The sequence below is a fragment of the Saprospira grandis DSM 2844 genome (assembly GCF_000275825.1).
In the GTDB taxonomy this organism is placed as follows: Bacteria; Bacteroidota; Bacteroidia; order Chitinophagales; family Saprospiraceae; genus Saprospira; species Saprospira grandis_A.
The window spans coordinates 1,690,993-1,748,481 of the sequence record NZ_JH719942.1; the positions used below are offsets into that span (position 1 = coordinate 1,690,993).

Annotated in this window: 49 protein-coding genes and 1 riboswitch (1 of these 50 only partly in view); of the genes, 27 read left to right on the forward strand and 22 right to left on the reverse strand. The window is 47.3% G+C overall.

The genetic code is table 11. The features are described from left to right. A partial coding sequence (locus tag SAPGRDRAFT_RS07665) for a transposase (protein WP_002658474.1) occupies positions 1-477 on the reverse strand: 477 nt, incomplete at its 3' end. A 118-nt stretch (positions 478-595) separates the two neighbouring features. Beyond that, on the reverse strand, positions 596-2,137 hold the full coding sequence (locus tag SAPGRDRAFT_RS07670) for a zinc-dependent metalloprotease (protein WP_002658475.1): 1,542 nt from the start codon (positions 2,135-2,137) through the stop codon (positions 596-598). 141 nt (positions 2,138-2,278) lie between these two features. On the opposite strand from SAPGRDRAFT_RS07670, the gene SAPGRDRAFT_RS07675 reads away from it, so the two are divergent. Next, positions 2,279-3,955, forward strand: a complete 1,677-nt coding sequence (locus SAPGRDRAFT_RS07675) for a gliding motility-associated C-terminal domain-containing protein (RefSeq protein ID WP_002658476.1) — start codon at positions 2,279-2,281, stop codon at positions 3,953-3,955. On the opposite strand, the gene SAPGRDRAFT_RS07680 is transcribed toward SAPGRDRAFT_RS07675, so the two are convergent. The 6 genes from SAPGRDRAFT_RS07680 to SAPGRDRAFT_RS07705 all read right to left on the reverse strand — a co-directional run bounded on the left by SAPGRDRAFT_RS07680 (position 3,942) and on the right by SAPGRDRAFT_RS07705 (position 9,191). Continuing rightward, entirely contained in the window at positions 3,942-4,550 is a 609-nt protein-coding gene (locus tag SAPGRDRAFT_RS07680) for a hypothetical protein (RefSeq protein ID WP_002658477.1), read from the reverse strand. The two genes, SAPGRDRAFT_RS07675 and SAPGRDRAFT_RS07680, sit on opposite strands and share 14 nt — an antisense overlap. A 168-nt stretch (positions 4,551-4,718) precedes the next feature. Next, positions 4,719-5,165, reverse strand: coding sequence for a nucleoside deaminase (locus SAPGRDRAFT_RS07685; RefSeq protein ID WP_002658478.1), 447 nt, complete (start codon positions 5,163-5,165; stop codon positions 4,719-4,721). 231 nt (positions 5,166-5,396) lie between these two features. Beyond that, a complete protein-coding gene (locus SAPGRDRAFT_RS07690) occupies positions 5,397-6,395 on the reverse strand; it encodes a M28 family peptidase (protein WP_051018615.1) in 999 nt (332 codons plus the stop codon). 3 nt (positions 6,396-6,398) lie between these two features. Continuing rightward, positions 6,399-6,890: a gliding motility lipoprotein GldH gene (locus SAPGRDRAFT_RS07695; protein ID WP_037349952.1), complete on the reverse strand. Its 492-nt coding sequence runs from the start codon at positions 6,888-6,890 to the stop codon at positions 6,399-6,401. Continuing rightward, positions 6,871-8,172, reverse strand: coding sequence for a PSP1 domain-containing protein (locus tag SAPGRDRAFT_RS07700; protein WP_002658482.1), 1,302 nt, complete (start codon positions 8,170-8,172; stop codon positions 6,871-6,873). Before SAPGRDRAFT_RS07700 ends, SAPGRDRAFT_RS07695 begins: the two co-directional genes overlap by 20 nt. Before the next feature lie 299 nt (positions 8,173-8,471). Continuing rightward, positions 8,472-9,191 (reverse strand): hypothetical protein, encoded by a 720-nt coding sequence (locus SAPGRDRAFT_RS07705; RefSeq protein WP_002658484.1) that lies wholly within the window; start codon positions 9,189-9,191, stop codon positions 8,472-8,474. 198 nt (positions 9,192-9,389) lie between these two features. Here SAPGRDRAFT_RS07705 and SAPGRDRAFT_RS07710 point away from each other — a divergent pair, with 198 nt between their 5' ends. The 4 genes from SAPGRDRAFT_RS07710 to SAPGRDRAFT_RS07725 all read left to right on the forward strand — a co-directional run bounded on the left by SAPGRDRAFT_RS07710 (position 9,390) and on the right by SAPGRDRAFT_RS07725 (position 11,912). Continuing rightward, entirely contained in the window at positions 9,390-9,791 is a 402-nt protein-coding gene (locus tag SAPGRDRAFT_RS07710; protein ID WP_002658485.1) for an HIT family protein, read from the forward strand. 4 nt (positions 9,792-9,795) lie between these two features. Continuing rightward, positions 9,796-10,527, forward strand: a complete 732-nt coding sequence (locus SAPGRDRAFT_RS07715; protein WP_002658487.1) for a PrsW family intramembrane metalloprotease — start codon at positions 9,796-9,798, stop codon at positions 10,525-10,527. A gap of 20 nt (positions 10,528-10,547) precedes the next feature. Further along, entirely contained in the window at positions 10,548-11,240 is a 693-nt protein-coding gene (locus SAPGRDRAFT_RS07720) for a PrsW family intramembrane metalloprotease (protein WP_002658488.1), read from the forward strand. A gap of 180 nt (positions 11,241-11,420) precedes the next feature. Beyond that, positions 11,421-11,912, forward strand: coding sequence for a regulatory protein RecX (locus tag SAPGRDRAFT_RS07725; RefSeq protein WP_002658489.1), 492 nt, complete (start codon positions 11,421-11,423; stop codon positions 11,910-11,912). A 227-nt stretch (positions 11,913-12,139) separates the two neighbouring features. Here the strand turns inward: SAPGRDRAFT_RS07725 and SAPGRDRAFT_RS07730 are convergent, their stop codons facing one another. Beyond that, positions 12,140-13,936 (reverse strand): acyl-CoA dehydrogenase family protein, encoded by a 1,797-nt coding sequence (locus tag SAPGRDRAFT_RS07730; RefSeq protein ID WP_002658491.1) that lies wholly within the window; start codon positions 13,934-13,936, stop codon positions 12,140-12,142. 302 nt (positions 13,937-14,238) lie between these two features. Further along, positions 14,239-14,349, reverse strand: a riboswitch (SAM riboswitch). Between the two features lie 302 nt (positions 14,350-14,651). On the opposite strand from SAPGRDRAFT_RS07730, the gene SAPGRDRAFT_RS07735 reads away from it, so the two are divergent. After that, positions 14,652-16,529, forward strand: coding sequence for a WD40 repeat domain-containing protein (locus tag SAPGRDRAFT_RS07735; protein ID WP_002658492.1), 1,878 nt, complete (start codon positions 14,652-14,654; stop codon positions 16,527-16,529). Positions 16,530-16,875: 346 nt separating this feature from the next. Here SAPGRDRAFT_RS07735 and SAPGRDRAFT_RS07740 read toward each other — a convergent pair whose 3' ends face one another. The 5 genes from SAPGRDRAFT_RS07740 to SAPGRDRAFT_RS07760 form a co-directional block, all read right to left on the reverse strand. Beyond that, positions 16,876-18,435, reverse strand: a complete 1,560-nt coding sequence (locus tag SAPGRDRAFT_RS07740; RefSeq protein ID WP_002658494.1) for a glycine--tRNA ligase — start codon at positions 18,433-18,435, stop codon at positions 16,876-16,878. Between the two features lie 39 nt (positions 18,436-18,474). After that, entirely contained in the window at positions 18,475-19,545 is a 1,071-nt protein-coding gene (locus SAPGRDRAFT_RS07745; protein ID WP_002658496.1) for an SIMPL domain-containing protein, read from the reverse strand. A 58-nt stretch (positions 19,546-19,603) separates the two neighbouring features. Further along, entirely contained in the window at positions 19,604-20,707 is a 1,104-nt protein-coding gene (locus SAPGRDRAFT_RS07750; RefSeq protein WP_002658498.1) for a Fic family protein, read from the reverse strand. A 92-nt stretch (positions 20,708-20,799) separates the two neighbouring features. Next, on the reverse strand, positions 20,800-21,987 hold the full coding sequence (locus tag SAPGRDRAFT_RS07755) for a hypothetical protein (RefSeq protein ID WP_002658499.1): 1,188 nt from the start codon (positions 21,985-21,987) through the stop codon (positions 20,800-20,802). Further along, positions 21,987-22,655, reverse strand: coding sequence for a hypothetical protein (locus tag SAPGRDRAFT_RS07760; protein WP_002658500.1), 669 nt, complete (start codon positions 22,653-22,655; stop codon positions 21,987-21,989). The genes SAPGRDRAFT_RS07755 and SAPGRDRAFT_RS07760 overlap by 1 nt, the downstream gene beginning before the upstream one ends. A 433-nt stretch (positions 22,656-23,088) precedes the next feature. Between SAPGRDRAFT_RS07760 and SAPGRDRAFT_RS07765 the strand changes: the two genes are divergently transcribed. From SAPGRDRAFT_RS07765 to SAPGRDRAFT_RS07775, 3 genes are read left to right on the forward strand one after another with little or no spacing between them, the layout of a single operon-like run. After that, on the forward strand, positions 23,089-24,774 hold the full coding sequence (locus SAPGRDRAFT_RS07765) for a hypothetical protein (RefSeq protein WP_002658501.1): 1,686 nt from the start codon (positions 23,089-23,091) through the stop codon (positions 24,772-24,774). Positions 24,775-24,834: 60 nt separating this feature from the next. Next, positions 24,835-25,251 (forward strand): hypothetical protein, encoded by a 417-nt coding sequence (locus SAPGRDRAFT_RS07770; protein ID WP_002658502.1) that lies wholly within the window; start codon positions 24,835-24,837, stop codon positions 25,249-25,251. A gap of 59 nt (positions 25,252-25,310) precedes the next feature. Then, positions 25,311-25,898 carry a DinB family protein gene (locus tag SAPGRDRAFT_RS07775; RefSeq protein WP_002658503.1) on the forward strand — a complete coding sequence of 196 codons (588 nt, stop codon included), beginning with the start codon at positions 25,311-25,313 and terminating at the stop codon, positions 25,896-25,898. A gap of 54 nt (positions 25,899-25,952) precedes the next feature. Here SAPGRDRAFT_RS07775 and SAPGRDRAFT_RS23100 read toward each other — a convergent pair whose 3' ends face one another. Further along, a complete protein-coding gene (locus SAPGRDRAFT_RS23100) occupies positions 25,953-29,006 on the reverse strand; it encodes a tetratricopeptide repeat-containing glycosyltransferase (RefSeq protein WP_002658504.1) in 3,054 nt (1,017 codons plus the stop codon). A gap of 372 nt (positions 29,007-29,378) precedes the next feature. Next, positions 29,379-30,452: a hypothetical protein gene (locus SAPGRDRAFT_RS07785; RefSeq protein WP_002658505.1), complete on the reverse strand. Its 1,074-nt coding sequence runs from the start codon at positions 30,450-30,452 to the stop codon at positions 29,379-29,381. Between the two features lie 235 nt (positions 30,453-30,687). On the opposite strand from SAPGRDRAFT_RS07785, the gene SAPGRDRAFT_RS23750 reads away from it, so the two are divergent. The 3 genes from SAPGRDRAFT_RS23750 (at position 30,688) to SAPGRDRAFT_RS07800 (ending at position 33,726) form a co-directional block, all read left to right on the forward strand. Further along, positions 30,688-30,813 (forward strand): hypothetical protein, encoded by a 126-nt coding sequence (locus SAPGRDRAFT_RS23750; RefSeq protein ID WP_301280492.1) that lies wholly within the window; start codon positions 30,688-30,690, stop codon positions 30,811-30,813. A 125-nt stretch (positions 30,814-30,938) separates the two neighbouring features. Further along, positions 30,939-31,982 carry a UDP-glucose 4-epimerase GalE gene (galE, locus tag SAPGRDRAFT_RS07790; RefSeq protein ID WP_002658508.1) on the forward strand — a complete coding sequence of 348 codons (1,044 nt, stop codon included), beginning with the start codon at positions 30,939-30,941 and terminating at the stop codon, positions 31,980-31,982. A 376-nt stretch (positions 31,983-32,358) separates the two neighbouring features. Further along, positions 32,359-33,726, forward strand: a complete 1,368-nt coding sequence (locus SAPGRDRAFT_RS07800; protein ID WP_002658510.1) for a transglutaminase domain-containing protein — start codon at positions 32,359-32,361, stop codon at positions 33,724-33,726. A gap of 31 nt (positions 33,727-33,757) precedes the next feature. Here SAPGRDRAFT_RS07800 and SAPGRDRAFT_RS07805 read toward each other — a convergent pair whose 3' ends face one another. From SAPGRDRAFT_RS07805 to SAPGRDRAFT_RS07825, 4 genes are all read right to left on the reverse strand, one after another. Beyond that, positions 33,758-34,705: an IS5 family transposase gene (locus tag SAPGRDRAFT_RS07805; protein WP_081491968.1), complete on the reverse strand. Its 948-nt coding sequence runs from the start codon at positions 34,703-34,705 to the stop codon at positions 33,758-33,760. 493 nt (positions 34,706-35,198) lie between these two features. Next, positions 35,199-36,074, reverse strand: coding sequence for an alpha/beta fold hydrolase (locus SAPGRDRAFT_RS07815; protein ID WP_002658513.1), 876 nt, complete (start codon positions 36,072-36,074; stop codon positions 35,199-35,201). A 63-nt stretch (positions 36,075-36,137) separates the two neighbouring features. Beyond that, positions 36,138-37,034, reverse strand: coding sequence for an ATP-binding cassette domain-containing protein (locus SAPGRDRAFT_RS07820; RefSeq protein WP_002658514.1), 897 nt, complete (start codon positions 37,032-37,034; stop codon positions 36,138-36,140). Positions 37,035-37,294: 260 nt separating this feature from the next. Further along, complete coding sequence (locus SAPGRDRAFT_RS07825) at positions 37,295-39,556, reverse strand: CotH kinase family protein (protein WP_002658515.1); 2,262 nt, start codon at positions 39,554-39,556, stop codon at positions 37,295-37,297. Between the two features lie 440 nt (positions 39,557-39,996). Between SAPGRDRAFT_RS07825 and SAPGRDRAFT_RS07830 the strand changes: the two genes are divergently transcribed. The 5 genes from SAPGRDRAFT_RS07830 (at position 39,997) to SAPGRDRAFT_RS07855 (ending at position 43,870) form a co-directional block, all read left to right on the forward strand. After that, positions 39,997-40,620 (forward strand): NifU family protein, encoded by a 624-nt coding sequence (locus tag SAPGRDRAFT_RS07830; protein ID WP_002658517.1) that lies wholly within the window; start codon positions 39,997-39,999, stop codon positions 40,618-40,620. Between the two features lie 99 nt (positions 40,621-40,719). After that, complete coding sequence (locus tag SAPGRDRAFT_RS07835; protein WP_002658518.1) at positions 40,720-41,442, forward strand: rhomboid family intramembrane serine protease; 723 nt, start codon at positions 40,720-40,722, stop codon at positions 41,440-41,442. 99 nt (positions 41,443-41,541) lie between these two features. Further along, positions 41,542-42,504 carry a rhomboid family intramembrane serine protease gene (locus SAPGRDRAFT_RS07840; RefSeq protein ID WP_002658519.1) on the forward strand — a complete coding sequence of 321 codons (963 nt, stop codon included), beginning with the start codon at positions 41,542-41,544 and terminating at the stop codon, positions 42,502-42,504. Positions 42,505-42,709: 205 nt separating this feature from the next. Beyond that, positions 42,710-43,438 carry a RadC family protein gene (gene radC / locus SAPGRDRAFT_RS07850; RefSeq protein ID WP_002658521.1) on the forward strand — a complete coding sequence of 243 codons (729 nt, stop codon included), beginning with the start codon at positions 42,710-42,712 and terminating at the stop codon, positions 43,436-43,438. A gap of 66 nt (positions 43,439-43,504) precedes the next feature. Further along, complete coding sequence (locus SAPGRDRAFT_RS07855; RefSeq protein WP_002658523.1) at positions 43,505-43,870, forward strand: four helix bundle protein; 366 nt, start codon at positions 43,505-43,507, stop codon at positions 43,868-43,870. 227 nt (positions 43,871-44,097) lie between these two features. Here SAPGRDRAFT_RS07855 and SAPGRDRAFT_RS07860 read toward each other — a convergent pair whose 3' ends face one another. Next, a complete protein-coding gene (locus SAPGRDRAFT_RS07860) occupies positions 44,098-45,882 on the reverse strand; it encodes a T9SS type A sorting domain-containing protein (RefSeq protein WP_002658524.1) in 1,785 nt (594 codons plus the stop codon). A gap of 307 nt (positions 45,883-46,189) precedes the next feature. Beyond that, positions 46,190-47,284 carry an endonuclease/exonuclease/phosphatase family protein gene (locus SAPGRDRAFT_RS07865; protein WP_002658526.1) on the reverse strand — a complete coding sequence of 365 codons (1,095 nt, stop codon included), beginning with the start codon at positions 47,282-47,284 and terminating at the stop codon, positions 46,190-46,192. A 389-nt stretch (positions 47,285-47,673) separates the two neighbouring features. Between SAPGRDRAFT_RS07865 and gltX the strand changes: the two genes are divergently transcribed. From gltX to SAPGRDRAFT_RS07915, 10 genes are all read left to right on the forward strand, one after another. Then, complete coding sequence (gene gltX / locus SAPGRDRAFT_RS07870) at positions 47,674-49,206, forward strand: glutamate--tRNA ligase (protein WP_002658528.1); 1,533 nt, start codon at positions 47,674-47,676, stop codon at positions 49,204-49,206. A 296-nt stretch (positions 49,207-49,502) separates the two neighbouring features. Continuing rightward, a complete protein-coding gene (locus tag SAPGRDRAFT_RS07875) occupies positions 49,503-49,919 on the forward strand; it encodes a TraR/DksA family transcriptional regulator (RefSeq protein ID WP_002658530.1) in 417 nt (138 codons plus the stop codon). Positions 49,920-50,061: 142 nt separating this feature from the next. After that, positions 50,062-51,318, forward strand: a complete 1,257-nt coding sequence (locus SAPGRDRAFT_RS07880; protein ID WP_002658531.1) for a tetratricopeptide repeat protein — start codon at positions 50,062-50,064, stop codon at positions 51,316-51,318. A 94-nt stretch (positions 51,319-51,412) separates the two neighbouring features. After that, a complete protein-coding gene (locus SAPGRDRAFT_RS07885) occupies positions 51,413-51,838 on the forward strand; it encodes a hypothetical protein (RefSeq protein ID WP_002658532.1) in 426 nt (141 codons plus the stop codon). Between the two features lie 199 nt (positions 51,839-52,037). Next, positions 52,038-52,451, forward strand: coding sequence for a ubiquinol-cytochrome c reductase iron-sulfur subunit (locus SAPGRDRAFT_RS07890; RefSeq protein ID WP_002658533.1), 414 nt, complete (start codon positions 52,038-52,040; stop codon positions 52,449-52,451). A 12-nt stretch (positions 52,452-52,463) separates the two neighbouring features. Beyond that, positions 52,464-52,889, forward strand: a complete 426-nt coding sequence (locus SAPGRDRAFT_RS07895) for a thioredoxin family protein (RefSeq protein WP_002658534.1) — start codon at positions 52,464-52,466, stop codon at positions 52,887-52,889. A 284-nt stretch (positions 52,890-53,173) separates the two neighbouring features. After that, entirely contained in the window at positions 53,174-54,157 is a 984-nt protein-coding gene (locus tag SAPGRDRAFT_RS07900; protein ID WP_002658540.1) for an FAD:protein FMN transferase, read from the forward strand. Beyond that, positions 54,147-54,359, forward strand: coding sequence for a DUF4266 domain-containing protein (locus tag SAPGRDRAFT_RS07905; protein WP_002658542.1), 213 nt, complete (start codon positions 54,147-54,149; stop codon positions 54,357-54,359). The genes SAPGRDRAFT_RS07900 and SAPGRDRAFT_RS07905 overlap by 11 nt, the downstream gene beginning before the upstream one ends. 287 nt (positions 54,360-54,646) lie before the next feature. Beyond that, entirely contained in the window at positions 54,647-55,846 is a 1,200-nt protein-coding gene (locus SAPGRDRAFT_RS07910) for a DUF3570 domain-containing protein (protein WP_002658544.1), read from the forward strand. Between the two features lie 104 nt (positions 55,847-55,950). Continuing rightward, positions 55,951-57,489: the 5' portion of a CusA/CzcA family heavy metal efflux RND transporter gene (locus SAPGRDRAFT_RS07915; RefSeq protein WP_037349958.1), read on the forward strand. It continues 2,811 nt past the right edge of the window; 1,539 of the gene's 4,350 nt are visible here — the first part of the coding sequence; it begins with the start codon at positions 55,951-55,953; the stop codon falls past the right edge of the window.

The window sequence follows — 57,489 nt, forward strand, 5'->3', positions numbered from 1 at the left end:
ATGACTCTCGATTTCAAACAAATCATTATGGTTTCCCGCAAAAGGCGGAGACATAGCGATTGGCAGCCCATTTTTATCTGTGAGAAAGAGAGCATTTGTGGTTTTGGACTTTTTTCGGCCCTGATAACCCACAGCTTCGCCCCCTCTTTTCGCTGGGGTATGACTTCCGTCAAGCTGTATACTAGATAAATCTAAACAAGATTTTTCATGGGCTAGAAATTGGATCCACACTTTTTGCCAAATACCAGACTCGGACCAGCTATTGAAGTAGTAATATACTGTTTGCCAGCAAATTAGAACTTCGTCAAAAAAAGATTGTATCGGTAATTCTCTCCACTGACAACCTGTTTTAAGCCTATAAATTATCGCTTTAACAATTTGCCACAGAGGCGCTTTGGTTTTTCGAGCCAATTTTTTTTCGGGAAAAAATGCTAATATTTTTTCCGTAATAAATTCTTTTGATAAATTCACAACCATGTTGCAAAGCCTTTTTTTGTTTTTGTCGTAATCAACAATAATAAGCGCTTTGCAGCCTATTTACACGCCTTAGTCTAGCTGCTGACTAAAAAATTTAAACAAGCTCTATATAAGCAAATTAGCGCTGAATCACCAATTTCTGTTGCAAATTGCCATAGGGCGTGTTCAAGACCACCATATACACCCCATTGCTCAACTGCCCAACTTCTAGCAGCTGCGCATTGTCGCCAGCAAAAAACTGAATCTTATCTAGGCCCGCTACTTTGCGGCCATCTAGACTAAAGACCTGCAAGCTCGCCACCAAATCTTTAGGCAAATTGATGAGCAATTCTGCCGTAGACCCCGCCAAAGGGTTTTGCATCAAGCGCATTTCAGACATACTGCTAAACTCCTCGCCAATGACAGAAGAAGTAGGCGCCGTTGTGCTAAAGCTCTGTGCAGGAGAAGTAGCGCCACAAGTATTCAACTGATTGAGCGGACGAACGGTCCAGCTATACTGACGAGGGAAACCCAAATCAGCCTGCGGGATAGTCGTTGAGGTTGTTCCATAAACAATCTTCTCAGTAACCGTCTCAATGGGGATTCCCCCAAAAGTACGCTCAATGTTAATATAATAGGCCGTAGCATTGCTCACTGCGGTCCATTCTAAAGTGATGTCGCCATTCAACTCTACACTTCCGCCATTGCTAGGTGCCACCGCCGAAATGCCCGCACCAGAAACTACCGCATTGGGCGTAGGCGCAGAAAAAGAGTTCCAACGACTCAAAATATCAGCCGCCATGGCCGACTTTTGCTCCGCCGTAAATGAATCGACACAAGCATCGGCATAATAAGACATAAAGTTAGACTCCATTGGGTCTACAGCCACCCCCAAAGGATCTTTTACGCCCCCAGTATAGGGACAATTATCGCGGAAAGACACATAGTCTGCCGGCGTATCGCAAAAACCATCCGCTGCAGAGCTACAGTTGGCACTACCGCCCGTACGAGCTTCTCGCTCTACTGACGAACCGTTAATCAAGTTAGGGGCATTGCCTGGCTCATAAATCGTTACATCGGCACCCTCCCAACCATAAAAGGTATGGTTGAGGGTAAAGAAGTGGCCCACCTCATGTGTTCCTGTGCTAGAGGTTCCATTGGCCATTTGGTTAAGAACAAAGATAAAGTCGCCAGCAGGCGTATAGTAAGAAGCGACTTGGTTGTTCACCGAAGCACTCATAAAGATATTAACTGCTCCAGCCGATTTATTATTAAACATGATGTTTTGCGAGCCAAAACCGCCCCCATCATTATAGACTGTATTATTATTAAAGTAATTGACCGAATTGCTCACGCCCTGCATATAAAACTGTACGTCCTGCGAGCGGTAGTCATTATTCATATCGCAGAGCATAGCAAATACATTGCTCAAAGATACTGTATTCTCGCCATTGGCATCGCCTACTATATGAAACTTAACAGGGATATATTTAATATTTCGGCTCTGCTGAAAAGCAGCTATTTCTGCAGGATCCACCAAGCGGCGGTTTTCCATTAGACGTTGCTTAATAAGCTGACCATCGGCAAAACTGACACCACAATCTGCGTTTAGCTGCTGGGCCTGAAGACTAAGGCTTGACCAACCCAATAGGGCAGCTCCGATTAGTGCTTTTATTTTCATAAAAATTTGTATTATAGTTAGTTAATCCCTTTATTGATAGGCTATTCTTCCAAAGATAAATAATTATATCTTGCTAAATGGCCTAAGTGACAGTATTTTTTAGGCACAAAGGCTGGTTTAGCATTCAATTATATGCCTATTATGTTTTCTAAGCCAATCCTCAAGGCCCTATTTTTCTGCCTGCTTTTTTCTAGCTCCTTAGCGGCACAATTGCATAATCAAGGGGCCTTGATTTCTATTAAGTCGGGGGCTATGCTCAGCGTTCAGGGCGATCTTGAAAATGCTGGAGCGATTGACAATAGCGATACGATACACCTTCGCGGCGACTTTATCCAAAATCACCCCAGCAACCAAGGCTTCAGTTCTATTAACGAGGGCTGGCTCTTTTTGGATGGAGGCCAGCAGGCCATTCGAGGAAATTTCCCTAGCCGATTTCATTATTTGGTCTTGGCGGGCAGTGACCATAAAACCGCTAGTACCCAAGCTAGTTTTGTGACAGGCCAGCTCCGCTTAAATGAGTGGAAATTGGCCCTAGATAGCCAACGGCTCGAAATTCTTTCGGCGGAGCCCAATGCCTTGCAAACAGGCCAAAATGGCCAATATGGCTTTATTTCTTCTTCTGGGCCTGGCGGACTTATTCGCAAAATGGACCGCCCGGCCCCCTATCTTTTTGCTCTGGGTGGAACGGATAATGGCCTTCGTCTTTTTCGCCCAATGTTAATTCAGCCTCAGGCTAATGATAGTAGCCAAGTTTGGGCCAGTTATTGGGCCGGCGATGCAGGCCAATATGGCCTAGACCGACAGCAAAAAGAGCTAGAACTCTGCCTGCTCAATCCACTTTATAGCCATGCCATTAACAGAGAGCAAGGTAGCAGCCCCCTTCAAATTAGCTTTTATAGCGACCCCAATACAGAGGGCCAATTTGAACAGCTGGCCCAATGGAGCAGCAGCTGGAAGTATCTCGATGAGCTTCAGAATCAGCTCCCTAGCTTTGCGGGCCTCCAAAGCCTTACCCTAGATAGTTTGCTGAGCAACTGGAGCGATAGCCTTTTTATTCTGGCCCAAAAGAGCCCCGAACTAATACTAGAAGCCGCCCCTGCCCCCTATTGCGACAATGCCGAAATTCTCCTTAGCGAAACCCTTGGCCTATACAATGATTACGAACTCTATATTAACGGGCAGGTTTGGGGAAATAGCCCCAGCCCCAGCTTTTCCCCCCTACTTTCTCCTGGCCAATATCAGTTGCAGCTCTTGGGCCAAAATGCGGCCTGTGGCCGCTGGAGCGATAGCCTATTAATTGAGGTATTTGCCGCCCCTCAGCTCCAGCTCAATAATGACACCCTGATTGTAGAGGGCAGCAGCATTCCCTTAGCCGCCAATGGGGCCGACTTCTACAATTGGAGCCCTAGTCTAGACATAGACTGTGACATCTGTCCACAAACAATTGCCCAACCGAGCAGCAGCGGATATATTCGGCTTTTAGGCGAGAGTATGGAGGGTTGCAGCAGCCTAGATTCTTTTTATGTAGAACTGCGTCCTAGAGTAGAAGACATTCTCTTTATTCCCAATGTGATTACGCCCAACAATGACGGCCAAAATGATTTTTGGGTGATTCAAAACATACAGCTTTTCCCCAAAAACAAGTTGCGCATTCTCAACCGCTGGGGAGACCTGGTCTATCGGGCCGATTTTTACAACAACAACTGGCAGGGAGAGTTTGCCAATGGCCCTCTTCCTGCGGGCACCTACTATTATATTCTGGACCTAGGCGAGGGCTGGGGCGTTTTTAAAGGCCCCATTACTATTATTCGTCAGTAGTCTGCATTTTAATAATCATTTGCCGAATTTCTTCACAGAGGCGGCCCGAATACTCTAATTCTAAAAGGAGCTCTCGGGCCGCCTCTTTTTGGCCCCGATAATAGCGATAAAGGGCGGCTTGCAGCTTTAAGCCCCCAAAGGTATAATGGTCTTCGGCCTGCTCCAAACCGGCCAAAGCCAACTGATAGGCCTGGCTGGGCTGCTGATCTAAATAACGGCAAGCCTCCAAATAGGCGGGCGCATAAGCTACGGCATGTTGCCGCATGAGGGTTAGGGCTTGCAGGGCCTTTTCTTTGGGCAGGTTTCGGCTTTGGATGAGCGCCCGATAAAAGCCTTTAGGAAAGCGGCCCGACAGCTCTCCTTCAATGGCCCAGCTGGCCTGCACTGCGGCCCGAAAATCGCCTAAAAAGGCATAAGTTTGCTGCGCCCAGCGGTAGCGTTTGAGTAAAAGCAGTGCATAGGCGGCATCATAGATAAATTCAGGCTGTGGGTCTAGTTTATAGGCGGTCCAAAAGGCCCTTAAAGCGGCCAAAGGTTGGTTAGCATTTAGGGCAATTTGGCCTTTTTCGTATTCTAATTTTGCGCTGCTATTCATCTTCTTTTTTATTTTTTGGGGCCTCCGCTGCGCTACGCTTGCGGCGCTACGTTTCGGGGCTCGCTATTCGCTCGGCCCTTCAGCGCTCCGCGCTTTGGTCTGGCCTTCGCCCCCCCCTGCACATCGCTAGGCCAGCTGGACCCTAAAGGGTGTTTTTTGCTTTATAAGCTAGCGTTTGCGTTTAAAAAAGCTTTGGAGTAGGGCTTGGGCCTCTTCGGCTAGTGGTCCTTGTTCCAATTTGGTTTTGGGGTGTAGGGCTTTTGGGGCGAGGGCTAGAAATCCTCTTTTGGGGTCGGCGGCGGCATAGACAACTCGGCCAATTTGGGCCCAAGCCAAAGCGCCGGCGCACATCAGGCAGGGTTCTAGGGTAACATAAAGCGTAGCTTTGGGCAAATACTTACTATCTAGGGCTTGGGCTGCTGCGGTAATGGCCAAAATTTCGGCATGGGCGCTAATATCGGTTAGGGCTTCGGTGCGGTTATGTGCTCGGGCCAAAATCTGATTTTGGGTTACTAGAACAGCGCCGACGGGCACCTCATCTAGTTCAAAGGCTTTTTGGGCCTCTAAGAGGGCTTGGCGCATAAAAAACTCATCGGAAAAAACGTTAAAATCCATAGGGTATAGACATTAGGCGGGCTGGTCCTTTTTTTTTGGGGACCAGCCCGTTTTGCGTATAGCAGGCGGCGAAGCCGCCGCAGAGGAGCGAAGCGACTGGCCTAGCGATGCGGCGGGGTGGCCCGAAGGGCCAGACCCAGCGGGCGAAGCCCGCGCAGGGCCGAGCAGACCTGCGAGCCCCAAAGCGTAGCGCAGCAAGCGCAGCGCAGCTGAGGCCCCAAATTTCCTTAATTACTGGCCTCTTTGTTCGTATTGATAAATTACTTGCAAAACTGTTTGGCCCACTGCTTTGAGGGTAGTAGGGCTAATGATATCGATATCATCTTGGTGGGTATGCCAATAGGGGCCGAAGCCCGTGGGGCTGCCCTTGGGTAAATTGATAATATCGAGCATCGGGATTTTGCGAATTTCGTTTACAAAAAGGTGGTCATCGACCAATTGGCCGTGAGTTTCGTCTACAAAAAAGTCGTTATAGCCTAACTTCCAGGCTATTTGCCAGACCTCATCCACATAAAAGGCGGCATGTTTGAGCGAGACCCCTTCTTTGGGGAAGCGGGCTGCGCGGGCGCCGACCATATCGAGAAGGATACCAAACTTTGCTTTATAGTTGGGGCTATGTGGGTTTCGGCTCCAGTGTTGGGCGCCTAGGCACCAAGAGCTGCGGTCATAGGCATCGCCGGAGAGGCCTTGGTCTTCCACATCAAAAAGGACGATATCTACACCTACATTTTGGAGTTGTTGTTTTTGGATTTGGCGGCTAATTTCGATTAAAACGGCTACGCCGCTAGCGCCATCATCTGCGCCGGGGATAGGTTCTGATTGGCGTTCGTTATCGCGGTCGGCTACTGCACGGGTATCCCAGTGAGCGGCGAGCAGGATACGAGTTTTGGCTTGGGGATTAATTTGGGCCACAATATTTTTGATGGGATAAGTTTTGCCTTGGCCATTATTCATTTCGGCGGTTTGGATATGGGCTTTAGTGCCGTAGGATTCAAACTTTTGGAGGAGCCAATTGGCGCAATCTTCATGTCCTTGGGTTTCGGGAACTCGGGGTCCAAAGGCCAGTTGAGTTTTAACGAAAGCGTAGGCAGAATCGGCGATAAAGCTGGGTGCTTTGGCCAGTTTTTCCTCGGCTTCGGTTGGAGGAGTTGGTTGAGGTTTTGGGGTATCATTTTTACAGGCCCAAAGCAGGCTAAGGGCAAAAAAAGCGGTAGCGAATTGGCGCATCATAATTTAGGATTCGGGATCAGCTTTTGCGGTTTCTAGAAGGAGTTTCAGGCTAGCGATACCGTTTAGAGAATCTTGGCGGCTATACTGTTGGAACTCAATTTTATAGTTGCCCAATTGGTTAAACTTAATATTGGGCATAAAGATAAGGCGTCGTTGGCAGAACTCGCCTTGGCATTTGCCCTCCCATTTACCTTTTGGGCTAGCGAGTTCTAGAGAGACCTGTCGTTCATTGAGTTCTCCGTCGGGCATTTCGACTTTTAGGAGGCTATAGACATTTTCGAACTCATAGCCTTGTTTATGTTTAATCTCTAGGTAGAGATTATAGGCTACTGTAGTATCTGAAATGGGTAGTGTAAACTGCAGGGCATCGGCATAGGTCCAGATAGCTTGAGGGATAGCTTGTTCTTCTTCATAGAGATAATCTTGGCAGCTAGTCAATAGGGTCAGGAGTGGCAACAACATAAAAGGGAGCCATTTATTTTTTATTAGCATCATGCTTCGCTTTATTATTTTGCGAGTTTCGTGGTCGTTTTTTACGATTGCTTTTGGGGCGGCTAGGCTTCGTTTTATTTTCTGTTGGTTGAGGGCCTTTAGGGCCTTGTTTTGTTGGATTTTTGGGTTTCCGTTTCCGTTTTCGTTTGCGGTTATTTCTTTTTTTATCCTCTTTGAGTTCGCTAAGTTCTAGGCTACCGGAGCCATCGACAAAATCGTCGGGCCCTGTTTCTTTATTTAGGTGGTGGCTTGTTTTATTATCTATAATAAACTCGGAGAGGTGATAAGGTTTTTGGCCTTTTTTATTTTGGGCGGCAATTTCCTGCACACGTTCTACAGAGAGCGGGAAGACCTCCATGCCCCCAAATTCTTTTTGGTAGGCAAAGTACATAATCCGTTTAAAGATATCGGTTTTAAGGAGTTGGGCGCTTCCTTTTTCTGTTTCTAGGCGGTGAATATGTTTGGGGAAGGTTTTGAGTGCATCGAGATAAGTATTGAGCTCAAAATTGAGGCAACATTTGAGGCGGCCACATTGTCCGGAGAGTTTAGACTGATTGATGGCTAAATTTTGGTAGCGGGCGGCGGTTGTGGAGACGGATTTAAAATCGGTCAGCCAGGTGGAGCAGCAGAGTTCTCGGCCACAGGGGCCTAGGCCACCGATTAGGGCAGACTCTTGTCGGGCGCCGATTTGGCGCATTTCGATTTTCACGCGGAACTCTCGGGCGAAGATGCGGATGAGTTCGCGAAAATCCACTCGGCCATCGGCGGTATAATAGAAAGTAGCTTTTCGGCGGTCTCCTTGATACTCTACGGCGCCAATTTTCATATCGAGTTGAAGTTCTCGGGCTAGGACTCTGGCTCGGACCATTGTTTCTTGTTCGGCGGCTCTAGCTTCGGCTAGGCGTTCCAAGTCTCTTTCATTGGCGGTACGGAGTATATTAGGGAGAATAGCGTTAGGTTTCACCCTTTTCTTTTTCATTTGCAGGCGGACCAATTCGCCCATTAGGCTAACTCGGCCAATATCGTAGCCGCCAGACTTGCTTTCTACGGCTACTTGGTCGCCGGTATGGATTTGCAGATAGGGCGGCAGGCGATAAAAGGCCTTTCGCATATTATCTTTGAACGAGAGCTCGACCACATCTAGTTGGGCCATATCGGGCATTTCCATATTTGCGAGCCAATCAAAGGTATTGAGTTTATTACAGCCTCCGCTGTTACAGTTTCCGTTATCTCCACAACCAGTACTGCTACAACCGGCAGTACTGGAACAATTCGAACATCCCATAAATATATATATAGCTAGAGGGCGGGGCCCTCTTTATTGTTGAGAAAGATGAGCTACTTCTTTTGCAGGCAAGAGCTTAGGGGCTAAGTTGCCAGGAGGAGCAGCTATTTTTTTTGCTAGCCAACAGCTCTGTAGAGCGGCAAAGAAGGGGCTTTTTCAAGCCTAAAAGCGACTAGCCCGAGCAAAGGGGTTGGGCTTATTTTGGCTAGCTAAAAATCATTCAAAAGTACAAATTTGTTTAGACTTTTGTGGCCTTCAGCAAAAAAAAGGCCGCCTTTGGGGCCGCCTTAAAGGTTTCTTTAGTTATTATTGGGAGCAATAATCTGAGCTTCCTGCTCAAAGTTTTTGGGCAGAGCTCCATACTGCCCCAAATAGCTCCATTCTCCATGTCCGTTGCAGCCAAACTGCCATTCTACGGTATTTTCTTGGCCTTGTTCATCATAGTAGGGATAAACATAAGAAATCAGCCAGCCTCCATATATTTTTTTGCTATAGATATCGGGGCCTTTTTGGCCTAGGCTAGGAATTTCGACCAAAAAGACATTTTTTTGTTCAGAAAACTTGCGGGCAATATAGGCTATATTTTTGGGTCGAGGGCTTTCTAGGTTCAACTGTAGCAGTCCCTCTTCTTCTGTCCACGACTTAATACTTAGTTCATAGGTATCTAATAAAAGGCGCAGTGGCCCTCTTTGCAAATTGTTGCTATTTCTGAGCTCCTGCAAGTCAGGCAGGCTAGGGTCTACATACAGGCTAAAACTATAGCAGTTGGCCGTCTGCTGTGCTCGAATATTTAGCTCGTTGATAAACAAAAAGGCTTCATGCCCCGATTGACTAAGGGTTTCTAAAGATATGGCCAATTCAGCCACTTCTGCCAAAGGCAGTTCGGCCTGTTCGGCTGCTTCTGTTTGCCTAGCTACAAGCTGTAATGCATTTTGATAATACTGATCTTGGGCATTGAGCGAAATTGAAGCAGTAAAAAAAGTAATGTTAAGAAATAATAGCCTATAAAGATGTCCCATAAAAGCAATATTCTAATAGTGTTGGTTTTCATAGGGAGTAGAAGTGGGGGAATAGGTCACTATGAAAAATAAACTTAGGGATATATGGGATGGGGCTTATCTAAAGGTAGTCTTTTTTAAACTAATGACAAGACTGGCTCTCAAGTTCTTCCATTTCCTTAAAAAGCAGTACCTTTCTGGACCTTAAAAAATAGCATTATGCCTAGTATTTTCAGCAAAATTATCGCTGGCGAAATTCCGGCCTACAAATTAGCCGAAACAGCCAATTTTTTGGCTTTTCTCGATATCTCTCCTGTAGAAAAAGGGCATGCCCTAGTGATTCCCAAAAAAGAGGTAGATTATATTTTTGATTTGGAAGATGAGGAGCTGGCCCAGCTACATCTCTTTGCCAAAAAAGTGGCCTTGGCCATGGAAAAGGTGGTCCCTTGCAAGCGCATTGGTATGGCGGTGGTTGGCCTAGAGGTCCCTCATGTGCATATCCACCTGATTCCGCTACAAGACCTTGGCTCTATCAATTTTACTAAAGAAAGAGTGCAGCTCAGCCAAGAGGAATTTGCCAATTTGGCCCAAAAAATTCAGCTCGCTTTAGCCGAACACTAGCAAGATGCTAGACCTCCTTTTACTCTCGAGCCTAGCCATTTTGCCTAGCCTCCTCCTGATTTTTTTGCTCTATGGGCTCAGCTATAAGGCTCCGCCCCCGGTCTCTCTTATGCTTATTGCTAGCCTTTTTGGCGTGATCAGTACCTACCCCGCCATCAAAATGGAGGAGTTTGGCATTTATGATTTGGGCATGCTGTTGCAGGGAGATCTCTGGACCAGCTTTACTTTTTCTTTTCTTATTGTGGCCTTTAGCGAAGAAACCCTAAAGTATATTTTCTTGCGCTATTATCTCTACCCCAAAAAAGAGTTTGCCGTCCCCCTCGATGGTATTGTGTACGCTGGCTGCATCGGTTTGGGCTTTGCCGCTGCCGAAAATTTTCTCTATCTGGTCATCCGCCTAGATGATCTGGAACAGGCCTATTCTCTAGCCTATCGCCGTATGTTTACCGCCCTGCCCGCTCATGCCGCCTTCGGGATCGTAATGGGCTACTTTATGGGCCTAGCCCGCTTCCAAGCCAAAAGAGAGGTCCTTTTTTTATTGCTCGCCCTGCTTTTTCCCATTATTCTGCATGGCCTATACGACTTCTTCATTTTTCAGAAATTATCTAAAGTTTTAACTATATTTACCGAGATCACCTTGGCCATTTCCCTACTCTTGGGCGCCTTCATGATTCGCGCCCATCGGCATTATAAAAGAAGAACAGAAAAAGGCCCTCCCCCATTTATTGAACTTTAGTCGTTTCCAAACTTTTTTGCATGGATTATTATCTCTTGGCCCTCTCGGTCTTGCCGGGCTTGGCTATTTGCTATTATATCTGGCGGCGCGATAAGCACGAACCAGAACCCAAACATCTCCTCTTTTTCTGCTTTCTCTTTGGGATGCTCAGTACGGTGCCTGCCGTTTTTCTCGAAACGATGGGCCAAAATATGGGCATTATCGCCGATGAGAATTTTCTCAAAACTTTTGCCTTTGCCGTTGGGGTGGTGGGCTTTAGCGAGGAGTTTTGCAAGTTTCTTTTCCTCCGCTATTATATTTATCCCAAAAAAGAATTTGACGAGCCCATGGACGGCATTGTTTATTCTGTTATGGTCAGTATGGGCTTTGCCACTCTCGAAAATGTGCTTTATGTGGCCCAAGGGGGCTATGAAGTGGCTTTTCTGCGCATGTTTACGGCTGTTCCCGCTCATGCGGCCTTTGCCGTGATTATGGGCTATTTTGTGGGCCTCGGCAAATTTCACTTGCATAAGGGCAAAGAAAGCCTTTTCTTACTCAAGGGCCTCGGCTTGGCGGCTTTGGTCCATGGCCTCTACGATTTTTTTATCTTCCAAGTCAATTTTCCCAGCCTGCAATACCTCACCTTTGTGGTCCTTTTTGTAGCCATCTTCATCAGCTTTCCCATGATTAAGCGCCTGCTGCATATTTCTCCTCATAAGGAGGAAATTCATTAGATGTCCATTTTTTGGGGCCTCCGCAGCAAAGCTGCGGCGCTACGTTTCGGGGCTCGCAGCTCTGCTCGGCCCTGCGCGGGCTTTGCCCGCTGGGTCTGCGGCTTCGCCGCCCCCCTGCACATCGCTAGGCCGTTTGGCCTACGGCCATAGGGCCGTTTTTCTGTCTTTTAGTTTCCATCTATGCCTAAACCACCTTATATCAGTTATGAGGCCGCCTTGGCCAAATTGCAAAGCTTTTGCGCCTATCAGGAACGCTGCCACCAAGAGGTCCGTAAAAAGTTAATGGACCTAGGCGTCTATGGTGAGCGTCTAGACGAAATTGTGGCGGACCTCATCGAAGATAATTTCCTCAATGAAGAGCGTTTTGCCCATGCCTTTGCCGGGGGCAAGTTTAGGGTAAAAAGCTGGGGCCGCCTACGCATCCAAAGAGAGCTCAAGGCCAAAAATGTTTCGGCTTATTGTATCCGTAAGGCCCTCAAAAATGAGCTGCCCGAAGAGGAGTATTTTCCCAAATTACTACAGCTATTGCGCAAGAAAAACCGCCTGCTCCATAAGGGCGATTATTATAGCCGCTCTAAAAAACTGGCCCAATATGCCCAATACAGGGGCTATGAGTCCCACCTCATTTGGGAGGCCATTAAGATTGTTTTGAATGAAGAAGAGGAAGACTAACTTTTGGGTTCAGAACGACCGAAGGGAGTGGCCTAGCGATGTGAAAGGGTGGCCGAAGGCCAGACCAAGCAAAATGAGCGCAGCGAAATTTTGCGAAGGGCCGAGCAGACCTGCGAGCCCTGAAACGTAGCGCCCGCCGCAGGCGGGAGGCCCCAAAAAAGCATAAAAAAAGAGCAAGATTTCCCTAAGGTCATCTTGCTCTTTCGCTTTTATATAGGCGCTAAAAACTAGTCTTGGTAGCAGTAGTCATTGGCGGCAAGTAGGCTATCTGCAATTTGGCGGCGGAGCGCTTTGGTATTGATAAACTCTTGCTTACAATAGCGTTTGATAGCGAGCATCAGGGTCTTCTTTTTGTCGCCATCGGCCCAAGAGGCCACCGCTTGGCGGGCAGAGAAAGCGATGCGCTCAGTAGCATCATTGAGATAAATGCGGCTCATGGCAATTTGGTCGGCCACGGCTTCTTCTCCACGGAGGCTAGCCAATTTTTGCGCGCGCAAAATGGCAGATTCGGCCAAGTAGATTTCGGCCATCACATCGGCCATATTCATTAGGATTTCTTGCTCATCCTTGAGGCCCATCATGAGTTCTTGAGCGGTCATTCCAGAGACGGCCAAGAAACATTTTTTAAGATTTTGGACCTGTAGTAATTCGGCGGCTAGCAATCCTTCGGGAGCGGCTTTTTGCAAAGAAAAAGACATCAACTCTTTTTGGATCGCCATAGCGGGCGTCATCATATCAATTTGGCCTTTCATGGCCTTTTTGAGGAGCATATCTACCGAAAGCATGCGGTTGATTTCGTTGGTTCCCTCAAAGATTCGGTTAATTCGAGAATCGCGATAAGCGCTAGCCATGGGGGCCTCTTCAGAGTAGCCCATACCGCCATAAATTTGTAGGCCTTCATCCACCACATAATCTAGGCATTCAGAGCCACGGACCTTGAGGATAGCACATTCGATAGCGTATTCCTCGGCGGCGCCTAGTAGCGATTCGCCTAAGGTTTTACCCTCTGCTTGGAGTTGATGTTCTACATGATCGATAGCTTTGCTTGCACGATGCACGGCGGCTTCAGTTACCCAAATGCGGGTAGCTTGCTCGCCCAATTTGTGCTTAATGGCGCCAAAATTACCGATAGATTGGCCAAACTGCTTGCGTTCGTTGGCATAACCTACAGCATGCTTTACTACAGACTTAGAAGCGCCCAAAACGCCGGCGGCTAGTTTAATACGGCCAATATTGAGGATATTAAAGGCAATTTTGTGGCCTTTTCCGATTTGGCCCAAAACGTTTTCTACAGGCACCTCTACGTTTTCAAAAAACACCTGACGAGTAGAAGAGCCCTTGATACCGAGTTTCATTTCCTCGGCGCCCAAGCTAAGGCCCGCCCAATCTTTTTCTACGATAAAGCCCGTGAACTTTTCGCCATCAATTTTAGCAAAAACGACAAAGACATCGGCAAAACCCGCGTTGGTAATCCACATTTTTTGTCCGTTGAGGATATAATGCGTGCCGGCTTCATTGAGAACCGCCTTAGTTTTTGCGGCCAAGGCATCAGAGCCAGAATCGGGCTCGGTTAGGCAGTAAGCGGCAAACTTATCGCCAGCAACTAGGCTAGGCAAGTACTTGCTTTTCTGCTCTTCATTTCCAAAATAAAGAATGGGGAGCATACCGATACCCGTATGAGCGCCCACAGAAAGCGAAAAAGAGCGAGTATGCGCCAGATATTCGGTAATGGTCATATTGGTAGAAAAATCTTGCATAAACCCGCCGTACTCCTCGGGGAAAGAGGTCCCTAGAAGGCCCAAATCACCTGCTTTTTTGAGCAATTCTTTGGTGAGTTCGATATCTAGTTTCTCAATTTTGGCCGTATTGGGAGCTACTTCCTTATCAATAAAATCTTGTAGCATATTGAGGACCATATTCTGTTCCTCTGTGCGTTCTTCTTTGGTAAAAATGTTGTCGTAACTGATTTGTTCGAGGAGAAATTCTCCGCCGCCCAGTACTTTTTTGCTAGTTGTCGTAGCCATAATAAATTTGATTAGAATTTGGTGATGATTTGCCTAGCTAAACAGCTAGAATTCATAGCGGTTTAATTTGGCCCGCTTAATATAATGAGTTCTCATTAAAAAATGATTAAGTTTTTGGCCGAACTCTAGATAGAGGCCTAAAAAAAAACTCCCTGCGCCCAAGGGCACAGAGAGTCACAGCTAACAAACAACTAAACAACATAAATCATTAAGATATCGTCCTAAAACGATAAAAGCTCAAAGGCAAATACCTTCGAGCTTTTTATATTTCGTCATCTTTCGATGCTTCATTTAAACAGCTTCGCTTATCTGCCCCTCCGCCTTTCGGCTTCAGTAGGAAGTAGCACCTTGCCTCTAAGAGCAGGTTGCTAAGGTTTCTTTGGGCCTAATCCCTCCACCTTTCTGGATAAGTAAAAGTCCAACTTTTAAACAACAGATTTGCTGTTGTTTAAGGGACCATATATAGAACTTTGTATACACAAATATGGGGTCTATCTCTCAGATTTCCAAATCCTTTTGAAATTTATTTGTCTCCACAACCATTTTCTGAGCGCCTAGCATCTATGCAACTAAATGGGCCAAAATAGTCCTGTTTTAACATATCCTTTTATAATTTTTCATTTCTTCCAAAGGACTTAATTTTATCAGCTCAAAGGCAGGCTTGCCCCCCACTTTTAAAATGATATTTTGAGGCCCTTTTCATAAAACTGGCCATATGCGCAGCATTTTTTTTCTCATTTTTTTTCATTTTTTTTTCCTGGCCTTGGCCCAAAAGCAGGCTTTTGTCTCAGAATACTACATCTATAGTGCTTCGCCTCCTGCCGACAGCCTGCCCAAAATGAAGTTTTTGCATAGCTGGGGCGATAGCCGCTGGAGCGCCCCTTTTGCGCCTATGGGAGGCGATATTCGATTTGCGGCCCATGATTCTATTATTCTGATTGCAGGCGGTAGTTATCTGACTGCCTGGGACCGAAAAAGCGGGCAGCTGCTTTGGGAAAGAGGCTTTAGGCACCGAAAAAATTACAGCAACCTGAGCCGCAGCCTGCGTATACTTAAAAGTCAGCCTTTGGGGATGGTCAGTAATGACAAAAATGGGGCTTATGTCTTTAATTATTATACTGGGGAGCTAATCGATAGCCTGCCCTTTGCTTCTGATAACCCAGAGGCCCGCATTAGCCCCAATGGCAAATGGCTGGCGATTTATGGCGGGCAGTATCTCCTCTCTAAAATAAAAAACCTAAAAACTGGCGAAGTTCGAGAGCTGCCAGGCACCCTAGCCGCTATTGAGTTTCATCCCCAAAAAGAGGAGGCAGTAGTGAGTATTGTCCGCAGCCAAAGTATGCAGGTCCAACTGGCCAAATTGGAGCTCAACAGCCTGCAACTAAGTCCCATCAAAACAGATTTTAATTATCGGCAAACGCAGCGAATTGCTTTTTCTCAGGATGGGGAGCTTTTGGCCCTTGGCTTTTTTCAGGGCCGCCTAGAAATTTGGGATTATCTGGACCAAGCCAAGCTCATGGACACGATTGTCGATAGAAGCTGGATAGAAAGCCTAGAATTTTCGCCCAACGACAAAGAGCTCTTAATTGTGGGCAGTGTCAATATTTTACTTTGGAAGCGCAGAAGCCAAAAACTAAAGCCGGTTCCCCTACCCAAAGATTGCCGTTGCAATGGCTGGGAAGATGGCAGCTGGGACCAAGAAGGCAAGGGCTTTCTTTTGGCCTGCCGCCAATGGACGCATCCCGTTTACCTCAAAAAAAAAGGAGTGGGTGGCCAACTCAAAGGGGCCGAAACCTTTATGTTTCCGCCTGATATTCTCAGTTTTTCGCCTGATGGGAAGTATCTGGCGGTGGGCTCGCACTATGGCCCCAATGTCCGAATATTAAAAACGAAACAGCCCAATTGGCGGCTAGATTTACCGCCAAACGATGAGGTGTTGAGCTATTCTCAACTTCGATTTTCGCCCAATGGAAACTACCTTTTGGCCCTGCCCTCCTCCTATCAGCATAAGGAGGGCGTGCAGCCGCTCTACAGCTTTCCGAAGCTAAAATTACAGCCTCAAAAACTCAAAAAACATTATTTAGATGCCTGCTTTACGCCCGATAGTCGAGCGATTTTGGGCATTCATTACCGAAAAAACAATGTCTTTGATTACGTTCTAGAGCTTCGGTCCATCAAAAATTATTGGGGGCCATCGGCGGCAAAATGGGAGCAAAAATTAAAGGAAGAGGGCCAGCCTTTTGTCCCGCTGCTTTGGCAAAGTCATTCGATCAATTTGGCCCATTGGCTGAATGCACGACTTAGCAAGCTGCTGCCTGCTCCTGCGGTTCGGGGCTACGACAATAAAAGCGCCCTGATGTCTGAGCATTGTTTTGGCGGCTTTACGGCCAAGCAAAACTACTATGCGGGCATTGGCCAAAATGGCCATCTCTATCTGTATGATGGCCAAACGGGGCAGCCCAAGGCGGTGGTTCCCTTTCAGGGGCGGGCGGTTTCGCATACGGCCATTAGCCCCGATGGCCGCTATATTGCGGTGGTCAGTTGGGAGGGCCTGATTTCCCTTTATGAGGTCCCTAAGCCGTTTAGAGATTAGGATATTTTGGGGCCTCCGCAGCAAAGCTGCGGCGCTACGCTTTGGGGCTCGCAGGTCTGCTCGGCCCTTCGCTTTTTTTCGCTTTGCTCAAAAAAGCTTGGTCTGGCCTTCGGCCACCCCGCCGCATCGCTAGGCCACTCCCTTCGGTCGTTCTGGACCAATAAAGAGGGCCCAAAACCGTGGTTTTGGGCCCTCTTCTTTTCCGAGCTCAAATCTGGCTGAGGGATGGACAGCAGGGCCGCCAAAGGCGGCAGACCGAGGTGCTTGCGCCGAAGGGCCGAGCGAACAGCGAGCTGCGAAACAGCCCGACCCGAGCGAAGCGAGTGGGCAGCCCCAAATCCTTATCCTACAGCTGGCGAAGCAGCTGCGCTATATCTACTTTCTCGCTGATGATGCGTTCCACCTCATCAATAGATACTCGTTTCTGCTCTAGGGTGTCGCGGTCGCGAATGGTGACCGTATTGTCCTCCAAAGTATCAAAGTCGATGGTCACGCAATAAGGCGTACCGATAGCATCTTGGCGGCGGTAGCGGCGGCCAATGGCATCCTTCTCATCGTATTGGCATTGGAAGCTATATTTTAGGCGATCAAAGACCTCTCTGGCCTTGCTCGTTAGGGCTTCTTTGTTTTTGAGCAAAGGTAAAATCGTACATTTGACGGGGGCCAAAGCGGGGTGGAGTTTCATGACCGTGCGGCTAGATTCCTTGCCATCGGCATCAGGTACAATATCCTCTTGAAGGGCATCGCTGAGGACCGCTAGGAACATCCGATCGCAACCCACAGAAGTCTCGACCACATAAGGTACATAGCTTTCCTTGAGTTCGGGATCAAAATATTGCAACTTCTTGCCAGAGAGCTCTTGGTGGGCCTTGAGGTCAAAGTCGGTGCGAGAGTGGATGCCCTCTAGCTCGCGGAAGCCAAAGGCGTATTCAAACTCAATATCGGCAGCGGCATTGGCATAATGCGCCAATTTTTCGTGATTATGGAAACGGTGGGCCTTTTCTCCGCCAATAATGGCTTGATGCCAGCGAAGGCGCTTTTCTTTCCAGTACTCATAGGCTGCTAGCTCTTTGCCGGGGCGCACAAAATACTGCATCTCCATTTGTTCAAACTCTCTCATGCGGAAAACAAACTGTCGGGCCACAATCTCGTTGCGGAAAGCCTTACCGATCTGTGCAATACCAAAGGGCAACTTTTGGCGAGAGCTATTGAGGACGTTATTAAAATTGACAAAAATACCTTGGGCGGTTTCGGGGCGGAGATACAGATTATTGTCGCCCAAAGAGCCTCCCCCTTGGGTAGAGAACATCAGATTAAACTGACGGATATCGGTCCAATTTCCTGTTCCACTAACGGGGCATTTGATTTCTAGCTCCTCGATGAGGCCTTTAAAGCCGGCAAGATCTTCAGCATTGAGGAAAGCATTCATTCGCTCAATGGCCGAATCAATTTGGCCCTGATATTTTAGGACTCTGGGGTTGGTGGCTCTGAACTCCTGTTCATTAAAGGCATCGCCAAAGCGTTTGGCGGCTTTGCGAATTTCCTTAGCGATTTTATTTTCTAATTTGCCGGCATAAACCTCCTCGATTAGGTGGTCGGCACGGTAGCGTTTTTTAGAGTCCTTATTATCGATCATTGGATCATTAAAGGCATCTACATGGCCAGAAGCCACCCAAGTTTGGGGGTGCATAAAGATAGAGGCATCTAGGCCCACAATATTTTCATGAGCTTGCACCATAGCGCGCCACCAATAGTCCTTAATATTTTGGCGGAGTTGGCTACCGTAGGGGCCGTAATCATAGACGGCATTGAGTCCTCCATAAATATCTGAAGAGGGGTAGACAAATCCATATTCTTTACAGTGGGCCACAATTTCCTGCAGGCCAAATTTCTTTACAGTACTCATAAGATGTTTTATTCTTTGAGGTCATTTTGCCTCAACTTCTTAATTGGTTTCGGGAATAACGGTGGTATTGGGCTTAGGGCGGCGTGCTTGGGGCCGTTTCTCCTTAGCCTTTTCTACTTTTAGTAGACGCATATCGCCCTGAGGCGTAATCCAAATAAACTCTTTTTCTTTTTCAATTTTGACTTCTGGGGCTGGTTTTTTCAGTTTAAAAGCAAATTGGATATGGTACATAAACTGTACTGCGGGTTCTTGAATTTCTGGGTTCAGAATAATTTCAAAATCATTGTAGGGCATGGGTGCATAGTACTGCGTTTGGGCCTTTTCCTGAAGGGCTAGCCGGTTTTTTCCATCTAGTGAAGGGCTAGAAAAAGCCTGATAGCTGGCATAGCGTTCGGCGGGATAGACAGCGCCTTCGGCCTCGGCCATACGGCGGCTAGCCAGATCCAGTTCTAGGCCTATTTTTTCTAGCTCAATCATCTCGCGCATCAAATAGGCTAGGGCCTCTTTGCGGAGCTCCTCATAAACGGCGGCGGTATTCTCTACAAAGTACTCCACCTTGGCCAGATCATAGATTTCTACTTGGGCCGCAGCCGATACAATGGCCCCTAATTGGGCTGCATTGCGGTAGCTAACATGCACATTTTGCTGCATTTCAAAACCTTTTGGGACCTCATTATAGGTTTTGGGGCTAAATAGCTTTTTTTCCTCTTCTAGTTCATAGACGGGCACAAAAGAAAGCATATCTAAGTGAATATCTTGCTCAGCGACACCTAGGGCTTGCAGTTTGCGCTTAAAATTGCGAAAGCGTTCTTGCAGCAGGCGGTCGGTTTCTTCTGCTGTTTTGCCTAGCTGTCGAATATTAAAGATGGCTAAATAGCTACTTGCTTTTTGGTTGGAGAGTGCATGGACCTCTAGCAGCACTTCATCATGGCTAAAAAAGCTGGCCCTTGGCAGATCGCCCTCTGGTTGCAGGAGGGGCGCTTGATAATTGGAGTTGGACTTAGCCTTATAGTTGCCTTTAGAGCGGCGGGCATTGCCTCTTGCCTGGCCAAAAACAAGCCCTTGGCCCAAAAAGAAGCAGGCCAAAAGGAGGAAGAATGAATAACGCATGCTTTTCTATATTTTGGGGCAAAAATACAAGGATTTTAGCTGAAAAACTATTTCCCTCCTAAAGACCTTCTAAATTCAACCAATAATGAGTACTTCGCCCTGATGAATCAGCCTTTATTAATAACCCTTTTCCTATTAGATCCTTAATATCCCTTTGGGCCGTATCTTGAGAAACTTTAGTCATTTTCGCCCATTTGGAGCTACTTAGCTTCCCTTTAAAGGCAGTCAATAGTTTAGTAAGCATTTTATGCTGTCTATCATTGATTACTGTCAACTTATGTTTCTGCCAAAATTTATGCTTGAGAATAACCTGCGCTATCGCTGCCGAAGAATTCAAAATAGCTTGTTTCAAACAAGATAAAAACCAGAAAATCCAATCTGTAATATCTTGCCCTCCCTTCTGCGTTTTCTCTAAAATTTGATAATAAGCCTTTCGCTGCTGTTGAATTTCCGTAGACATGCTATAAAATCGTTGATTAACTCCATCTGCTTTAGAAAGTTGCATATCTGTAATAGCCCTAGCTATACGGCCATTTCCATCATCAAAGGGATGTATGGTCACAAACCAAAGATGCGCAATTGCAGCTTTAAGTATTGGATCTATCGGCTGAGAGCCATTAAACCAATTAAAGAAATCTTGCATTTCAACGGCTAAGCGATCGGCTGAAGGCGCTCTAAAATGCACCCTTTCATGTCCCATAGCACCAGATACTACTTCCATCTCTCCTGTTCGCCACTGCCCTACCTCTATTTTATACATTCCACTTCTTCCCGCAGGAAAAAGACAGTTGTGCCAACCAAATAAACGATCTGCATCCAATTCTTTATTCTCCGTTTGGGTGGCATTAAGCATCATCTCGACAACTCCATCAACATCTCGAGGAATATGCACTAAACCAGATTGCTCCAGCCCTAACTTTACAGCAATCGAAGAACGAACTTGTTCTTCATCCAATATTTCTCCTTCTATTTCAGAAGAATGCATGACATCAAAGATTAAGGTTTCTAGGTTTGCTTGCCCTTGCAACTCAAAACCTAGTAGTTCTACTTTACCGATAAGACGCCCCTGTAAATGACGCACCTCACTCAATAAAGATATCAAGCGGCTATCATCCCAAACAAAGTCTGTCCAATTCTCTTTGTAATGAATATATCGAGTCATAAGTAAGCATTTTATCAATTATGCCCCGAATATACCACTTAATCGCCGCATATTTTGCGGCGATTAGGCCCTTTTTTCGCCGCAAAGCCCAATTAGGCCCCAAAACGGGCCAATTTCTGCCGCAGCAGGGCAAAATTCAAGCGGGCCAAGAGCAAGGCCCAAAACAGGCTGCTCAACTGGACCAACAGCAAGGGGCCAAGCGTTAATTTTCTAGCCAAAAGGGCCTTGAAAAAATACAGCTGATTAGCCAAAGGCAAAATGGCCTTTCCCCAGCTCAGCCCAGCCGTACTAAAGGTTAACAGGACAAATAAAAGCAAAACCAAGAGCAGCAAAAAAGCAAAGGTCCAGCCACCCAACTTCTTGAGCAATAAGTACAAATTGAGCCAAAAGAAGGCCGAAATGCCCAAAGAAAGCCCCATTCCCCAAAGCCGAGCGCTAGGCAAGAGTTCTCTAAACTGAATAATCAGGATATCGGCTAGGCCTTCTTGCTCTTGGCCCAAGGCCAAAGCAAAACCCAACAAAGCCAAAGCCATAATTAGCCAGAGATATAGGGTTCCTAGCAACTGCATGGCTCCATAAGTTTGCCCCAAAGGTTGCCGCAATTGTTGTAGACTTCCCCAAGGCGCGCCGCCAAAAAGCAAAGGGTTCATTTGAGCGAGGCCCAAGAGGAGCAAAGCCAAAAAGCCTAGGGCAAAAAGCAGGGCTAAGCTCCTCCTTATCTGCCGAAAGATTTGCCGAATTTGGTCCATCTGGTTGCTTTGATTGCGCTCATTTAGCTCAATTGGGCGGCTAGCCGTAGGCGGCAAATTGGCTGCAGCCAAATTCTTCTCTACCCAATAGTTTTCATAATCTTTAAGCAGCTCCTTAAAGGGCCCCAAGGCCGCTGGCCGGCCCGAGCTATAATAATACAACTGCAATTCTACGGCTTCGCCCCGCAACAAACTGCTGTCCATATCATCGGCTAAAGCCAAAGCGAGATCCAGTTTTCCCTTTTTTAAGGCGGCTAAAGCTTCTTTTTGGTCCAAGCTATCAATTAGCGAGAAGTTGAGGTGTAGATCTAGCCCTTCTCTCAGCTCGGGGGCGGCGGCGGTATCGCTCAGCCAAGCAATTTGATAAACCTCTTGACTTTGGGCGGCTAATTGTTTTTTTGCCTGCTCCGCCAATTGGTCCACAAAAATGGGAAAGCCCAAAAAAGGCAGACAAAAAGCCAGTAAAAACAGGGCATACAGCTTCCAGCGGCCCAATAAATTCAGGCCATAGCTCCATAAAATATATAGCATTAGTCGGGGTAATTTTGGCGGTCAAAAATAGCTTGTTCTGGGGGGAGTTTGGAGAGGGGCAGCAGCTCTCCTTTTCGCCAAAGCCACTGTTCTTCTGGCCCAAAAAGGACTTGGCTATCGCTTTGGCTGCTCCAGAGCAGGAGGCCATAATGCTGCTTTTTGGCCAGCTCTAGCAGTTGTAAAATGGGCCAGGCTTCGGCGGGGCTCAACTGGGCAAATGGGCGCTCCAACAAATACCAACTCACGCCTCTTTGCAGGCCCAAAACGATTTGCAGGGCCCATTTTTGGCCCTCGGTCAATTGGTCCATTTTACGATTGGGCGCCAGGCCCCATTCCTCCAAACGATGGGCGGCCCAAGGGCGAAGTCCTTCTAATCGGGCCCAAAACCGTAGGCTCTTCATCACGGTTTTTTCTGGACCAAAATCAAAGTGGCTATACAAATGCTGAAAGGCCCATCGTCGGTGCGCCAAGCTCTGGCTGCCCTCCCATAAAATCTCGCCCTGCTGTGTTTTTCGGCTGCCCTGCAGCAGCTCCAAAAAGGCCCTTAATTCGGGAGCTTGGGCATTGCCCAGCAGCAAATATTGGCCTTTTGGCCAGGCGATACCGTCCATCTTCAGTCGGGGGCCTTTGGGCCCCAGGCGATAATCTAGCGCCTTTATTTCTAGCATATTTCTTCTTATTTTTTTGATTTGGGGCCCCCGCAGCTTTGCTGCGGCGCTATGCTTCGCCGCTCGCAGGTCTGCTCGGCCCTGCAGCCGCCTTTGGCGGCTTTGGTCTGGCCCTTTGGGCCACGGCTGCGCAGCGCTGGGCCGCTCATCCTTTATTTTCACTTTGGGCATTTTGTTTCCAGCCCTTTGGTCCAACTGCGTCTAGAGGCGGCGCAGCCGCCGGCTTAGGGATGGATAGGGGTGGCCCGCAGGGCCAGACCGAGCTTTTTGAGCAAAGCGAAAAAAGCGAAGGGCCGAGCAGGCCTGCGAGCCCCGGCACAGCCCGACCCAAGGCCTGGAGGGCCGAAGGGGAAGCCCCAAAATAATCATCACAAACAGGAAAATAGTTAGTATTTTGCGAATCGAATTGATTCTTAGTATAAAAAATAACGAAATGCGTTCCCCTTTAGCCATTATTTTGGGCCTTGGCGGCCTTGCTGCAGCAGCCTATTTTATGGACCTACCCGCCTACTTTGTACAAAACAAAGAAGTGATTAGTACGCCAGATAGCAGCGGCATAGATAGTCTGCCCGCCCCCCTTTTTCCCGACCCCAACCGCATTAACTTTGTGGATGAAGAGGGCGATAGCTTCTCGATTGAATTGGTCAACTCTACTTATTTGAGCAATGAGCGGCGGAATTATTATGGCGATAGTTTGCCCGACAAACTAGACATCATTTGGCAGCTCACTTTAGGTTCTGGAAAAACCCAGGTTGGGCGCACCATTAAGAACTGGAGTGGAGCGGGTTGGACCGGCCAGCCCTTGATTGTGATTGAAAATGGCAAAAAATATATTATTCAGGGCGCCTTTGACCATCGGCTTAAAAAGATTGACTATGAAACGGGGGAAGTGCTTTGGCAGTACCGTTTTGATGATGTGGTAAAGGGAACTGGCAGTCTTTGGATCAACCACAATGCAGATTCGCTTAAGGATCGGGTTTTGGTTTTGCAAGGGACCAGAGCGGGCGGCAAGCTCAATGCTCCCATTGTAGATTGTTATCGGGCCATTTCTTATTTTACGGGAGAAGAGCGTTGGCGAGTAAACTCGCCCAGAACCCGTTGTTATAGCCGAGATGTAGATGGTTCGGCCTTAATTATTAACGACACCGCCTATTTGCCCTTAGAGACCAGTATTTTCACTGTTTTCAATCCAGACCCCAAGGCGGCAAAAATGAAAGACGGGCTTTTGCAGCCTGAATTTTATCGTTTTCAGGACACCTTATACCGGGACATTGATGCTAGCGTACATGGGGGCAATGTAGTTTCGGAGGCCTCTCCAGTTCGTTTGAGAGACCACATTTATCTGGCTTCTGGATCGGGCCGAGTTTGGGGCTACAACATGAAAAAACCGGGCATGGATTGGGAATACTTCATTGGGTCGGACATTGATGGCTCGCCCGTAGTGACCGATGATAGTTGTCTTTTAATTTCAGTAGAAAAGCAATACATCAAGGGGCAGGGGGGAATTCTCAAGCTAGACCCCAGCAAAAAGCCCGAAGAAGCCACCCTTTGGTACATGCCCGTAAAAAACCGTCGGTTTGTGGGTTGGTTAGGAGGGGTTATTGGGACTGCGGCCACCAATGAAGCGACTCGAGTAGAGGGGCATCCGCATATTGGGGCCACCATTGGCATTGATGGCTACACCTACTTTTTTGACCTCAACAAGCTCGACAGCCAAAAAGTCACCCTTTTTGATGGCGAGCGCAAGGTAGCCACGCCCAAAGTCTATTACAAACATCGGACGGGGCCGGCCATTGCGAGTCCGATTATTATTGGCAATCGGGCGGCGGTGCCCACCTATCAGGGCTTCTACCTCTTTGAATTTGACAAAGAGATGAACTTCAAGCTGCTCGACAAGCAAGAATTTAGTGCCGAAGCGACTCCATTTGTGGACCAGGGGCGTATTTTCATTGCTTCTAGAGATGGTAACCTTTATTGTTTGGGCCGTAGTGATGCGCCCACAAAGCGGGTCAACTCCATTTATGGCAAAACAGAGGTTAATCCGAGAAACGGCAAGCTCAAGCGTTATTGGAAAGGCGAGCTACAGCCCTTAGAAGGAACAAAAGAGGGGCAGAAATAAGTTGTTTTTTTGTATTATAGAAGATGGACCATTTTGATGAACTAAAAAAGACAGAATTCTATGTTTCTATTAGCTTTAGCGGGGATTGTTTCTGGCCTTTTGGCGGCCTCTAATTTTGTCATTGAGCGTTTGCCCGATGCCAAGGATTTGATCGAAAAGATAAGTCCTTACCAGGCTATGATTGGCTTAGTTGCCCTTATCTTGGCCGCCCTTCGATTATTCAGTCTATTTGGCGGCAATAGTCAAGTCTCGATTCTTAGCTATATGATGGCTTTGGGTTGTGTAGTTGCTACTATTGTTGTGGGTTTTTTGCTTAGTTACCCCATGATCAATAAATTTATTGCCGAGCAAGATGAAACTGGAAATGCCAAAGAAAAGGCGGAAATGCTTCGTAAGAAGTTAGCGCCTTACCAAGTCACAGCTGGCTTAGTGAGTATGGGGACTGGCGTCTATTTATTGCTAGCAAGCATCCTCTAATTGCTTTTGGGCCATGGCAGGTCTTTGCCCTAGGGCAAAGACCTATTTAACAACTAGTTATGAAAAAGAAAACACAGAAAGAGCTTCTACAAGAACTAGATCGGTTAATGAGGCGACTATCAGAGATTGTAGAGCGGGATTTTGCGCCCCTCAGTCCGCAGCAATTTAACTGGAAGCCCAGCCCTAAAAGCTGGAGTATTGGTGAATGCTTGGACCATCTCAATATTATTTCGGCCTATTATGTCGGGCCATTGGATCAGCTCCTCAAGAAGGGGCGCAAGGCCAAAAAGCCCAAAGCAGAATACTACAAAGCTGGGATTTTGGGCCGTCGTTTTCTGCAGGGCGTACGGCTCAATGAAGACAACCAGCTAGGGGTAAAGATGAAAAGCCCTAAAGCCTATCAGCCTAGTCAAAGCCAATATGTGCCGGCGAGTATTATTCAACGCTATTTGGCCGATCAGGAGCAGTTTCGCGACTTTTTGGCCGATGCCCAAGCCTTAGACATCAACCGTTATAAATTGGGCATTGCCATTTTGCCTTTGATTAAGCTTCGTTTGGGGGATATGCTTCGTTTTTTAATTTACCATAATGAGCGGCATATTGTACAGGCCCAAAGGGTCCAACATCAGGCCGCTTTTCCGCATTAAGGTTATTGCCTAAAAAAGGCCAGCTAGATGATCATCTAGCTGGCCTTTGACTTTTTATTTGGCGCCTTTTTTTCGGGCCATTTCTTCTTCATCTCTAGCCCTTCGGCTATTGTCGTCATACATCTTTTTGGCCTTGAGGGCGGGCTCAAAATTGGGGTCTACCGCAATAGCTTGGCCCAACAACTGATAGGCATCTACATGCTTGCCAGCCGTGGCCAAGGCCTTGGCTCTAAAATAGAGTTCATAGGGTCTGTTTTTGGCTTGCTGTGCCACTTGCACCGCAATTTGGTAACCCTGTGCGGGCTGTCCCCCATACTGATCAAAATCAACCCAAATGGATAGGGCCTTATTAACATCCTTTTCCTCCTTAAGGGCCAAATTGGCCAGGTGGAAATAGCCAAAGCTGTACTTATAATTAAGCGTTGTGGCTCGCTCAAAGTAATAGCGAGCGCTATCGGGCTGCTGCGCATTAAGGTAATATACGCCAGCCATACCCAAGCCATTTACATAATCATTGGCCAAGTTCCGCATACGGGTCAAGACGTTTTTCATCTCTTCCATCTTCCCTACCTGCGGATAATATTGAGAAAGGACCAACATGGCACTTTCATTTTTAGGGTCGGCCACCAAAACTTCCTCCAAAAGGGCAATTCCTTCCGCATAACGCTTTTCCTTAAAGGCTTTCTGGGCCAGTTCGCCCTTTTTGTTTCCATTAGGTGCCTTACTCACGGCCCCCAAAGGTACGCCATCTACCTCCTCTAAATGCACCACCTCTGCAGGGGGCCAAGTTTCCGATTGTAAAAAGCCATGGCTCACAAAACGAGAATAAGAGAGCAGGTAATCATAGCCCGTTTTTACCCGCTCATGATAACGCACATAGCGCACCTTGACATTGGGGTAGTCGCTAAAGTAATGCGCCACGGGCTTGGCGCAGTTTGTGGCCACAATGACCTCCTCTCCAGCTTTTATCTTGGGCTCGTTTTCAATCAACCAATCCGAAAGATTGCGCATGCAGGTCATCCAGTAGTCAGTTTCATAGTAGCCATAGGCTTCCTCTAAACCACCAAAAAATTCATTGAAATAGACATATTGATAAGGGTGGCTGCGGAACATCCAAGCGGTGGGCAAAGCCAAAAGTCCCACTACTCCAGATATGGCCACATAACGAACCACCGCAGGCTTAATCATCCGAATGAGGTTGAACCAGCCATAGGCTGCCGCCAAAACCAAAATAGGATAGATAAACAAGAAGTGACGCATGCCATCATAAAGAGATGACTCTTTGTATACCGCATAAGCCACAGGAAAAACGCCAGTAAAAAGGACCAAATTAAAGTAGTAGGCCCGCTTTTTCCGAAATGCATTTTTTAAGAATAAGAAGGGCACCAAAGGCAAGCCCAAGAGTACCACAATTGGCGAGGAAATCCCCAACCAGGTCGGAATATAATACCAAGGCAACTGATCTGACCACAGGTGCTTGCCGCCCCAAAGCATCCGAATCCCCGTAGAAAAGTTGGTCATCTCAGAGAGCGACTCTAGGGGGTGGTTCATGATGTCTTCTTGCGCATAGGGCCAATACCAAGTCCCCATCCAATAGCCTAAGCCCGATACGCTCAAGAGGATAGCCGCATAGCGAAATAGTTGCCCAATTTTAAATTGAGTGAGGGCCGGACGCAATTGCGGACATAAAACAACTCGACTCCCCATAAATAAACCCAAATAAGGAATCAATAAGATTCCTCCAGAACGCATACTAAAGGTAATCCCCAAACCCAATGCACTCATCAGTATGGCCCGGCTAGATGGACGAGGCAGCTGTTTGGTCAATATGATCATGTAGTAGATCCCCATCATATAGCCCATGGCAAAGGGAATATCTTTGGGGTTGTTCATGCTATGCCCAAAAAAACGAGGCGAAAGCGCAAGCAAAACTAAGGTCAATAGGGCCATAGACCAACGACCCGATAATACTTTACCCAATCGAGCCGTAAATAAGATGGCCAAAAAGCCAAATAAGGCATTGAGCAAATGCCGCGTATCATAGGTGTCAAACCAGCCCAGATGTTTGTTGCACCAAGCCGCCAGATAATCAAAAAGCCCCCCATAATAATGTAGGTTGCTTTGGTTCATACAAGCCCGATCCTTTCCATCCGACTCAAAATAGGCCAACACATTGTCACCATAGGTTTTTTGCAAGACTTCATCTCCCGTAATGCCATACTGAAAGCTCAATCCCGCCATAATGAACAAGATCAGCAAGGCCGATACCGCATACAAAAAACGGTAAATTGTGGGCTCTTTGGCCAAGGCCTTACTGGCCTCGGTCCAAGGATTGAGAAAGAAGTATTTTACTTTATTTTTGGGCCGAGCCAATAGCCCCGCAAAGGCTTTCTGCGCAATGCGCCCAATACCCGTATCTCGCTGCTCGGCATGCCGCCAACGAATAGGCATTTCCTGAATAGAAATCCCCTCCAATTGGGCCATCAATAAAAGGTCGGTCTGCTGCCCCGAAACCGTAAGCTGCGCCAATTGCTGCCCCAATGCCTTAGACATAAAATAAAAAGGCGCCTGACTATCTTGTAGATAGAGGGGCGTCCAAAATTGGATGTAGCTGTTGTGCAATTGACTCAATAGTAAACCATCTTTGGCCTCCAGCTTTTTAGCGCCCGCATGCTTACGACTCCCCAAATAAATGGTATTCGCCGCCAAGGCTTCTTCCCGATTATCCATCCAGTCCAAAAGGTTACTCAAGGCAATGCCCTGACTCCCATCAGCAAAAAGAAGGTCTTCGCCCTCAGCCAATTTTACCGCCTGAGCAAATATAGCCGATGGCGCTACTTTATCGGCCAAATACCGAACGTCTCCCCCCTCTTCTTCAGCCCATTTGGCCCATTCTGAAGCAGCCGCCTCATCGCCTAAGCTATTAAATAACAAGAGCTCTGGCGTAGTAGGCCAAGCTTTCTTAAAGGCCTGCCAGTCTTTTTTAAACTGCCCCAAATCACTGCCCGAAAGCATGGGATAAACGACCGTCAATTGGCCCTTATAGTTAATCTTATAAGTTTTAAAGTTTGTGGGGGAAGGGCTCGGTTTTCTGTTCTTCTTTGCCATAGTTGTTGTTATCTGAAATAGCCTATAGCCTCATTTCTGTCTATTTATCCAGAGGCCAGCGGTCTTTCCATAAGTTAAGACTTAGAAAATGTAATATTACTGTTTTTCTTTCAATTTTTAGCATTCTCTAAAGTCCTTAAGTCTCTGGTTTTTCTGCTTTATTCTTCCTAAAAGGCTTTATTTCTGTTTTTTATTTGGGGCTGCCCCGCCCTGCGGGCGGGTCGGGCTGTGTCAGGGCTCGCAGGTCTGCTCGGCCCTGCAGTTTTTTTCGCTTCGCTTCAAAAAACTTGGGTCTGGCCCTGTGGGCCACCCTTTTCCATCCCTCAGCCGAGGCGCTCCGCGCCTTTGCGGCGGCTTTGCCGCCTGTAGGACCTAGGGGGCCAATTCTACTAGTTCTCTAAAGAAGGGGGCCAATTCTATGGCTGCTTTTTGGGGCCAATTCGGAAGCTTTTGCTCTTTTTGGGCCCAAGCTTGGCCCAAATCCAATTGCCCCTGTGCCTGCTGCTGCGCTCGGCCTTGCTGCCCTAGTTTTTGGGCCAGATATTCTTGTTCGGTTTGGCCCGGAGTAGGACAAAGCAACATGGCCCCCGCCTTTAATTGGGCCAAATCCATCAAACTACTATAGCCTCCCCTCAAAATGAGTAGCCGGGCCGAAAGCAGATAGCTAGAGAGCTCTCGGCCCCCTGCATAAGGCAAAATATGGGGATAATCTCCGCTCCGTTTCTCCCCCTCCTCCCCTATTTTCCCTCTAATGATTAGGCTTTTTTGGGGCAATTGGGCCAACTTTTGCCGCAACTCATTTTCTAAATACTGCCGCTGGGGCTCTGGCCCAGATAAAAGCGCAACGATCTCATAGTCTTGCTGTTGTATATTTACGGTGGGCAATCTAGACAAAGGACCAATATAACGAATATTGGACCAAGGCAGGCCCTGCCCTAGCTCCCCCGATAAGTTCCCCGCCCCCTCATAATCCGGTAGCCAAATGAGCCGATGCTTTTGTAGCAAATAGCGGTTAATTGGCTGAAAAAGGGCCTTTTGCCAACTATAGGGAAAGGCAATCCGCAGCTGATGGCCCAAAAATGCGCTAGGCAAACTAGCCGAATAACATCCGTAGCGATTATCATTGAGCAGGACCGAGATCTGGTATTTATTTACTAACTTCGGCAAGAGGGCTTGCTCCTTGGCCATAGCGCGGAGAATCTGCGGCAGTTGTAGGGCCATATTCCAACTCATATTTTGGCTGGGATACCTTATATTATAGGGCGGCAGCTCTATATGTGGCAAATTGGGAAACTGCGCTTGCCAAAGGGCCAAGGCCTCTCCTTCTGCGGCTAAATAAGGCTGCAAACCAAGCGCTATGGCCTTCTGAATGAGCGGAATGCTTCGGCTGGCATGGCCCAAGCCCCAATTTAAAGCCGTAAATAGAATACGTTTTCGCTTTGGCATAGCGTTTATGGTTTAGCTAAGGAGGCGGCTTTGCCGCCTTGGCCCGCAGGGCCAAAATGGCCTAGCGATGTGAAAGGGGGGCCGTCAGGCCAGACCGAGCTTTTTTGAGCAAAGCGAAAAAAAGCGAAGGGCCGAGCGAATAGCGAGCCCTGAAACGTAGCGCCCCGAGCCCTTGAGGGCGAGGGGAGGCCCCAAAAAAAAGGAATCATTTAGCTTGCTAATAAAACAGAAAAATATGAAAAAGCACAAAAAGCTTCTCTTCGTTTTTGCCCTCAGCCTCAGTCTGATGGCCTTATTGTCTAGTTGCCGAGCCAATCGTTGCGGCGGCTGCCCCACTTGGTCCATCTCTACCAACTCTTAAAATATACCTCTTATGAAATCAGTGATTGTAGTTTTTGTTCTTAGTCTCTTTTTGCTCAGTTTGGGCAGCAGCTGCGTTTCTAAGCGCCAAGGTTGTCCCACTTTTAATAAAATCCAACTTCCCTAATGGCCAAAGTATTGCTTACTGGGGCAACGGGCTACATTGGGAGCCATTGCCTTTTGGAGCTCGCTCAGGCGGGCTATGAATTTATCAGTTTAGACAGCCATATTCGTTCATCGCCTGAAATTTTGGGCCGTTTGGAGGACATCAGGGGCCAGACGATTCGGCATTATGCAGTAGATTTGTGTGATGCGGAGGGGCTGGCCCAAGTTTTTTTGGCCGAGCCAGAAATTACTGCGGTCATTCATTTTGCGGCTTTAAAGAGTGTGCCGGAGTCGGTTGCTCAGCCTTTGCGCTACTATCAAAACAACCTGATGGGCCTTTGTCAGTTGTTGGAGCAGATGCAAAAGCATGGGGTCAAGCAGCTTATTTTTTCCTCCTCTTGCTCGGTTTATGGCAATGTGGAGCAACTGCCCGTGGATGAGCAAACGCCCATTGGGCGGGCCGAGAGTCCTTATGCTCGTGGCAAACAGATGTCGGAAGAAATCATTCGGGATTTTTTGCAGGCTTATCCAGAGCAGCAAGCCATTTTGTTGCGTTATTTTAATCCGGCGGGAGCGCATCCCTCGGGATTATTGGGCGAATTTCCGCAAAAGCAGTCCTATAATTTAGTGCCTATTTTGATGGAAGTGGCCATGGGTTGGCGAGACGAATTTCAGGTTTTTGGCCAAGATTACGCCACCAGAGATGGCAGCTGCATCCGTGATTATATACATATTATGGATTTGGCCAAGGCCCACCGTTTGGCCCTGAGCTATCTGCAAGATGGCCGCAATGAAGAGCGCTTGGAAGTCTTTAATATTGGTATTGGCGAGGGGGTAACGGTCCTAGAGGCCATTCGGGCCACGGAGGCCGCAACACAACAGCCCCTAAACTATCGTTTGGCTCCTGCTCGGGCGGGCGATGTGGCCGCCATTTATGCCAACTATCAAAAGGCCAAAGATCGTTTGGGCTGGACCCCCAGTTATGATATTGGGGACATCATGCAGTCGGCTTGGCGCTGGCAGCAGGTTTTGGCTGCAATTAAGGAAAAAAATGAAGTTAATTAAACTACTTTATGCAGTTCTACTTTTAGCCAGTGCGCCCCTATCGGCCCAACTATCTGATAGCTTGGGCTTTTTGCGTTTGGAGCAGCAACTTTGGGACAGCCTTTGTAGCTGTTTTTTTAGGGGCTGCCCACTCGCTTCGCTCGGGTCGGGCCATTGCGCAGCTCGCAAGTCTGCTCGGCCCTGCAGCGCTTTCAGCGCTTTGGTCTGCCGCCTGCGGCGGCCCTGCTACAGCCCCTCAGCCTGCGGCCCTTTGGGCCTGTAGGACGCAAAAAGGCCCAAAGATTAAGTAATTAGGGAATTTTATCCCTAAAAAAAACGTATTTTGCTAGTGTTTCAACGCTAAGTTGTTTTTTATTCCCAAAACCCCATACGATCTATGAAAAAACTATCCTTATTACAAAAAATCTTTAGCCTTATTGGTTTCATTGGCATCTTGATGTTGCTGCCTGGTTTGTTTTATGCTGCAGGCTGGGAGGGCCCCGTCAACTTTCTGGAAAACATTGCTCCTTGGGGCGATCGCTCTCTCATGACAGTTATTGCCTTTATCCTGATGGGCCTGATGTTCCTTTTTGGGGGTGGGCATAATGTGAGTGCCACCTTTGTGGGCTACCTCATTGGCTTCTTTTTAATTTCTACGGCTGTAGAAATTAGTTTTATGGGCTGGTTTAGGAATTGGACTACGGGGATTGGCTTTTTGTCGGTGCCGCCATTAAATTATATAGTGGGCATCATTACGGTCAGTAGTGGCATTTTGATGAGTTTCAACCATAGGATTCCCCTCTTTGCAGAGCTAGCCGCCTTGGTTATCTTGCCCATTGGGTTTTTAGTGACCACAGACCAAATGAATTGGTTGCGTTTAGAGAATCAGGACTTTGAGATTTCTGTGGATGCGGGTATGCATAAATTGGGGAAAATGATTGATAAGAAGTACCTCAAATTGCCTTCGGTTAAGCAGTATTTACAAAAAGTAGAGGAAGATGAAAGCTTAGAAGAGGGAGAAAAAGAGGCCAAAATTAAAGAATTGAAGGAGCGCATTTCTCGAATGGAGGAAGAGCAGCAGACCATAGAAGAGCTCAAGAAGCAAAATGAAGAATATGCTAAGCAGATGGCTCAACAGCGGAAAAACCTCAAGGATTTCAGTTGGTGTGCCAGCTCTAAAGAGTCGAGCAAAATGGTGAAGCGCATTGCGGAGGCGGTAGTACCGGGGCAGCCTTGTGTGCGAGACTTTGCCGTTTCTTTGGTCAAAACAGAATCTGGACCTTATTATGATTATAAGCGGGGATTGCCAGGCCGCAACGGAATTAAGCAGATCTGTGCCTTGCATATGCACCTCAGTTCGCATTGGAGCTATGTCAATGACCCCACGGTCCTAAGAGATGACTTCTACTCCCCTGCCGATCGGACCATTGCGGTAGATTTGGCTGGCGACTGTGATGATTTTGCGGCCCTAACGGCCTCTTGTATAGAATCTATTGGTGGCGTATCTAGAATTATGGTGGGCCGCTGTAGTGGTGGTGGCCATGCTTGGGCCGAGGTCCTTATTGGTAGCCAAAGTGATTGGGATCGGGCAGTAAAGGCTATTCGTAGTTATTACAACAAGCCCAATATGACCATCAATGGCTTAAAGGATGCCCAAGGGCTGCATTGGCTTTGCTTAGATTGGAAAATGGGCCAATATTCTTGTAATGATTTTGGTACCCAGTGTTGGTACACCTCTAAAGAGCAAAAAACAAAGAAATATTAGTTCTTGGCGGCCTTGTTGCATAAATCATAATTCACTGATTAGCAGCAACTTTTAGCTTGACAGCATTAAGCTCATTTAAAATTTGAATACGCATCAGGACTTCTTGTTTCTGCATTTTAAAGCTGATCGAAGAGAGCCGTTCAGAGAAAAAGTGCTTGAGCCGCATCATTGCAGTTTCGCTTAAATTTCGACGATGATAGCCTAAATCTTGTTTCCAAGCAGCCGCTCCTAACTCCCAAATATATAAAATATCATCATTGCGATAACTATCGACTAGCTCTCCATTTTTTCCTTTTTTTAGGCGAGCATTTTTACGTGGGGGAATCAATGGAACCGCCCCAGCCGCACAAATTGCTTCTCGACATTTTGTTTGGTCATAGGCGCCATCTGCATAAACTTGGTTAATATTAAATGGCTTCAATTTTTTCATCATTTTGAGGAGTTGAGAAGCATCGGTTTTTCGCTCTGTGGTAATCTCTACAACCAGGATTTCTCCTGTTTTGTCATTTACGGCTAAATGTACTTTAATCCAGCCAGAACGGTACTTTTCGATGTGTTTTATTCGCCGCCACTCTCCCTGTCCTTTTATTTTTAGTCCTGTACTATCTATTGCTATAGACAGCTCTTCATCCGTTTTTTTAGGCTTAATATTCAGCTTTAGTTTTTTGACTCTGCGGCATATTTGGCTGTAAGATATTGGATTGACATCCAAATTATATTCGGAAATAACGCATTTTAGAATGCCTTCTAACTGTCGATATCCAAAAGAAAAAAGCACTTTTAAACGGAATAAATAGCGAATAAATTCATCGGAAATGGTTTTAGGTCTGCCGCGTTTTGAGCGCTTAGCTATGAGATTTTTGCTTGCCAAAGGCGGGAACCAAACATTAAAAAGAAACTCTCCTTGGGCGGTATAAAATCTGTTGGTTAGTGCGTAATTCTGTAAGTTTTTTCTAAATTTGTCATGGGACAGCTCGATATTTTATTGTTCGTCGAAAAAACTTAAATCTACGAGTCTTGTCCCTTTTTTTATGCCTAATTCACAAGGTTTTTTTTAATTAGCTGGTTTTCAACTTGTTAGATTTATGCAACAAGGCCGTTCTTGGCTAGAAGAAAGGGGCTGTCGCTAGTAGCGACAGCCCCTTTTTGGGTTTTGGGCCTTCATCCAGCTAAGCATTTAGTACCATTTTCGGTCCTACAGGCCCCGAAGGGGCCGCAGGCTGAGGGATGGTAGGGGGTGGCCGAAGGCCAGACCGAGCTTTTTTGAGCAAAGCGAAAAAAAGCGACAACAAGGCTGAAAGCCGCAGTTCGATGACCAAAGGGAATAACGGCCGAGCGAACAGCGAGCCCCCGCACAGCCCGACCCGACCGATAATTCATGAGGGGTTCAACCCTCATTTTATATAGCTTCGCAAAGCGATACCGCTTTGCGCTGGGTTTCAACCCGACGGAAGGGGCAGCCCCAAAAACAGTTAGTCCTTAGTATAATTATTGGCCAATTCCAGCAAGCGATCACGGATTAACTCGTAGCGGTTCCAGATCAGGAAGTGGTTCATTTTATCTTGATAGAGGCTATCTACAGGGGCCTTCGTTAGGGCTTTTTCAGCGAAATAAGAGTTTTCTATGGGAACAATCTTATCGTTTCGGCCATGGACCAAAACCGTTTCATTTTCTAAATTTTCCCAAAGCGGCAACATCTCTTCTAGCTCCTTGGCATGAGCCAATTTCTCTTTATTGGCCACCTTAAACGAGCGGGGCAAGGGCCAGTTAAAAATGGTATAGCGCATGGGGTAATTGAACCAGAATACCTTCTCGTGCTCGGGGTCTAGGGCCGAGGCCAAAAGGTAAAGCGGGCCCGTCTGCTCGGGATAATCCATGGCCAGGCGAACAGCCACCGGCCCACCATAAGAATGGCCGACCAAAATAGGCGGTTTTTTGTATTGATTGAGGGCCAAAACGGGCGCCAGATAGCGGGCCTGCTCGGCAATAGAGGGTAGCGCTTTGCCAAAATTAGAATAGCCATAGCCAGGGCGATCTACGGCCAAAAGATGATAATTTTGGTACAAACTGCTATCCTGCAAATACTTCATATAGTCCTGAGAAGAACCCGGCGCCCCATGAATAAAAACAATGGTCGGGGCATCTTCTGGCCCTAATTCCAGATAGCGAATGGTTCGACCATCCAATTCATAGCGGCCAATTTTGGGCTTGATAGGCAGCTTTTTAAACTTCTTTTGGACCTTTTTGTCCGACATTCTAAATTGCATACAGGCATCTGAAATAAAGCTCAAGCCCAGAAAAAGGCTAAATAAAAGGCCGATTTTACGCCATTTTTTCCATCGCATCATTATCGCATTAGTTGTAGTGGGGAAATCTAAACTCTTTACGGAAAAAGAGGCCTAGCGGTCGATTTAGCGGGTCAGTTTTTGGAAGACCTGCTCAATGCTAGAACGTTCGGGCACCAGCTCGAGCAAGCTCAGCTTTTGGTCTACCGCAAAGCGGAAAAGCGCTTCTCTTAAATCGTTTTTTTGGCTAGAGCTGAGCAAAAATGCGCCTCCGCCAAGGGGTTCTACTTGGCCCAATTTCTCTAGTTGTTGGCGGCTCACTTTTTCTTTGAAAAGCACCTTTACTCTTTGTTCTTGCCCCAATTTCGTCTGCAAATTGCTAATGCGGTCATCGGCCACCAATTTACCGCGGTTCAGGATGAGCACCCGATCGCAAAGGGCCTCAATTTCTTGCATAATATGAGAAGAAAATAAAACGGTTTTCTCCTCCCCTAGTTGGCGCACCAGCGCCCGAATTTCCACCAATTGGTTGGGGTCCAAACCAGAGGTCGGCTCATCTAAAATTAGCACTTCGGGATCATGCAAAAGGGCCTGCGCTAGGCCCACCCTTTGGCGATATCCGCCCGATAAACTCCCAATCAATTTATGCGCTTCTCCGCTCAGGCCCGTTTGCTCAATCATCTGATCTACCCGCGCTTTTTTGCGGTCCAAACGATGCAAACCTGCAATAAAAAGCAAATATTCTCGCACATACATATCCAAATAAAGGGGATTATCTTGGGGCAGATAGCCCACTCTTTTGCGCAGTTCGTCTCCCTCTTTTTCGATATCAAAACCAGCCACAAATGCCCGTCCAGAAGTAGGTGGAATAAAGGTGGTCAGCATTTTCATCGTGCTGCTTTTCCCGGCGCCATTAGGCCCCAAAAAGCCGAGAATTTCGCCTTTTTTTAGTTCAAAACTCAGGTTATCGACGGCGGTTTGCTCGCCATATACTTTGCTCAGATTTTCTACAACTATTGACATGCTATTTCTTTTTATTTTTTTGGGGCCTCCGATTTTATAAAAGGCGGCGGTTACTCCTTTCAGTCGTCGAACTGCGGTCTAAAGACCTTGTTGTCGTTTCAGGGCTCGCTGTTATTTTGGGGCCTCCGCAGCAAAGCTGCGGCGCTACGTTTCAGGGCTCGCAGGTCTGCTCGGCCCTTCGCTTTTTTTCGCTTTGCTCAAAAAAGCTTGGTCTGGCCTTCGGCCACCCTTCCACATCGCTAGGCCGAGGAGGCTTGGCCTTATTCCCTGCCTCGATATTGGCCCAAAGCGTAGGCCGCCAAGAGCAGGCCCAGAAAAAGGGCTAATCCCCATAGGTAATGGGCAAAATTGGCGGCTTTCCAGTTTTTGGACAAGCGGTTTTCTTTTCGTTTTTTGCTGTATATGGGATTTTCTTGGCCGGGGCTACCTGCATTGGGCTCCTTTTTCCAGTTGAGGGCAAAGTTGCTTCTTTGCAGATAGGGATGTTTTAGGGCCAAGGACAAAAATAAAGAATCTTTTGACTTTCCCAGCTTGTAGCTCAGGCTATCTACCAACTCATTTTGGGCATAGAGCAGGAGCTGATCGCTTTTGGCGCCTAGGCCAAAATTAAGGCCGCTCCAAAGCTGGCCCGAGAAGTTTGGAAAGCGCTTTTTAAAGCCTAGGCTATCTCGACAAAGGACCAAATAGGCCCCAGCGGGCAGTTTGCCCGCTGCAAATTGGTAGCGATGGCCCTTTTCATCTTCTAAAGCATATTTTTCTAGCTGCAGTGGTTGGGCGCTGGCGTTAAAAAACTCAATCCAATCGCCAGCTAGGGAATCTCGGCAGCTAAACTCATTAACAATCAGGTCTCGTTTTGGGGCCAGCTCAAAAACGGCGGTAATATAGAGGCTATCTCTCGCTTGGGGCGGCAGTTTTAGTATTTGCTTCTCATGGCGTTGGCCGTTAATGATCCAATGCGAGAACCTTTGGTCCAGATAGGGCTGCGCCTTTAGGCGCAGCCCTATGCCCTGAAAATAGAGGCCATGGGCTAGGCCTTCTGTATTATATAAATCATTGAGACGGATAAAGCCATCTCCTGATGTTTGAATGATTAAGCTTTGTTGGGGACCAAACTCTGGAAAAAACTCGGCTAAGAATTGGGCCATATAGGCGGGGCGTTTGTGGGCAAACTCGGCCATCTCCTGCATGCGGTTGGTCCAGAGGCTATGGTGCAATTGCCAGCGCAATTGGTGGCGCCAGAGTTCGGGAGTAAGGACTTGGCCCATACTATCTAGGCGGTTGCAGAGGCGTTCTGCTTGAAAATGGCCATTAATTCGGTCGCAAAAACGCTTTAAAAACGCTTGGCGAAAATCTTGATTTTTGAGCAATTGGCGGAGCAAAAAAGTGGACCAGGGCGGATTGGGCCAGCGGGGGCCCTTGGCTTCCGTATGAAACTTCAGGCTATTAAAGTTGTAGCCGCCTTTACTATAAAAGCCAAAGCCATAATCGGTATCATAGAGCAGCCATTGCCAGCGGCCATTGGCTGTTTGGGGTCGCCAAAACTTAATATTTCCGCCAGCGTCCTGATTATCGGCATAGATTTGCATAATTTGATAATCCATAAAATTTTGGATATCCATCCAGCGGCCAACTTGCGCATAATGTTGGCTATCGGCCAAATCATGTTGTTGCATATAATTGCGCAGGCGCAAATAGTGGGCGGAGCTGCCCGCATTAACATTCAGGCTATACTCCATAAGGTCCAGACTATCTTTATCTACCCCATAATGTTGTTCGAGATAGCGGGCCGTCAATTTTTCTCGGACATTGAGGATGCCCCAATACTGCCCATTAATGTAGACCCTAGCGGGGCGGTAGGCTTGAACGCCTAGGCCCAGATCTTGGCCCAACTGGCTAATAAAAGCATCTCGGAGCTGGCTGCCTTTAAAGCCACTGCCTGAATTTCGGAGGATGAGGCGTTTATACTTCTTATAGGGTAGATCTGGAAAAATGGGGTATTGGATCCATTTGGTCCCATAAGAAGAGCGGGCATAAATGGCTAGAGACTTTTGTCTGTAGGCTCGGCTATTGCCACCAAAAATGCTGAGACCAACGGGGCCTTGCCAGAGCAGGCCGCTACTATCTATTAATGCTAATTGGGCGGGGACCTCTTTCTTTTGGTAAAAGTTGGCGCCCTTATAGGGAAAGAAAGGCCAAGCGCGGGGGCCTTTGCTATAAATTCCTTTATCATCATCCCAGAGCAGTTTGGGTTGGACAAAAAGGCTAATCGTAATTAATTGGCTGGGGGCTTCTTGGACCAAATAGCTACGATAGCTTAGGCTATCGCCATTTTGCCAGATGGCAAATTGGGGTCTTTGGAGCAGGGTATCTAATGGTCCTTGGAGGAGTTGGGGCGGAGAAAAGAGTTGAAGGCTTTGGTTATCGGTTAAATGAATGGGCAGCTCTTTGGCATAATAGGCCGAAGGCGGAACTTGGGCAGAGAGCAGATTGGTCCAAAACAGCAGAAAAAACCATAGGCGCATAAGGGAAGCGATTAGCGGATCAAGATACAGAATATAATCTAGGGGGAGGTCTTATTTTGGGGTTGGGAGAGAGCGCCAAGCGCAGGGCGGTCCATTTGGCCTAGCGATGTGGAAGGGTGGCCGTCAGGCCAGACCAAGGCGGCAAAGCCGCCGCAGGGCCGAGCAGACCTGCGAGCCCTGCAACGTAGCGCCGCAGCTTTGCTGCGGAGGCCCCAAAATAACAGCGAGCCCTGAAACGACAACAAGGTCTTTAGGCCGCAGTTCGACGACCGAAGGGAGTAACCGCCGCAGCTTTGCTGCGGAGGCCCCAAAAGAGGTGGATTTAAACAGCCCTTAACAGCTCAAGTTATTAAATTACAAACTAATCTGAATACTTTTTGTTAGCTTTGTAACTGATCTAATTAAAGGGCCAAGAAAGGCCAAAAACACTGAATACGACTATGGAAAATACCGTAGAAAACAAGCGTCCGCCTGTGATGCTGTATACTGAGCAAACGCCCAATCCGGAGACATTAAAGTTTGTGACCAACCAAATGTTGTACCCCAAGCGCACGGCTGATTTTAAGGATGAGGACCGTGAATTGGCGGAAGAATGGTCGCCATTGGCGGCGGCTTTATTTGCTCAAACGGGAGTAAATGGGGTATATATTTGCAACAACTTTGTGACCATTACGAAGGGGCACAACTTTGAGTGGGCCGACATCATGTTGGAGCTTAAGAGTTTCCTTAAGAACTACTTGCAAGAAGGGAAGGCAGTTATTAAGGATGGCTTTGATGAGGTTCAGGCGGCACAGAAGGCTGAAGAAGAGGAGCATTATGAGGGAGAAGAGGCAGAGATTGTGGTCAAGATCAAGAATATTTTGGAGACCTATGTTCGTCCGGCTGTAGAAATGGATGGCGGGAACATTGAGTTTAAGGCCTACAAAGATGGGATTGTGAGTGTAGTGATGCAGGGAGCTTGTAGTGGTTGTCCGTCTTCTTCGGTAACTTTAAAAACGGGAATTGAGGGCATGCTCAAGCGGATGATTCCTCAGGTAAAAGAAGTTAATGCGATTATGGGTTAGCCTAGCGTTAATCAAGATATAATTTTGTACTTTTAAGGTTGTTCGGAGGGGTTTCGGCCTTATCGAGCAACCTTTTTTTTTGTATATAAAATAGAAAGAATGATTGGACAGAGCGGCATGCGGCTACCGGAGGTAGTCAAGAACTTAATTATCATCAACGTGATCATGTACATTGTGGCCATGATTTTTCCGGAGATGAATAATATGTTTGCCATGTATCCTATAATGAGTGAGCATTTTCGGCCCTATCAGGTGGTGACGCATATGTTTATGCACTCGCAGTATAGCATTACGCATATCTTTTTCAATATGTTTGCCCTTTATATGTTTGGGCGAGATGTAGAGTGGCGGATGGGGGCCAAGCGTTTTTTGCTTTTTTACATCATTACGGGATTGGGGGCTGTTTTTCTTCATCAGTTGGCGGGCTACGTAGAATTTCAGTATGCCTTAGAGGGTTTAGATTCTGCGGTTAGAGATCAATTTTTGGAAGAGGGGACCTACAATCGGAACATATCTCCTGATGTTCGGGACCAGCTACAGTACGCCTATGACATTATGAATGTGCCGGCGGTGGGAGCTTCTGGGGCTATTTATGGGGTATTGGCGGCCTTTGGGGCCTTATTTCCGAATAGGATGATCATGTTATTGATTCCCCCGATTCCGATGAAAGCCAAATACTTTGTATTGATTATGGGAGGATTAGCCTTATACATGGGATTTTCTGGGCAGCAAGCTGGGGTAGCGCATTTTGCGCATCTGGGCGGGGCTCTTTTTGGTTATTTGATGATTTGGTATTGGAAAAAAGCGGGAAAGCTCTATTAAATTTTGTATTTTTTGAAACTGATTATTCCTCTTTCTATTTAATAAACAGCAACTTATTTGATCAAATTCATTTGTCACACTCCCCAATCACATTAAAATATGACCACTCTTTGGCAAGACTTAAAATATAATTATCAGCGAGGCAACTCTGTCATTCGGCTTATCATGTTGAATATTGCGGCACATTTGGGCCTTAATATTTTGCTACTCCCTTTCTTTTTGTTTGGCATTTCGGCTGAAACCTATTGGGCGGAGGTACAAAACTGGCTCTACCTGCCGGCTGATGCGAGCAAACTATTGATTCGTCCTTGGACCTTATTTAGCTATATGTTTTTACATAGCGGCATTTGGCATTTGCTCATGAACATGCTGGTGTTATATTGGTTTGGTCGTTTGCTCAACAACCTGCTTAAGGATCGGCAAATTTGGGGTATTTATTTATTGTCGGGTCTTAGTGGAGGGCTCTTCTTCTTATTGTCCTACAATCTCTTCCCCGCTTTTTATGGCCAAAGTAGTACGGCTGTAATTGTTGGGGCCTCTGCGGGGGTGATGGGTGTAGTACTAGCCGCTGCCGCCCTAACGCCCAAGGCCAGCATGCGTTTTATTCTGATTGGGAATGTCCAATTGCAATATGTGGCCCTGGCCTTTGTTTTGATTGACCTCATTTCGGTTTCGCTCAATAACTCGGGCGGGCATCTAGCGCACCTAGGTGGTGCCATTATGGGTTGGTTATTTATTTACCTACTCCGAAAGGGGCGCGATCTTTCTCTTCCTCTTAGTCCCCTTTTTGAGGGCCGCCAAGCTAAAGTGACGCCCAAAAGTCGCCCTCGGCCCAAAATGGCCTACCGCAAAACGGAAAGCAGCAGCATGCAAGCCTCGGCCCAAAGCCAAACGAGCAATAATAACTATGGCGGCTATAGCCGCAGTTTTGCCCAAAAATACCGACATCTCAGTCATCAGGAATGCGTAGATGCCATTTTGGATAAGATACGAAGCTCGGGCTATGATAGCCTGACCAAAGATGAAAAAACCTATCTGGATGAAAGCAGCCAGAAGAAATAAAACCAAAAGCCTCCTTTTTTTAGGAGGCTTTTTTTTTGCACTTTTTTCTCCTCAAACTACCATCTACAGCCTTTTTCAGCCCCCTAGGATTGGCAGAAAAAGAAACCTAACTCAAAAATATTTACGAAAAAAGTTAGATATCTCTTGCGTATTTAAAAAAGTCGCCTTACATTTGAGTAAACGATAACAGAAAAACAATTAGCGCATGGATAAACCTACTGTAGCCCAAGAACGCAGCTACCGCCATCGGCCAATAACGGAATGGGCTGTTGGGGAGCGACCAAGAGAAAAGTTTTTGGAAAAAGGAGGAGCTCAACTGACTGATGCCGAGCTCATTGCCATTTTGCTTAGCTCTGGTTGCAGTGGCAAAACGGCTGTAGAATTGGCCCGCGAAATTCTCAAAAAGGTAGAGAATAATCTGCAGGTTTTGGGCGAACTATCTCATCGAGAACTAAAGGGATTTGCGGGGGTGGGCCAGGCCAAAGCCATACGCATTGCGGCGGCTTTGGAATTGGGGCGAAGGCGCCAATTAGCGGCACTTCCGGCTCGGCCTATTATTCGGTCTTCAGCAGAGGCTTACCGCCTAGCGGCCCCCTTACTGATGGACCTTCCGCATGAAGAGTTTTGGGTGCTTTTGCTCAACCGGGCCAATCGAGTGTTGGCCAAATTACAATTGAGTGAAGGCGGCTTGGCCAGCACGGCTGTAGACCCCAAAAAAATCTTCCGCCGAGTCTTGGAGTATGAACGCGCCTGTGCCCTGATTTTGGTCCACAATCACCCCTCTGGCAATAAACTGCCCAGCCAAGCAGATATTCAGCTTACCGAAAAGCTCTGCCAAGGCGCCCGCATTTTAGATCTGCAGGTTTTGGACCATATTATTGTTGCAGCTACCGACTATTGCAGTTTTGCCGATGATGGCTTTATGCCCTCTTAGCGAGACCCCACAGAAAAAGAAACACCCCTAGCGATTCTTATTGCTCACCCCAATTATATTTAACTTATGGCTTACCCCAATTTTAAACAAAGTTTGGTCTGGCAGAAAACAGCAGGCTTCTGTAAAGCCCTACAGCTCAGCCTAAACAGTTGCGAGCAAAGCTGGTATAAAGACAGCCTTTTGCTCACCGCCAGCCGAGCGGTCAATCAAGTTGCCTTGGGCCAAGAACAATTTCATAAAATGGCCCAAGAACAATACCTCTTAGATGCTCGACAAAGCCTGAGCGAATGCCGCAGTATGCTGGCCCTAGGCCTAGAACTGCAGTTGCTGCGGCCCAATACCCAAGAAGAACTAGAAGCTAAGGCCAATGAGGCCGCCGCCGTTCTTTATGGCCTCGTAAAACATTTGCGCAAACAAAGCGCTGCCAATTAGATAAAAAAGAGCAGCCCGCCAATGCGCACTGCTCTCCAAGAATTTCTACCTATTGCTGTCCATTTCCTTCTCTATACTTAGATCCTATCTAATAGAAGGAGGGTTTTGATGGGGCTTTTAATGGTTTTTTAGTGGTTTTAATGTTTGTTTTGTTTTGGTTAGTACCATGGGTCTGTCTCGAAAGAGCAGGCCTATGGCTGTTTGTAGCCATAGGCTAATTTTATGTACTAGGGCTGCTGAATCAAAAGCATTTTGCTAAATTGAGCATTGGCCGTTCGCAAAACTAACTGATAACTCCCATTCGGTAGATCGCTTAGTTCTAGTGGCAAAATTTGATTGCCCCCAAAGAGATCAACGCTTTGGCTTGGGCGAGCTTTCTGGCCCAAAACATTATACACCTCTAGCTGAGCAGGCCCAGCCTCTTGGCTGTTGAGCTCCAATTGCAGAAAACCCGCAGAAGGATTAGGGAAAATTCTCCCCTCCAAAGCCAGTAGCCGCTCTACCGCAGTGGGCCCCATCTGCCAGCTAAAACGCAGACCGCCCTGAGCGCCAAAATTACCACTGCTATCAATGCTCATCCCGCCAAGCTCAAGTACATAATACCCCAAACCATAACCACAGCAAATTCCATCGCCAAAAGCATCCTGAATCATAAACTCATAGCAATGTCCCGATACAGCCTCAAAGTTTTGCTCAACACTAACAGTTGCCGCATCAATGCTATCCCCATACAAGATTAAACTATCTATGCTCAAATCTCGTAGCGACCAACTCACATCCTCCGGATAATTATCAAATACAATTCGCAATTGGCCCACCGCACTATCCGATTGGAAAGTTGGCGCCTGACTAATCACATCATTGATATAGTCTACATTGGGGTTGGCCTGCCCATTAATCTGACTAATACTCAGCTCTATACTGTTGTTGGCCTGCAAAAAACCCGGAATATCCGCTAGCAAAACCCTTTGGCTGTAGCCCGGCGCCAAAGCAGACGACAAATACAGTTGCTGGCTAGCCGAACTTTGGCCCAAATTCAAATCATAACTAATCTCTAGACTGTCTATAGGCGTACTGCCCAAATTTTTTACCTCCAACTCATAACTCGCAGTCGTTCCACAAAGACTAACAAAGGACTCGGCCCATTGCCCCATAACAATCTCCGTAGATAATGGATCGGGCGAGCTAAAGCTAGGCCGAATCTGCGCCGCATTCAAGGCAGCCCCCTGCTCCGATTCAGTCAATACTCCCAAAATGCGAACTTGAGAAAAATCTAAAGCCACTCCCTCAAAAGAATCTGGCAAATTCAACTGAAAACTATCTGCCCGAAAGCTGCTGGCCGAGGTTTGGCTAAGGGCCAAAATCGGCAACTCCATCCGCAAAACGTTCCGCTGCCAATATTCTCCAGCCGCATCGAGGTTGCTAGGATCCAAATCCGCCGCCCCAGCCTGGCTACTCAAAACGCTATCTTGCAAAATGTATAGCTGCACATAATTGGTATCTCTCGGACTATCCGCCGTATAGTAACTTTCTGCCACAATATTGAGCTCGCCAGTACTGAGGTCCAAATCAGCAGCCAAACCCAAATTGACCACCGCAGTCACCGTATCCAACTGGCTAAGCGCAGCCTCCCAATTGCCCAAACTAAGCGCCAAACTACCCGCAGATTGAGCCAAATTGCCCATGTTTTTACGGTTAATCATCGCCGCCGGCAACTGATTATAAGCCGCCAAACTCCCTAGGGCATCTGCCGTAGCATTCCGAAAATCAACTTGCCCATTCTGAGGCTGAGCAAAAGCCGATGTATGCAATTGACTATATACAAAGCGATAATTTGGCTCCAAATTCCTAATTTCCACCAACTCTTCCGCACAATAATAACAATTTACCCCCGTAATGCCCTCTAGCAAATGGGTCTGCGGCTGAGCCGTCGTAGATACAATATTTTGGGCCGTAAGGACCGATGATGACAGCAGAAAAGCAGCTGCAAATAATTGATAGATTTTTGACATTTAGCTTTTTTTAAAATGAAGTCGCAAAATATAGTTTTAAGGAGAAACAATTTCGCTTCTCTCCTATAGCTTTCTAAACAAACCCTAAAACAGAAGGGTTGGGCCCCTAGGAGACTTCTCTTTTTTCTTTTTTGGGGCTGCCCCGCCCTTTGGGCGGGTCGGGCTGTGTCGCAGCTCGCAGGTCTGCTCGGCCCTGCGCGGGCTGCGCCCGCTAGGTCTGGCCCTTCGGGCCACTGCTATCCATCCCTCAGCCGAGGCGCTGCGCGCCTTGCGGCGGCTTCGCCGCCTTGCTAGGACCAAAAAGCAACTACAGACACTCACAATCCGAAATCACTGCCCGATGATCCGATATCGCCTCGGCCTGCAAACGATGATTATAGACCTTACAGCTTTTGGGCAATAAAATATAGTCGATCCGCAAGCCGGGCAAGCCCCCCGCATAACTGGCCCCCAAACCACTGCCCTGCTCTATAAAACTGTCTTTTCTTCCTTTGGCCAACAAACGATAGCTATAAGAAAGAGGCGTATCATTAAAATCGCCCAAAATAAAAACAGGATGCGGCGAAGCACTAGCATGCTTAACAATGGCTTGGGCCTGAATGCTTCTCAGCTCAAAGGCATTGCTCAACTTAGAGCCAATGCGATAATAAGTATCTTGGGTCTTCTTATCGTTTAAGGATTTTAGGTTCTCCTTTTTAAGGACCTCTCCCGCATCTTGGCCCAAACGGGTAGATTGCAAATGCACGGCATACAGCCTAAAGGTATCTTTTGGACCAATAATATCGGCGAAAATGGCCCCATTATGCGAGCCCTCAAAACGTATTTGGCCCAAATTGATTAAGGGATAGCGGCTAAAAATGCCCAAGCTGCTTCCGCCTCCCAAATGCTGATAAGACAGGCCCATTTGAAGCAAACTATCCTTAAACCGCTGCGTAGAAGCCACTCCCCTACCCGAACACTCCTGAGCCGCCAAAATATGCGGGTTCTCCTTTCGGAGATAAGCCAAAAAGCGATTTTGTTCCCGCAGCAAATCTGCCTCTTTTCGATATAAGCCCGTATTAAAATAACGCATATTATAGCTCATCAGCCGAAAGCCAGCGGGCGCAGCCCGCTGGGCCGAAAAGCGCAGCCCATAGGTCTGTGAGAAATAAGGAAAACCCAGCAACATGCAAATGGCGGGTAAATAAAACAGCCGCTTTCGCCGAAAAAGCCAAAAGAGCGCCCAGACAAAATTGGCCAAGAGCAAAAAAGGAAACCCCAAGGCCAAAATAGCCAAATAACTATTGCTAGTAGGGGGAATAATTGGGGCCAAATAAGAAAGCAAAAGCAGCAAACTAAAAGGCAAATTTAGTAAAAATAAAAGCCGGACCGACAAGGCCCGCAAATAGCGAACGATTTTCATCCTATAGAAATATCAAAGAGATCATAACAAACTTTTTCAATGCTAAACTAAGGGTCTACTTAGCTTATTTGTGACCACTATTTAAAATTGGCCAAACAGAAAAAAGAGAAGAATCTTGAAACATAGAGAGATAAAGTTTTGAGGAAGAGAGAGAAGTTTTTGAAAAAGCCTATCTTTGCCCCCGAAAAGCAAAAGGAACGGCCCTAGCTGGCGCAGCCAGCAACGGCCTAGCGATGGAAGGCAGTGGCCGAAGGCCAGACCTAGGCGGCAAAGCCGCCGCAGGGCCGAGCGAACAGCGAGCTGCCGAACGTAGCGCCGACGACCGAAGGGAGGCGGAGGCCCCAAAACAATAGTCTTTTCAGATTTAGCAAAATAGTAAAAAAGCCATGATGTCTCAGCAAGTACGACTGCGTTTTGCACCTAGTCCCACCGGAGCCCTACATATTGGGGGTGTGCGTACCGCCTTATACAATTATCTCTTTGCCAAAAAAATGGGTGGAACCTTCATTTTGCGGATTGAGGACACCGACCGCAAGCGTTTTGTGGCCGAAGCTGAAAGCTACATCAATGAAGCCTTAGCTTGGTTGGGTTTGACGCCTGATGAGGGAGTTGTAGAAGGGGGAGAATATGGTCCATATCGCCAATCTGACCGCAAAGCGATTTATGCAAAATATGCGCAGCAGTTATTGGATAGCGGCTATGCCTATTATGCCTTTGATACGGCAGAGGAGCTAGATGCGATTCGCAAAGAAGAGCCAAATTTTAAATACGGGGCTGAAAGTCGGATGAAACTGCGCAACTCTTTGACGCTAGGGCAAGAAGAAGTGGATCAGCTTGTGGCTAGTGGCGACTATGTTGTTCGGATTTTGTTGCCGGCGGAGGAAGAAATTGTTTTTGAAGATATGATTCGGGGCGTTGTGCGTTACAACAGCCGCGACATGGACGATAAAGTCTTGTATAAAGGCAGCGAGCAAATGCCCACCTATCATTTGGCCAACATAGTGGATGATTACTTGATGAAAATCAGCCATGTGGTTCGGGGAGAAGAGTGGTTGCCCAGCACGCCCTTGCATGTTATGCTCTATCGTTATTTGGGTTGGGAGGAGAGTCGCCCGGCCTTTGCGCATCTTCCGCTCATTCTAAAGCCCAAGGGCAATGGAAAGCTGAGCAAGCGGGATGCGGCAAAATTTGAGATGCCTGTATTTCCCCTTGACTTTGAGCAAGAGGGCCAAGAAAAAATCAATGGCTTTAGAGAGTGGGGTTTTGCGCCTGCTCCTGTGCTCAACTTTTTGGCCTTATTGGGTTGGCACCCTGAGGGAGACCGCGAGATGTTCAGTTTAGAAGAGCTAGTAGAAGCCTTTGACATTGAGAAAGTCAGCAAAAGCGGAGCTCGTTTTGATTTTGAGAAAGCTCGTTGGTTTAGCCAGCAATACCTAATGGCTACAGAAAATAAAGTCCTTGCCGAAGCGCTGCAAAAAACGCTATCGGCCCAAGGGAAAGACTACAGTCTAGCTTATTTGGAGGCTGTAGCGGGCATGCTCAAAGAGCGGGTGCATTTTCTTAGTGAAATGCCTGTAGTGGGGCAATACTTTTTTGCTGCTCCCAACTATGAGGACACCTTAGCCAATGAGGCTAAAAACCTCAAGAAAAAGGTCCTTAAGAAATGGACGGCAGAGCGGGCCGAGTTATTTAGCCAATTGCCCGAGCTGCTTAGAGGCTCAGATGCGGCTACAATCAAAACGGCAATTACGGCTTTCATGGAAGCCAACAGTCTAGGGTTTGGCGATCTGCTGCCCTTCCTTCGTTTTGCCCTATCGGGAACGATGAAAGGCCCAGACGTATTTGAAATGGCGGCCCTATTAGGCGCCGAAGAAAACAAAAATCGCATTCAGGCCTTTATGGCATTTTGCAAGGCCCAATAAGAGAAAGGCGTTAGCTGCATGCAGCTAGCGCCTTTTTTGTAAACAGAAGATTAAGCTTAATACCTTAAAAAGAAACAAAATTTTTAATTGCAAAACTGGCAGTTATAACTTAAAAGCATTAAATTTCGCAAAAGTTAAAGGAGTATATACTGTTAAAAGCAAAAAAATGCGGTAAAAACCTAACTTTTACTCCTTTAATAGCGTATTAGTTAAACTTTTGGGACTTAATGTAAGTTAAGAACCCGATCCCCCAAACTATCCCATATCCCAAATTTACGTTATTAAATCCTGCGCTTATGAGTAAACAAGAAAATGTAGCCAAGAATCGCTATAGTGATGAGGACCTTGCTGAATTTAAGGTGGTCATTGAAAAAAAGCTCGAGGAAGCTAAGCAGCAACTCGAGGAGCTGAAAGTTCAGTTAACTGAACTCAACAACAGCGGCGATGAAAACCGAGCGGGCACCTTTGACGATGGCGCCTCGAATTGGCAAAGAGAGCATCTCAATAAGTTGGCGGCTAGACAGCAACGTTTTGTTCGCGACTTAGAGCATGCGCTCATCCGCATCAACAGCAAAACCTATGGTGTTTGTACCATTACGGGCAAACTCATTAGTAAAGAGCGTTTGGCGCTAGTGCCTCATGCGACCAAAACGGTAGAGGGCAAGCAAAAAGAAAAAGGCGACAAGCCCCGCAAGGTGATTCGCCGCTCTTAATAGCCGTTTTGTTTTGACTATTGCGCTAGTTTTCTTGAAAAAGGAACTAGCGCTTTTTTATTTCCTATTGTTTGCTTTGAAAAGCGTAAATTTGTCCTCCTAATGCAAATAAAGGCCTTTAGCCTTTTTTAAACTATTCTATATGTCCATCTGGAGCCGCCTTAGCCAAGACGAACGTCTATATGCTCAGGCCCTACTGCAAGACCAAAGCGCCCCCTGGCCCAGCAGCCAAAGTCCTTACTTTATGGCTTTTACGGCCCTTTATAAATTGAGCCATGAAGAAGAAGAGCAAATTGAAGAGCTGCTTCACAACTCTGCCGAAGCTCAACTCTACTGGCAAGCCCTTGCCTTTTTTGAGCAAGAGCTAAACGACAACGAGCAGCTCTTGTCTCTCTTTGAGCGCTTTATGCAAAATCAAGAGCTCTTTACCCCCTTTTTTCAAGAGCTGCCCAACTTTCGCAAACAGCTGGTCCAAAAAGCCCAAGCGCTTTTTCTGCTCCTCAAGCAGCCCGACCTTGCCGAGGAACTCTTGCAATTACTGGGCGCTCAACTCTATGAAAATGAAACGGCAGTTCTGCTTCAGGCCAAACGCTATGCGCAAATAGAAAGTGACGAACAAGCCCTAGAATGCTATGAAGAGGGCCTCAAGCATTTTCCTAAGTCATTGCTGCTCTGGAGAAACCTGGCCCAATTACAATATCAATTAGAAGATTATCAAGGCGCTATTGATAGCCTCAACCAATGCGTTGAAGAGTCTCCCTATGAGGCCGAATATTATGTGGCCCTGGCCCAAAATTATGCGCAATCGGGAGAAAAAGAACGCGCCAAGCAGTTTATCGATATTGCTATCTCTATGCAGCCCCAAAATGAAGCAGCCCATTTTCTAATGGCCCAAATGGCCCTAGAAAAAGAAGAGGTCCAAAATGCCATGCAACTCCTTAGCCCCCAAAATTGGGAGTCGCCCCTCCTATTAGCCGAAAAGGCAAGGATCGTCTGGCAATATCTTGGCGACCCCCAACTGGCCAAAGACTATTTTCAAGGCGCCTGGGATAATGGACTAAACGCCGAACAACATATTCTCTATTTTGCCCAACTCCTAGCCGACGAACTGCAAACCCTGCCCCAAGCCATAGAATTACTCCAAAAAGGCCAAAAACGCCTCCTCTATGCCCCAAAACTCCGCCTACAAGAGTATATCTATCGCCTAGATTGGGAGGAAAGCCCCAGCGAACGCCTCTTCCAACTAGAAGAAGAAATCGAAAGACTCAATCCCCCCTCCGATCATGAACATCTAGATGATATGGATGAACATTTTCTAGATTATTATAATCATCCAGAAGATTTTGAGGAAGATGATGATGACGACTTTTCTGCCGGTGGCGCCGCTAGCGATTTTTAAAAATCTGTTAATTTTTTAAGCTTTGTCCATCAATCACTAGTTCTTTTCAAGAAAAACTGTTTATTAGTGACAATTAGGACGCCCAAAATGCTTTATGCAGTTTAATATCCATATCTATTCGCTCTTTTTCAGTTGCCTGCTGCTACTTGCACACAACTGTAGCCCTCATGCTCATGATGAAGCTGAGGAAGGGCAAACTATGGATTGGCTCCACCTCCTTTTTGAGGGCCATAGTAGCCTAGCACACGGACAAGAAGAGGCCTTTCAGTTTGTAGAGCAGTCTGAAGAGGAAGATGTAGAACAGACGCTCAGCAAAGAAACAGCCACTAAAAAACAAGCCCCAAAGCAGCTATCCTATCAACAACTGCTTTTTGTCGCTCCCGCTGCCCTAGAACAGGCCCTCTTAGCCAAGTTTTTGGCCCAATTGCAGCCCAAAACTGCTATTTTTAAGGATAAAAGCGCTCTAATGCGCCTGCTCGCTAGCACTCAAGCTGGCCGAGCTCCCCCTATTTATGGATAGGTAAAGCCTGTAGCCCTGCAATGGGGCCCTTATCAGCCTTTGCCAGGCCTATTTCTTTAGGTCTAGATCGCCGCTACTGTAAATGAACAGCTAGCGGGTTTTTTATGCCCTAAATGCTCGAACCTAAGCCTTTAGGCCCGTTTTCACGTACTTATTATAGTACGCCCCAATTCATTTTCTTATCCATAAATATATTTCTATGCAACGTAAAGAGTTTTTGAAAACCCTAGGCGCTGGCGCCCTTTTCGCCCTTACCGCTGGCTGCTTTGGCGGCTGTAGCAAAGATGATGAAGACTTTGCCCCTACCGAAAATGTAGATTTCACCATCGACCTTTCCGATCCCACTTATGACAACCTCCAACAAAATGGCGGCTATATTATCAAAGATCGTGTGGTGGTGGCCAAGGACAATAACGGCAATTATGTGGCCGCTACCCAACGCTGTAGCCATGAGGGCACCTACGAAATTGTCTTGCGCAATAATGAGTGGTTCTGTACCGATCATAGCGCCCGATTCGACCTCTCTGGCCAAGGACTAAACAGTGAGGGTAGCCGCAATCTCACGATTTATCAAACCGAACTCAACGGACAAATGCTCCGGGTGTTCTCTTAAATCCCCCCCCCAATGAAGTATCTATTTGTTTGCCTCGCCCTGCTGTTTGCAAGCAGTAGCTGGGCCCAAGAATTAAAGCGTTTCGAGCAAGCCAAAGCCAAAGAACAACCCATTTTATTGGTCTTTTCTGGCTCCGATTGGTGCGCCCCCTGCAAACGCCTACACAAAGAGGTCCTCAGCCAAAAGACCTTTCTCCAACTCGCCAATAAGGAGTTTACTTACCTTTATCTCGACTTCCCGGTCCGCCGAAAAAATAAAAAATTACAGGGCAAGGAGGTCCGTGCCGAAAATGAGGCCCTAGCCGAAAAGTACAACCCCTTTGCGCAGTTTCCTACCGTGGTCCTGCTCTCCGCTCAAGGCAATGTTTTGGGCGAAATTAAGTACCATCATGAAGGCCCCGATTTCTTTATCGAGGAACTAAAGAAGTTACTGCCCTAAGTTTTCTATCCTGCTGTTTTGGGGCCTCCGCTGCGGCTTCGCCTTGCGGCGGTTACTCCCTTTGGTCGTCGAACTGCGGTCTAAAGACCTTGTTGTCGTTGCGCAGCTCGCTGCTGTTTTGGGGCCTCCGCTGCGGCTTCGCCTTGCGGCGCTACGTTTTGCAGCTCGCTGTTCGCTCGGCCCTGCGGCGGCTTTGCCGCCTGGGTCTGGCCCTTTGGGCCACTGCTACACATCGCTAGGCCAGCGGGCTTCGCCCGCTTCTAGACGCAAAAACCACGCTGCTTATGCGACTTTATTTTTTGTTCTTTTTGCTTTTTGCTAGCTGGCCGCTTTCTGCCCAGAAATTGGCCCAAAAGCAATTCCAGCTGATGGGCTGCTGGTTTGAGGTCAAGGTTTTTGCCCAAGAAGAGGAGGAGGCCCAAGCGGCCCTGGCCGCTGGCATAGCCGAAATGCAACGCATCGAGGCGCTGATTTCTTCTTGGCAGCCCAATTCGGCCACTAGCCAAATCAATGCGCAGGCAGGGCAGCAGGCCGTTCGGGTACCTACAGAGCTTTTGGCCCTCATCCAAAGGGCCAAAAAGATCTCGGACCTAACCGATGGCGCTTTTGATATTAGTTTTGCGCCCAAAAATTCGCCTTGGCAATTTAAGGGACAAACTTTGGAAAAATGGCCCAAAATACCGCCCAAGGCTAGCTCCGCCAATTGGCAAAACATCCAAGTAGATGAGCTGGCCCAAACGGTCTTTTTGCCCGACTCCCTTATGCAAATTGGCTTTGGGGGACTGGGCAAGGGCTATGCCGCCGATAGGGCCAAAGCCCTAATGCAAAAGATGCCTGGAGTAACGGCTGGTTTGGTCAATGCCAGTGGCGACCTCAACTGTTGGGGGCAACCTCCCGGAAAAGCAGGATGGAACATTCAGATTCTTTCGCCAGACAAACAAGCGCCGCCCTTGGGCTACCTTCAGCTAAATGGGCGGGCCCTAGTGAGCTCTGGCGATTATGAGAAATTCTTCTATTACCAAGGGCGGCGCTATGCGCATATTATCAACCCCAAAACGGGCCTGCCCACCCAGGGCATTCAGTCGGCCTCGGTCCTTTGTCCCTCGGCAGAATTGGCCGATGCCTTGGCCACCGCCCTTTTTGTTTTGGGGCCAGATAAAGGCTTGGCGCTGATTGACCAACTGCAGCAAATAGAAGCCTTCATTTGGTTGAGTGATAATAGCTATCGCTGTTCTAAAAATATTGAAATCAAAAGAGATGAGAAATAAACTTCTTCTTTTACTGACCTTGGCGGGGCTAGTTAGCAGCTGTCAGTCGGTAAAAGCGTATCAGCAAATGCAATTGCGGCAAGCCCAGATGGAGCTTTCGCCCAAGAAAGAGCAAAGCTTTGAGACCAACTTCCAATCTTATCGAGAGGGGGCCTCTGGGGCCAACTCGGGAAAAACGGGAGGCGGCTGCGGCTGCAATTAAGGTCCAAAGAGGCGGCGAAGCCGCCTGAAAAGGCCCGCAGGGCCGTCGGCTGAGGGATGGAAAGTGGTGCGGCGAAGCCGCAGACCCAGGGGCTGAAGCAAAGCGAAAGCCCCGCAGGGCCGAGCAGACCTGCGAGCCACGACAGAGCCCGACCCGCCCGATAACTCATGAGGGTTTCCACCCTCATTTTGTATAGCTTCGCAAAGCGATACCGCTTTGCGCTGGGTTTCAAGCCGGCGGAAGGGGCAGCCCCAAATCATAATTATTGGCAGATTAAAAATGAAAAGATGAAAAAAGCATACCTATTGGGCCTAGTATTTTGGTCCATAGCGGCTAGTAGTTGGGCGCAGCAAGCGGCACAAGACAGCAGCTATAAAATCCCGGCGAATAGTCGAGCCATCACGGCTGATTTGCTCAGCAGCTACTACCAGCAAGATGGGCAAAATGGGGCGGTGCAGGGCGGTCAGGGGACCGAAAAGCTGCAAGATGTGGCCAACAAAGTGCAGTTATATGTCCCTTTAGATAAAAACAAGGCGATTCAGTTGCAGGCTGGGGCCGATAGTTACAGCTCGGCCTCTACGGATGAAATTGACAACAACCCCTCTTCGGCTTCGGCCCAGGATCTTCGGGCCTATGGGCAGTTGAGTTATCAGCATAAATTGTTGCGGCAGGGGCTGGAGTTCTCTGTTGGGGGTGGATTTTCGACAGAGTACGACTACCAGTCGGTTTCGGCCAATTTGGGCATCAAAAAAGACTTTTATGCGGGCAACAGCCAGCTGGCCTTCAACTTTGGGCTTTTTCAGGACAACTGGAAGTTAATTTACCCCCGAGAGCTTCGGGGATTTGTAGATGCGGGACGTTCGGATCGGCAGAGTTTGAGTTTTTCTTTGGCCTATAGTCAGATGATCACGCCCAGTTTGCAGGCCATTGCCAATGTAGAATACATTCGGATGGCGGGCCTACTCTCTACACCTTTTCATCGAGTATTTTTTGATGATTTGAGTTTGGACATTGAGCGTTTGCCTGAAATGCGGAGCAAAATCCCGGCCAGTATTCGCCTGCATTACTACCTCAACGACTACTTCATTCTGCGCAGTTTTTACCGCTACTACTGGGATGAATTTGGGGTAGAAGGGCATACGGCAGAGCTAGAATTGCCCATTCAGTTGCATCCCAACTTCAATCTGCAAGCCTTTTATCGCTACCATCAGCAAACGGCCTCCGATTATTTTGCGCCCTTTGCCGAGCATAGCGTCAACTCGAGCTTCTACACCTCTGATTATGATCTCTCGGCCTTTCATTCTCAGCAATTTGGTTTGGGCTTTCGTTATGCGCCTGCTTTTGGGTTATTGCGTAGTAAGAGCTTTTTGAAAAGCAAAAGAGTGGTCCTTTTCAAATCTATTTCGGCCAGATTGGCCTACTACCAAAGAAGCACGGGCCTAGAAGCCATTATTGCTTCCTTGCACCTTGCCTTTAGTTTAGAATAAAACAGTGATTTATAGCGCTCTTTACAGCTTTCCCCGGAGCTGTGAGAGTGCTATAGTTATCTACTTCCCGCAAAACATCATTATTACAACATTATAAGTACGTCATGTTAGACAAAATCATCCTTTGGAGCATTAAGAACAAGCTGATGATGGGTTTAGGCGTTTTGGCCCTTTTGCTAGTGGGGATTTACAATCTCCGCTCGCTATCCATAGACGCTTTGCCCGACATTACCAACAACCAACTACAACTGATTACCAATGCGCCTGAGCTCTCGACTCAAGAGATGGAGCAATTGGTTACTTTTCCTTTAGAGCAGAGCGTAAAATCTATTCCGCATTTGTTAGAGCTGCGCTCTATTAGTCGCTTTGGAATTTCGGTAGTTACCCTAGTATTTGATGAGTCTGTAGACCCTTATTGGGCCAGAGCGCAGGTCAATGAGCGAACTGGGCAAGTAGAATTACCTCCTGGAGTCGAACGGCCTAGTTTGGGGCCAGTGAGTACGGGATTGGGAGAAATTTATCAGTATAGCTTAAGTGCCAAAGCTGGCTTTGAGGAGCAGTTTTCGGCTATGCAGCTCAGGAGCATTCAAGACTGGGTCATCAAGCCGCAGGTATTGGGGATTCCAGGAGTGGCCGAGCTCAACACCTTAGGCGGCGAGCTCAAGCAATATGAGGTTGTTGTTTATCCCGAGCGTTTGCGTCCTTTGGGCCTTTCGTTGCTCGATGTCATGTCTGCCTTAGAGAACAACCATGAAAATACGGGGGCGGCTTATATTGATCATAAGCCCTATGCGCATTTTATTCGGGCGGTGGGTAAAATTCAGCGCTTAGAAGAGCTGGGCCAAATTCACTTGGGCCAAACCGAAGAGGGTCGAGTAATTTTGCTCAAGGAAGTGGCCGACTTTAAATTTGGCAGCCCTATGCGTTATGGAGCCGCTACCAAAGATGGAAAGGGTGAAGTTGTTGTTGGGATTGTCATGATGCTCAAGGGGGCCAACAGTGCCAAAGTCATTGAGGAGGTGCGCAACAGAATGGAAAGCATTAAGGCCAAATTACCTGAGGGCGTAGAGCTCACCACCTTTTTAGATCGCTCTCGTTTGGTCAATAAGGCCAGCTCTACCATTGCCAGCAACCTTATTGAGGGAGCATTAATTGTACTTTTTGTTTTGCTGCTACTCATTGGTAATCTGCGGGCGGGTTTGATTGTGGCCTCTGTTATTCCCTTATCCCTACTCTTTGCCATTAGCCTGATGAACTTTTTTGGCGTCAGTGGCAACCTGATGAGTTTGGGCGCCATTGACTTTGGGTTGATTGTAGATGGTTCGGTCATTATTGTAGAGGCTGCCATTCACTTTTTGCATCAGCAGCAGAAAAAGCGGCTAACTGCAGAAGAAATGGACCAAGCGGTTTATGAATCGGCTTCCAAAATTCGCTCTACGGCAGCTTTTGGCGAAATCATCATCCTGATTGTTTATCTGCCCATCCTCGTTTTATCGGGTGTAGAGGGAAAAATGTTTGTGCCCATGGCCCAAACCGTAGCCTTTGCCATTTTGGGGGCCTTTATTCTATCCTTGACCTATGTGCCCATGATGATGGCCCTCTTTCTCTCTAAAAACATCCCTCAAAAAGCAAATTTTTCTGAT

Coding starts and splice junctions, on each gene's coding strand:
- SAPGRDRAFT_RS07670 (WP_002658475.1), bottom strand. CDS start 2,137: ATGAAAATAAAAGCACTAATCGGAGCTGCCCTATTGGGTTGGTCAAGC.
- SAPGRDRAFT_RS07675 (WP_002658476.1), top strand. CDS start 2,279: ATGTTTTCTAAGCCAATCCTCAAGGCCCTATTTTTCTGCCTGCTTTTT.
- SAPGRDRAFT_RS07680 (WP_002658477.1), bottom strand. CDS start 4,550: ATGAATAGCAGCGCAAAATTAGAATACGAAAAAGGCCAAATTGCCCTA.
- SAPGRDRAFT_RS07685 (WP_002658478.1), bottom strand. CDS start 5,165: ATGGATTTTAACGTTTTTTCCGATGAGTTTTTTATGCGCCAAGCCCTC.
- SAPGRDRAFT_RS07690 (WP_051018615.1), bottom strand. CDS start 6,395: ATGATGCGCCAATTCGCTACCGCTTTTTTTGCCCTTAGCCTGCTTTGG.
- SAPGRDRAFT_RS07695 (WP_037349952.1), bottom strand. CDS start 6,890: ATGATGCTAATAAAAAATAAATGGCTCCCTTTTATGTTGTTGCCACTC.
- SAPGRDRAFT_RS07700 (WP_002658482.1), bottom strand. CDS start 8,172: ATGGGATGTTCGAATTGTTCCAGTACTGCCGGTTGTAGCAGTACTGGT.
- SAPGRDRAFT_RS07705 (WP_002658484.1), bottom strand. CDS start 9,191: ATGGGACATCTTTATAGGCTATTATTTCTTAACATTACTTTTTTTACT.
- SAPGRDRAFT_RS07710 (WP_002658485.1), top strand. CDS start 9,390: ATGCCTAGTATTTTCAGCAAAATTATCGCTGGCGAAATTCCGGCCTAC.
- SAPGRDRAFT_RS07715 (WP_002658487.1), top strand. CDS start 9,796: ATGCTAGACCTCCTTTTACTCTCGAGCCTAGCCATTTTGCCTAGCCTC.
- SAPGRDRAFT_RS07720 (WP_002658488.1), top strand. CDS start 10,548: ATGGATTATTATCTCTTGGCCCTCTCGGTCTTGCCGGGCTTGGCTATT.
- SAPGRDRAFT_RS07725 (WP_002658489.1), top strand. CDS start 11,421: ATGCCTAAACCACCTTATATCAGTTATGAGGCCGCCTTGGCCAAATTG.
- SAPGRDRAFT_RS07730 (WP_002658491.1), bottom strand. CDS start 13,936: ATGGCTACGACAACTAGCAAAAAAGTACTGGGCGGCGGAGAATTTCTC.
- SAPGRDRAFT_RS07735 (WP_002658492.1), top strand. CDS start 14,652: ATGCGCAGCATTTTTTTTCTCATTTTTTTTCATTTTTTTTTCCTGGCC.
- SAPGRDRAFT_RS07740 (WP_002658494.1), bottom strand. CDS start 18,435: ATGAGTACTGTAAAGAAATTTGGCCTGCAGGAAATTGTGGCCCACTGT.
- SAPGRDRAFT_RS07745 (WP_002658496.1), bottom strand. CDS start 19,545: ATGCGTTATTCATTCTTCCTCCTTTTGGCCTGCTTCTTTTTGGGCCAA.
- SAPGRDRAFT_RS07750 (WP_002658498.1), bottom strand. CDS start 20,707: ATGACTCGATATATTCATTACAAAGAGAATTGGACAGACTTTGTTTGG.
- SAPGRDRAFT_RS07755 (WP_002658499.1), bottom strand. CDS start 21,987: ATGCTATATATTTTATGGAGCTATGGCCTGAATTTATTGGGCCGCTGG.
- SAPGRDRAFT_RS07760 (WP_002658500.1), bottom strand. CDS start 22,655: ATGCTAGAAATAAAGGCGCTAGATTATCGCCTGGGGCCCAAAGGCCCC.
- SAPGRDRAFT_RS07765 (WP_002658501.1), top strand. CDS start 23,089: ATGCGTTCCCCTTTAGCCATTATTTTGGGCCTTGGCGGCCTTGCTGCA.
- SAPGRDRAFT_RS07770 (WP_002658502.1), top strand. CDS start 24,835: ATGTTTCTATTAGCTTTAGCGGGGATTGTTTCTGGCCTTTTGGCGGCC.
- SAPGRDRAFT_RS07775 (WP_002658503.1), top strand. CDS start 25,311: ATGAAAAAGAAAACACAGAAAGAGCTTCTACAAGAACTAGATCGGTTA.
- SAPGRDRAFT_RS23100 (WP_002658504.1), bottom strand. CDS start 29,006: ATGGCAAAGAAGAACAGAAAACCGAGCCCTTCCCCCACAAACTTTAAA.
- SAPGRDRAFT_RS07785 (WP_002658505.1), bottom strand. CDS start 30,452: ATGCCAAAGCGAAAACGTATTCTATTTACGGCTTTAAATTGGGGCTTG.
- SAPGRDRAFT_RS23750 (WP_301280492.1), top strand. CDS start 30,688: ATGAAAAAGCACAAAAAGCTTCTCTTCGTTTTTGCCCTCAGCCTCAGT.
- galE (WP_002658508.1), top strand. CDS start 30,939: ATGGCCAAAGTATTGCTTACTGGGGCAACGGGCTACATTGGGAGCCAT.
- SAPGRDRAFT_RS07800 (WP_002658510.1), top strand. CDS start 32,359: ATGAAAAAACTATCCTTATTACAAAAAATCTTTAGCCTTATTGGTTTC.
- SAPGRDRAFT_RS07815 (WP_002658513.1), bottom strand. CDS start 36,074: ATGATGCGATGGAAAAAATGGCGTAAAATCGGCCTTTTATTTAGCCTT.
- SAPGRDRAFT_RS07820 (WP_002658514.1), bottom strand. CDS start 37,034: ATGTCAATAGTTGTAGAAAATCTGAGCAAAGTATATGGCGAGCAAACC.
- SAPGRDRAFT_RS07825 (WP_002658515.1), bottom strand. CDS start 39,556: ATGCGCCTATGGTTTTTTCTGCTGTTTTGGACCAATCTGCTCTCTGCC.
- SAPGRDRAFT_RS07830 (WP_002658517.1), top strand. CDS start 39,997: ATGGAAAATACCGTAGAAAACAAGCGTCCGCCTGTGATGCTGTATACT.
- SAPGRDRAFT_RS07835 (WP_002658518.1), top strand. CDS start 40,720: ATGATTGGACAGAGCGGCATGCGGCTACCGGAGGTAGTCAAGAACTTA.
- SAPGRDRAFT_RS07840 (WP_002658519.1), top strand. CDS start 41,542: ATGACCACTCTTTGGCAAGACTTAAAATATAATTATCAGCGAGGCAAC.
- radC (WP_002658521.1), top strand. CDS start 42,710: ATGGATAAACCTACTGTAGCCCAAGAACGCAGCTACCGCCATCGGCCA.
- SAPGRDRAFT_RS07855 (WP_002658523.1), top strand. CDS start 43,505: ATGGCTTACCCCAATTTTAAACAAAGTTTGGTCTGGCAGAAAACAGCA.
- SAPGRDRAFT_RS07860 (WP_002658524.1), bottom strand. CDS start 45,882: ATGTCAAAAATCTATCAATTATTTGCAGCTGCTTTTCTGCTGTCATCA.
- SAPGRDRAFT_RS07865 (WP_002658526.1), bottom strand. CDS start 47,284: ATGAAAATCGTTCGCTATTTGCGGGCCTTGTCGGTCCGGCTTTTATTT.
- gltX (WP_002658528.1), top strand. CDS start 47,674: ATGTCTCAGCAAGTACGACTGCGTTTTGCACCTAGTCCCACCGGAGCC.
- SAPGRDRAFT_RS07875 (WP_002658530.1), top strand. CDS start 49,503: ATGAGTAAACAAGAAAATGTAGCCAAGAATCGCTATAGTGATGAGGAC.
- SAPGRDRAFT_RS07880 (WP_002658531.1), top strand. CDS start 50,062: ATGTCCATCTGGAGCCGCCTTAGCCAAGACGAACGTCTATATGCTCAG.
- SAPGRDRAFT_RS07885 (WP_002658532.1), top strand. CDS start 51,413: ATGCAGTTTAATATCCATATCTATTCGCTCTTTTTCAGTTGCCTGCTG.
- SAPGRDRAFT_RS07890 (WP_002658533.1), top strand. CDS start 52,038: ATGCAACGTAAAGAGTTTTTGAAAACCCTAGGCGCTGGCGCCCTTTTC.
- SAPGRDRAFT_RS07895 (WP_002658534.1), top strand. CDS start 52,464: ATGAAGTATCTATTTGTTTGCCTCGCCCTGCTGTTTGCAAGCAGTAGC.
- SAPGRDRAFT_RS07900 (WP_002658540.1), top strand. CDS start 53,174: ATGCGACTTTATTTTTTGTTCTTTTTGCTTTTTGCTAGCTGGCCGCTT.
- SAPGRDRAFT_RS07905 (WP_002658542.1), top strand. CDS start 54,147: ATGAGAAATAAACTTCTTCTTTTACTGACCTTGGCGGGGCTAGTTAGC.
- SAPGRDRAFT_RS07910 (WP_002658544.1), top strand. CDS start 54,647: ATGAAAAAAGCATACCTATTGGGCCTAGTATTTTGGTCCATAGCGGCT.